The following is a 56460-nucleotide window of genomic DNA, read 5'->3' on the forward strand; positions in this document are numbered from 1 at the left end:
GTCCAGATGTCGGTGGAATGGGTGTCCGGATAGTCATGCAATCCGCAGCCACATTGTAAGAACGGATCTTGCCGTGGTCATGGCTAGAGCAGTGGCGACACCGGCGACACCGGCGACAACCCACGTCGGACATGCCCTGCAGCGTGGCGACAAAAGTGGCGACAGTCGCCACTTTTTGCACGCTTTGGCCGTGACGCTTGACCGTCTTTTCGAGTGGGTATAAAAATTGGCGCATGGATCGCTGTCGTTGACAGCACCTGCCCAGGTAGCCAGAACCTTCAAGGCTACGCCACTTGCGTGATGGTTCTTCCCCAAGTGCGATTAGCGTCCGGCGGTTCGCACGGTCACTCCCCAAGAGTGATGGATGCCTACTCGACTGATCTGTCCACTGCGGCAGACGATGGACCTACCTCGCTGCGCTGCAGCAACCTCACCTCTCTGCACACCTCGCTGCGCCAGACTGCGCCCGTCTCTTTCTCCTGGAAAGAGACGGGCGCTCGTACCACTGCTGCAAGCCACGTCGTACAAGGCATTGCCGCAACTCTCCTCGTGACAATCGGCCTGACAAATCCGATTCGTCGCCATCCACAACGACACAGCCACTGGTGCCGCAACCTATGGAAAGGCTGCACCTGACTGACAGTCAGGCATGCGCCAGATGTCGATGTTGTTGCCTTCTCTCACCCAGGATCTCTAGGTGCCGAACTCGTCAGTCGGCACAGCCTCCACCCGCCCGCATCTTCGGATGCGTCTAAGGAGGCCAGATTCATGGGTTTATGCCCTCGCTCCCGGTCGTAAGGAGCCGTGCGTTCCGCGTCAGTGAACACCTCACAGGCCGCAGGGGCCTTGATCCCTGATAACACTCAACATCCGTGGCGGGACTACGTGAGGGCAACCAGCAATGAACGAGGAGAGGGCCCATGCAGCAGTTAGATCCGAAGCTTGAACAACCACGACGACCTCGACCGCTGATTGAGTCGAATCCCGTCGCCCAGGCTTATCCGGTGCAGGCACTGGGTGGAATTCTTGGGCCTGCGGTAGAGCGCATGGCCGAGGTCATCGGCGTGCCCCAAGCACTGGCCGCACAATCGATGTTGGCTGCCTCGGCTCTGGCCACTCAAGGTCATGCGGGCTTACAGCTCGACGGGCGCAGTTATCCGCTGTCGCTGTACCTGATCACGGTGGCCGCGTCAGGGGATCGTAAAACGGCGGCAGATCGATGTGCATTGCTGCCAGCACGGCAATGGGAGCGTGAGCAGTGGCAGCGCTATCGCGAACAACTTACCCGGTACCGTGCCGCACAGCGACAGGCGCAGCGTATCAAGCCTGCCGATCCTGAGTCCGCGAACGGAATGTCACTCGAAGCGGAGCCCTCAGCCCCTCGGCTGATCACCACGGACCCGACTATCGAGGCCCTAGTGAAGGGGCTTTGTCATGACCTGCCTAGCATGGGGCTGTTCTGTGATGAGGGTGGACAATTCCTCGGTAGCAGCACCATGAGTCGGGATAACCGCTTGAAAGCGGTAACAACCTTGTCGTCACTCTGGGATGGCAGTCCGATAGATCGCGCGCGCTCCATGGCAGGTGAAAGCCTGCGAGCCTATGACCGACGCGTGAGCCTGCACCTGATGTTGCAACCGTACTTGGCCATACAGTTACTAAGTGATCCGTTGCTCCAGGGGCAAGGCATCCTCGGACGCTGCCTGATGACCTGGCCCACCAGCCTGGCTGGACAACGTAGCTATCAGGCTGTCGACTTGTCGAAAGACGCCGTCCTAAAGCGATATCACCACCGCCTTTCGGCCCTGTTTCATAAGCCTTGGTCACTTTCCGCTGACGGTGCTCTGCAGCTGTCACCGCTGACCCTCAGTCCGTTGGCCCGCCGTCGCTGGATTGATTTGCATGATGCTATCGAAGCTCAGCTGGGGGAGTTTGGCGAGCTGGCCAGCGTACGGCCCAGCGGATCAAAGGCCGCCGATAACCTGCTGCGCGTCGCCGGCATTCTTGCAGTTGTGGAGGAGAGCAGCGCCGTGGAGGTCGACCATATCCAGCGTGCCTCCGCTTTAGTCGGCTACTACCTCACCGAGATCCAGCGCCTGACTGAGCAGGAGCCAGTGTGTCGAGTAAAAGAGGAGGCAGACCGGCTGCTGCGATGGCTACAGGTCAAAGATTGGAAGCGTTTCAGTATTCGTGAATTGAATCGCAACGGTCCCCGCTTTGCCCGCAAGAGCAGTCGTCATGCCGCCAAGCTGCTGGTCGAGTTGATTGATCATCAGTGGCTCATCACCGACGGCCACACCTTCGAGGTGCGCCATGTTCAATCTTGATGAAGCGCTGCGCAACCATCTGGCTCAGCGCGAAAAGGAGCCGAAAGCGCAATTTGTCGCCGCTACTGTCGCCACTTTGTCGCCACGCTCAAAGCCAAGCAGGGCAAGGGATGTCGCCGCTGTCGCCGGTGTCGCCACCACCCGTAAAACTATCACCTCGACGACAGCCATCATTCAGTTGTTGAAAGAGCAGGGCGTGCATCTCTACGTCACTGACAACACGCTGTGTTTTCGCCCGACTGATTGGGCTCAGTTCGCGATTGTAAGTGCGCACTGGCGAGCCCTTTTGCATGATCTCGCGGCAGTCGATCAGGAACAGAAAAATGGCTCGGGTCGGTAAGCGAGCGGGGCGCAATTTCGGCTTCGGTCGCCAGCTTAGCTATGCTGGACCGCAAGCACTGAAAGACCTGTTTGGCGACGGCCATTTTGCTACCGTCAAAGCCCATAGTGATCGCTGGCAGGCGTTCGTGCATTGGTGTCGATCCGATGAAGGGCCGAGGGTCAACGACGCGCGCCAGATAGACCGCGAGATCCTCATGCGGTACGCCGTCCACGTGCGGGAGCAGGTTGATCAGGGCAACGTCGGCATTGCCACCGCGCAGAACCGACTGTCCAGCGTGAACCGAACGATGGCCGCGCTGCGCGGTGATCAGTACGTCAAAATCCCGAGTCCGAGTAAGGCGCTTGGCTTGCAGCGCTCAAGCGTGCGTAGTGAGGCTCCGCAAGGCCAAGACCGTGCGCAGGTCGAGTTGATCGCGCGGACTCTGTCAGATCGTCAGCAATCGAGGGTGAGTGCCATTGTGCTCCTCGCCCGTGAGACTGGTATGCGCCTGCGCGAAGCGATCCTGGCCGATCTGCCCCGACTGCAACGTGAGGGTCGGCAACTGGGCAAGATCAACATCCAGGATGGCACCAAAGGCGGTCGATCAGGCGCATCGGCACCGCGCTGGATTACGGTAACGGATCAAGTTCGCGATGCCCTGGATTGGGCCAGCGCGAACTCACCCAATGGCAGCCGGAATTTGTTGGCGCCCGACGAAAGCTACAAAGACTTTATGCAGGTAGTTGTGCGACCGGCACGGGACATTCTGCATGAGCATGGATTGAAAGGTTTTCATGAGCTGCGGGCGGCTTACGCCTGTGAGCGCTATGAGCAACTGACCGGCTTCTCCGCGCCCATCAATGGCGGTCGTTGTCATCGAGAGGATCGAGCACTCGATCAGTGTGCACGCCAGCAGATCAGCCACGAGTTGGGGCATAACCGCATCGACGTTGTGAGTGCCTACATCGGAGGTCATCGATGAAGTCCGAGTTCGATATGGAGTTGTTTTTGAGCCCTCTGCTTAAAGGTGCGCATGCCACGCGGCAGCGGCACATCAGGCAAGCAGAAAGGATGCACGAGGCGATTCGTGAGCGTTGGGGTTGCGCGACGCCCTGGTCCTGGAGAGAAAAGCACGTGAGATGGTTTCTGAAGCACTACCTGCGATGCTCAGCTCCAGCTACCGTCTACTATTACGAGTTAACAACAGCGCTAATTCGTAGGCGGTGTGAAAGTATTAAAGCTGACAGTCAGCTCAATTTGGATAAATGCTCACCAAGCTGTGGCATCCCGCAACCTAAATGGTCGACTTCAAGCTAAGCCTATCAGGACGCTCTGCGGACTCTCTTCACTGGGCAAGAAGCTAAGAGGCCGTAGTTTTATACGGCTCTGATATTTCCTGTTCAAGCCCGTCAAGATAATCGGCGTACCACTGCATCATTGTCGTACGTTGCTCCAGGTACTGAGCCTTGTTATAGATCCCTCGGACACCTGACGGCTTGTGACTGAGCTGGGCTTCAATGTGGTCCGCTGGAAAACCGTGCTCGTTGAGTACGGTGCTTGCAATATGACGGAAGCCATGTCCGGTCTGTCGTCCTTCGTAACCAAGGCGCCTTAGCGCCATCAGAAAAACGGTATCGCTGCGAGGCTTGGTTCGATCACTTCGACCAGGGAACAGCAATGGGTACGCTCCCGTGATTTTCCTTAGTTCAGTAAGAGCGCTTAGTGCCTGCTTGCAGAGTGGTACAAGGTGTTCACGCCCTTTTTTACGGCCTTTGCGTTCAACGGGGATGGTCCAAAGCCGTTTGTCAAAGTCGAACTCAGCCCAGTATGCCTCTCGAAGCTCGCTGGGGCGGACAGCCATGAGAGTAAGCAGTTGGAGGCCAAGCTGGATATCCCTGGCGTGTGGGTATGATCGTATTGCTCTGAGCAGTGCGGGAAGTTCTTCCAGGGAGACATGGGCGTAGTTCTCGGCCTTTCCCGATGACAGAAATTTATGAACCCCCTCTAAGGGGTTGTTCATCGCCCTGCCGGTTACGCGAGCCAGGTCGTAGATGTCTTTGCAGTAAGCCCTCACGCGACTCATCTGCTCGAGGATTCCCTGACGTTCGAGCCCTCTCAAAAGCTCCATCCATTCCATCGACATGATGGAGACATAAGGACGTTTTCCGACAAGAGGGAACACGTGGCGTTCCAAGGCTCCAAGGACTCTTTTTGCTGTGCCGACATCCCAGCCAGCCAAGCGAGACGTATGCCATTCACGAGCCAAGACTTCAAAGGTTTCGTTTGTTGCTGCTATCTCCGCAGCTTTTCTAGCTTTCTTGGAGGCTATCGGATTTTTGCCTTCTGCTGCATCCGATCTCAATTCAGCAGCTTTTTGCCGAGCAAGGGCGCCGCTGACTTCTGGGTAACCGCCAAGCCCGAGCCACGACCATTTGCCGTCGGGCTTCTTATAGCGCAACTCCCACGACTTCTGCCCGTTAGGCTTTACTCTGAAATACAGCCCCGAGCTGTCTAGCTCACGGTAGGCCCCCGCTTCGGGAGCGAGATTGACTAGTGCGGTATCGGAGAGAGGACGGCGTTTAATATCGCTGCGTTTCACTCGTGTATGCCTCCAGTTCAATTTTTATTGAAGCATACATGGAGGCATACAAGATGTGAAGGATGTAGGTGGACCAGCTTGGACGTCCAGATACAAGAAAGCCCGCACGAGGCGGGCTTCTTGAGGTAATTTATAGACATCCTTGGATCTCTATAAATCGGTACTTGGTGGCTACACAGGGACTTGAACCCCGGACCCCAGCATTATGAATGCTATGCTCTAACCAACTGAGCTATGTAGCCAAGTGGCGCGCATTATTCGCGTAGAACGGGAATGCGTCAAGTATTTATTTTGAATTTTTATCTACGCTTTCAACTGTTTAAGCGAAATCAGCGGATCTGGCGACGAGTGGATCAGTATTCGCCCTGCCGAGGCCCCGCAAAATGTGATCGCGTTGAGCAGATATCCCTGCCGCTCAACGCGTGCACTGATGCTAAGGGAGTTTCGGACTGTGCGTGGCGCGTTTGAGCTGCTCGCGGGCCCGTGACAGGCGTGAGCGCACGGTGCCGATAGGAATGTCCAGCGCGTCGGCGGTGTCCTGATAGCTGCCGTCGGTTTCCAGTGAGGCGTACAGCGTCTTGCGCATTTCCGTCGGCAGATGATCGATAGCGCTCAGGGTTTTTTCCAGGCGACGGTTGACCTCAAACTCCCAATCCAGATTGTGGTTGTCCTCCTGGCCGTGCCAGAGCGACTCATCAAACTCGCAATGCACGGGCTTGGCGTACAAGCGCCTGAAGTGATTGCGGATCAGGTTTTGCGCGATACCGCACATCCACGTACTGAGCGTGGCATTACCGCTGAAACGCTCTCGGTTGCGCCAGGCTTCCAGGTAAGTCAATTGCAGAAGATCATCCGCATCTTCCGGGTTGAGTACGCGCTTATGAATGAAGCGCCGCAGTTTTTTTTGCTGGTCGTCTGTCAGGTGAAGCATGAATTGAGGCGAGCTGCCAACGAGGTGCGCTAAAGCTTCAATAGGGATATTCATGAATGTTTCCTTGGTGTAGACGCAGTCGAAAAGGTGTCGACGGGAACCCCTTTTGCACTGGCTATGCCAAGAAAATAATTTTCATAACTTTCTGATTTATATCGATAATTTTTTTTGAAATGTATTTTTTCGTGCAGCCCTTTGCATAGAGCCTTGAAGGTCTGTGCAAGTCTTTTCAAACTTTTCGTGTGATCTGACTTTTTGGAACCATTTGCGCTGGCCTTGCCACACAGGGAAACACTCTTCCTGTTCAGGTCTGTCCATGAAAGTCGAATCCTCCCCCGATGTGCAAACGGTCCAGCGCCCGGATGAGCCCGCTGTCAACCAGACCTCCACGCCAGCCCCGACAAACGGCGTGGACGAACTTGCGCTTTTGTTCAATCAGGAAGTGGACGCCAACAGCCGACCGCTGGGCGAGCGGAAGTTGAACCTGCGCGTGCTTGAGATCAAGCATCTCGACGCCCTGTATCGTCAGTTGGGCCATCCGGTCAAGAAGACGCTGGCATTGGTGTCGCTGATGGTCCGGGAAGCATTGCGGCAGCGGGCAGACGTTGGGAAGTTGCTGGAGATCTTTGAGGGCGATCCCGCACGCGCGTTTTTGGTGCTCAAAAATGTGCGGGACCAGGCTGAGACTGAGTCGCGTCCGTCCGAAGCGGTCTTGGCACGCGATGCAATGGCCAGGCTGGAGGTTCGCTTCGAAGGAGAGATCCAAGTAGGCCTGAAAGTCGCTGCCGCGCTGCAGAAAGGCGAGGTAGACCCAAAGGAGTTGGGCGTGCTGCGAACGCTCTATTACTCCAATGTGGTCGCGCGCCAATCGTTGGCGACGATGATGCAGTCCCTGTTGGGTCTGTACGGCGGTGAAGCGTTCACCAGCGGGATCAAGGTGATGCAAAAGGTTTTGGCGAATGATATTGCTGCCGAGAGGCCAATGAGACCCTCACCTCTGTTGCTCACTTTGCTGCAGGGCCTGCAGAGCTGTATGCGGCTCAGCGGGGTGTTGTCCGGTTGTCACGCGCTGCTGCACCGCCTGGGTAGTGATCACGACGCCTTGAGCCTGCTCCAGCGCCTGCTGGTGGTTGCCGGGAGTGGCATTTCGGCTAGCGAAATCCTACGGTTAGGCAGCGATTTAGGGAGCGCGTCGAAACTCCAGCAATTAGTGGCCCTGAATTCCCTTTACCCGTTATTCCAGCAATTGCCTTTGGCGATATGGCTCGACGGTCGGGTACGCGAAGAAACCTTGCGTGGCTTTCTGGCGGTGATCGGTGAGCTGGACCGGATGACGCGTGGCCCCGCGCGTTTTCCCGGTGAGCTGGGGGTCATGGCGTGACAGCGCTTTCGGCCATCAACGGTTTTCTGCTCAAGGTCGCGCAACGCGCAGAAGTGCTGGGCGCCGTGGTGGTGATGGCCATCGTGTTCATTTTTATCGTACCGCTGCCCACTTGGCTGGTGGACATCCTGATCGCGCTCAACATCTGCATCTCATGCCTGTTGATCGTGTTGGCGTTGTACCTGCCAGGCCCCCTGGCGTTCTCTTCGTTCCCGTCGATCCTGCTGTTGACCACCATGTTTCGCCTGTCTCTGTCGATTGCCACGACACGCCTGATCCTGCTGGAGCAGGACGCCGGAGACATCGTCGAGGCCTTCGGCAACTTTGTGGTTGGTGGCAACCTCGCCGTGGGGATGGTGATCTTCCTGATCCTGACCCTGGTCAACTTCCTGGTCATCACCAAGGGCTCGGAGCGGGTGGCCGAAGTGGCCGCGCGTTTCAGCCTGGATGCGATGCCCGGCAAGCAGATGTCCATCGACAGCGACTTGCGGGCTGGCTTGATTGACGGCATGCAAGCGCGGGACAAACGGGAGCAATTGTCCCGAGAGAGCCAACTGTTCGGGGCCATGGACGGGGCCATGAAGTTCGTCAAAGGCGACGCCATCGCGGGCCTGATCATCGTTGTGGTGAACTTGCTGGGTGGTTTTTCCTCCGGCATGTTTCAGCACGGCTTGAGTGCTTCCGAGTCCATTACGCTGTACTCGGTATTGACCATCGGCGACGGCCTGATCGCCCAGATCCCGGCGCTGCTTATTTCCCTCACCGCCGGCATGATCATCACCCGTGTGGCGCCGGACGGACGCAAGGGCGCCAGCAACATGGGCGCCGAAATTGCCCGGCAAATGACCAGCGAGCCCAAGAGTTGGATGATCGCCTCGGTGGGTATGCTCGCCTTTGCCGCGGTACCCGGCATGCCCACTGGAGTGTTTATCCTCATCGCGCTGGTCACTGGCAGCCTGGGGTACTACCTGATGCGCCAGCGTCAACGGCAGGAGCAACCTGCTGCAGAAACCGCCGAAACGGTGCGTCCTGAAGAGAACGGGCGTGAGGACTTGCGTGGGTTTGATCCGTCGAGGCCCTACTTGCTGCAATTCTCCCCGGTGCTACGGGGGACGCCTGAGGTGACGGATCTTGTTCACTCGATCCGCCAGGCCCGAAATGCACTGGTCGCCAATATCGGCTTGACGCTGCCACCGTTCGAGGTGGAACTCGACGACTCACTGGACGACGACGAAATGCGCTTCTGTGTCCACGAAGTGCCCATGGTCAAGGCATCGGTGGTCAGCCATGTGGCGGTGGAGCGTAAAGCGCTGACGGTTGAGCCGGCACATGCCATTCCAGGATTGGTGGAGCGCGATGAACAGGATTGGCTATGGCTGGCACCGGATGATCCGCTGCTCGATGACCCGCAGTTGGAGCGCTTCACCTCGGCGAGCCTGATCGTTGAGCGCATGAAGCAGGCGATGATGCTCAGCGGGCCGCAGTTCCTGGGGATCCAGGAGAGCAAGTCGATCCTCAGTTGGCTGGAGCACAACCAACCGGAACTGGTCCAGGAACTGCAGCGGATCATGCCACTGTCGCGTTTTTCGGCAGTACTGCAACGCCTGGCCAGCGAGGGTGTGCCGTTGCGCGCCGTACGGCTGATCGTTGAGTCGCTGATCGAGTACGGCCAGCATGAACGCGAGCCGGACGCGCTCGCCGACTACGCGCGCATTGCGCTCAAGGCACAGATCTACCACCAGTACAGCGAAGCTGACGGCCTGCATGCCTGGTTGCTGTCGCCGCACACTGAAAACATCCTGCGTGAGGCGCTGCGCCAGACCCAGACCGGGGTGTTCTTCGCCCTCGATGACGAACACAGCGCGGCGTTGGTCAGCCTGCTCAATCAAGCCTTTCCCGTTCGCCCCAAACTCAAGAGCGTGATGCTGGTCGCACAGGACTTGCGCAGCCCGCTGCGCACGCTGTTGCTGGAGGAGTTCAACCACGTGCCGGTGCTGTCCTTCGCTGAGCTGGGCAGCTCTTCCAAGGTCAAGGTGCTGGGGCGCTTCGACCTGGCCCAGGACGAGTTGATGCGTGGTGCAGTGGCATGAAGACTTGGCTATGTCAGGCCTGGAGGGCTCGCTGATGTTTGAATTGCGAGTGCTTGATGGGCGGCATCAGGGGGCTGCGCTGCCCTTGTTCGGAGAGCAGTGGAGCATCGGTGCCCACGCCGATGCTGACCTGGTGCTAAGCGATCCAGGCGTCGCCGAGCAGCATGCCCGGCTGCGACTCATCGACTCGAACTGGTCGGTGCAGGCTGAGGCCGGGTTGCTGGAGGATGCAGAGGGTCAGGTGCTGGCGCAGATTGCGCATCTGGCGCTGAACGCCACGTTTTTGGTGGGCAACGTACGGTTGTGCGTCACGTTGGCCGATGAGCCCTGGCCCCAGGCTGCAGCCTCTGCACCGGAGGTGTCGCCACGGGTCAGTGAGCCGGTGCCGGTGCTTAAGTTGTCGGCCATTTCGCACGCTCAGCAGAAGCGTCTGATTACGCTGGTGCTGGTGGTGACGGTGATCTTCATTGTGGTGGGCATGGCGTCCACCGGGAAGCCTGAGGCCCAGGCCTCGCTGATGCCGCCTGTGGTGCAAAAGCACGAACTGGCCTCACCGTTTGAGGTCCGCCAGCAGTTGTTGAAGATGCTCGGCGAACGTGAATTGAACCAGCGCGTCAGTTTGCAAGTGATCAATGGGCAGGTCGCGCTCAGTGGGGACGTCTCACAGGATGATGTTGAGCTGGTCGCACGCATGCTCAGCCGTTTTGGCGAGCAGTTCGACAGCGCCGTGCCGGTGATCAGCCGTGTGCGCGCACGCGATGGGACGTTGCCGTTCAAGATTGTGCAGATCGTGGGCGGGCCCAATGGTCACGTGGTCCTGGAGGAGGGCAGCCGCCTGTTTGTCGGGGATGAAGTCGACGGCCTGCGCCTGGTGCTGATCGACAACAGCAAGGTGGTGTTCGATGGCGTACAGCGCTATGAGGTGCGCTGGTGAGTGCGGAACTGCAAGCACGCCTGGAAGCCTGGCAGCAACGCCAGGTCCAATCGCTGGCCACCTTCGCACCGGTGACCATGCGGGGGCGCATCCAGCGCGTCAATGGCATGTTGTTGCAGTGTCGGCTGCCTCAAGCGCGTATTGGTGATCTGTGTCGGGTCGAGAAAAAGCAGGGCGACTACATGCTGGCCGAGATCATCGGTTTTGATCAGCAGGACGCGGTGCTCAGCGCCCTGGGCAATCTGGAAGGCGTGCAGGTGGGCGCGGGGGTGGAGCGTCTTGGGGTCTCGCATCGGGTGCAGGTCAGCGAGGCTTTGCTGGGCCAGGTGCTGGACGGCTTCGGGCGACCGATCACGGGAGAAGGTCCGAGTGCGTTTGTCGAGGCTGACTCGCCGGACTCCAGCGCCGTGTTGTGTGAGGCGCCGTTGCCGACTGATCGACCGCGCATCAACCGCGCGTTAGCCACCGGCGTGCGTTCGATCGATGGCCTGTTGACGCTGGGTGAAGGCCAGCGCGTGGGCCTGTTCGCCGGGGCCGGTTGCGGCAAGACCACCTTGTTGGCCGAGATCGCTCGTAACGTGGAGTGCGATGTCATCGTGTTCGGCCTGATCGGCGAGCGGGGTCGGGAACTGCGTGAATTCCTCGATCATGAACTCGATGAGCAACTGCGTTCCAAGGCCGTACTGGTGTGCGCCACGTCCGACCGTTCCAGCATGGAGCGAGCCCGTGCAGCCTTTACGGCCACGGCATTGGCTGAGGGTTTTCGGCGTGAGGGCAAGCGAGTGCTGCTGCTGATCGACTCCCTCACCCGATTCGCCAGGGCCCAACGCGAGATCGGCCTGGCTGCCGGCGAACCTCTCGGCCGCGGTGGCCTGCCGCCTTCTGTGTACAGCCTGCTGCCGCGCCTTGTAGAGCGCGCCGGGTTGACCCGTGAGGGGGTGATCACGGCGATCTACACCGTGTTGATCGAGCAGGACTCCATGAACGATCCAGTGGCCGATGAAGTGCGCTCGTTGCTCGACGGCCACATCGTGTTGTCTCGCAAGTTGGCGGAGCGTGGGCACTATCCCGCCGTGGATGTGCTGGCGAGCCTCTCGCGGATCCTGAGCAACGTCGCCGAGCCTGTGGATATCCAGGCGGGCACGGCGTTGCGACGCTTGTTGTCGGCCTATCAGCAGATCGAACTGATGCTCAAGCTGGGGGAATACCAGCCCGGCAGCGATGCCTTGACCGACCTGGCGGTGGACAGTCGCCAGGCGGTGGATAATTTCCTGCGCCAGGACTTGCGCGAGCCTGCGCCGATGGCGACGACGCTTGAGCAACTCAAGGAGCTGACGGCCTATGTCCCATTCTGATGGGCTGCTCGGCGAAGTCGAGACACTGCGCCGCCTGCGCCGGCACCGGGCAGACCGGGCTGAGCGTGCCTTGCGTGAGGCGAGGCGGGCCCAGCAGGCCCTGCTTGCCAATATCCGCCAGGCCGAGGCTGCACTTGAGCAGATCCGGCGTGATGAGGCTGAACGAAGCGCCCAGTTGCTCAGTGAGCACCAGGGCCAGGTATTGAACCTGCAGGCGCTGAAGTCCTGGGGCGCGCAGGAACGTTCCTTATCGGCCAATACCCGGCGGGGCATGGGGCAATTGGAAGCCTTGCAGGGCCAGCAGGAAGAACGACAGACCTGCGTCGGCAGAGCCCAAATGCAGGTCACCGCCTGCCTGCGACAGGTGGAAAAACTTCAGGAGTTATCTCTTTTACTGGCGCAGGAGCCGACATGGCCCAGGTTTCAGATAAACCCGCCGAGCGTCCACGCCCGCGTGACAGACGAGAGGAGCGAGAGCCCGCAATGGTGGGCGTCCTGCCTGCAGAGCTGACGCGATTGTTTTCCCAGTTGTGGGCGGATGAGGGGGAGGGCTCTGGGGCAGGGCCTCAGCTATCGGGAACCAAGGCGTCGGGCGCTGCGGCGATGATCGAGGCGCTGGCCGAGCAACTGGTACCTCGCCTGCAGGCCGCGTCGCAGTGGCCGCTGCAGGCGGTGTTGTACTTGCCTCGCCTGGGGCGGATCAACGCCAGTGTGCGCCGTGAACAGAACGCCTGGAGTATCGACCTGGACGCACAAGATGATGCGACGGCGCGCTGGCTGAATGGCGTGCGGCAACAGGTTGAGGACCGCTTTACACAATCGTTGGGGCAAACGGTCAGCCTGCTGCTTCCCTCTATCGGGGCTGCATGATGATTCCGGCAGTGCCGCTGCCTCGGGTCAGTGGCGACATAGTTGCCGCACGCCGTCGTCTCGGGCGCGGCTTGCGCTTGCCCTTCGACGTCGCGGGGCAGCGTGGTGAGTTATGGCTCGAACCGGGTCGTGCGCCCACTGCGGGCCAGTCATTGTGCTTCGAAACGGCACGCGGGGTGCTGGCGCTGGCCGAGGCTGGTCCCTTGCTCAGTCTGCTGGGCGAATGCCCGGTGACCTTGGCCAAGACGGGCAACGATCCGGACTCCTGGTTCTGGGGGTTGTTCCAACACCACCTGAGCCCGCAGGTGCAAACACTGATGGGCCATGTGCGACTGCTGGATGTCGAGCGCCCCAAGGGGTTTGGTTGCCGACTCAGCGTGACGCTGGGGGCCTCCCGGGCAATGGGCTATCTGTGGCTGACGGCCGAGAGCTTCCTCGCGTTGTGTGATGCCGGGTCGTGGCGCAGCAACGCCGCGCCGTTGCCTGCGTCGTTTCAACTGGCAATTGCCGTGACCCTTGGACGCCTGCAATTACCGATTGCACAGGTACGTGGCCTGCGGGCTGGGGATGTGCTGATACCAGAACAGAATTTTTTCCAGGCCCAGGGCGCTGGCCACGTACAGGTTGGCAGGCAGCGGCTGCATGGGCGTATTGACGATGACGCAGGCGCGTTGTGTCTGACACTGACTTCGATTGAGGGCACCTCCATGGATGAAGAATTTATCGCTCCCGACTACTCGGGGTATGACGAAGATGAACCCGTTGTGGACGTATTCGGTCATGAACCTTTCGACGAGTTGAGCATGGCGTTGAACATACGCTGCGGAACACTGAACCTCACCCTGGGCGAGTTGCGCAGCCTCGCCCCCGGTGCCGTACTGGGTGTCGCCGGTTATGCGCCCGGCATGGCGGGTCTCTATTACGGCGACCGGCCGATCGGCCTGGGACAGTTGGTGGAAGTCGACGGGCGCCTGGGCTTGCAGTTGTCCCGCGTGATGTTCGCCGGATGATCCTTCAAGGGCTGGATCCCTTAGTTCTCGCGGTCTTCCTGGCGGCATTGTCATTGATGCCCATGCTGTTGATCGTCTGCACTGCGTTCCTGAAAATTGTGATTGTGCTGATGATCACCCGCAACGCCATCGGTGTGCAGCAGGTGCCGCCCAGCATGGCCATCAATGGCATCGCGCTGGCGGCCACGCTATTCATCATGGCCCCGGTGGGGTATGAAATCGCCGAACACGTCAAAGCCTCACCCTTGGACTTGAGCAACGTGCAAATGCTTCTGCAGACAGGCAGTGAGGCGATCAAACCGCTACGTGCCTTCATGCTGCGCAACATCGACCCGGATGTGCTGACGCACCTGTTGGAGAATTCCAAGCGCTTGTGGCCTGCGCAGATGGCCGAGCAGGTGCAGCGCGAAGACTTGATCCTGGTGATCCCGGCTTTCGTGTTATCGCAGCTGCAGGCGGGGTTCGAGATCGGCTTTCTGATCTATATCCCCTTCATCGTAATCGACCTGATTGTCTCCAACCTGCTCCTGTCGCTGGGCATGCAAATGGTCTCGCCGATGACTATTTCCCTGCCACTCAAATTGTTGTTGTTCGTGATGGTGTCCGGTTGGTCTCGGTTGCTCGACAGTCTGTTCCTCTCCTACCTCTGAGTGCCATATGGAACCTATCGTGCTGTTCAAGCAGGGCATGTTGTTGGTGGTGGTGCTGTCGGCGCCACCGTTGATCGTGGCGGTGGTGGTGGGGGTGTTGACGTCTCTCGTGCAGGCATTGATGCAGGTACAGGACCAGACATTGCCCTTTGGTATCAAGCTGGTGGCCGTGGGTATCACGCTGATCATGACTGGCCGCTGGATTGGCGTGGAGTTGATCCAGTTGATCAACCTCACCTTCGAAATGATCGGCCGTTCGGCCCTGAACTGAGGCCCTGCCCATGCTGCTCTATCTCGAATACCTGCCCAGCCTGCTGATCGGCATGGCGCGTATCTACCCCTGCGGCATCCTGGTGGCGGCGTTCTGTTTTCAACACATCCGGGGCATGCCGCGACATACCCTGGTGATGGTGATGGCATTGATGCCCGCACCGGGAATTCATGCCGCATTAGCCAGCCAGGATTACTCCGCAATCATGCTGGCTGCGTTGGTACTCAAGGAGGTGGCCCTGGGGATTTTACTGGGGGTGCTTCTGGCGATGCCGTTCTGGATGTTCGAGTCAGTGGGGGCGCTGCTGGACAACCAGCGGGGTGCCTTGGCGGGCGGGCAACTCAACCCTTCGCTGGGTCCGGATGCAACGCCGATCGGGCATATGTTCAAGCAACTGGCGATTTTCCTGCTGATGACCAGTCTCGGCCTGGGCACTCTGACCCAGGTGATCTGGGACAGCTACCTGATCTGGCCGCCCACCCTGTGGTTTCCGCTGCCTGCGGCGAACGGCTTTGATGTGTTTATCGGCCTGCTGGGGGATACGTTCACCCACATGATGCTCTATGCCGCCCCCTTTATTGCGGTGTTGCTGTTGCTGGAGTTCGGCATCGCACTGTTGGGGGTCTACAGCCAGCAGTTACAGGTGAGTACCCTGGCGCCACCGGTCAAGAGCCTGGCGGGCATTGGCATCCTGTTATTGTACTTTGCGCTGCTGCAGGATCTGATCGTCGGGCGTATAAGCCTGCTGGGCGACCTTAAACATTCATTGGGCGTTTTGCTCAAGGTCGCAGTGCCATGAGTGACTCAGGCGAAAAAAAGCACCCGGCGTCCGCCAAGAAACTGCGTGACCAACGCAAGAAAGGCCAGGTCGCCCAGAGCCAGGATGTCGCAAAGCTGCTGGCGCTGACAGCGATCAGTGAAATTGCCTTGGCCACCGCCGAGACCAGCCTGCAACGCTTCCAGCAATTGATGCTGTTGCCGATGTCACGGCTGAACCAGCCCTTCACGCGTGCGCTGGAGGAGGTGCTGTTCGACGCGCTGGGGGTGTTCTTTTCATTTGCCCTGTTGATGGCCGGGGTCGCGATTACCACGAAGCTGATCAGCAGTTGGATGCAGTTCGGACTGCTGTTTGCGCCGGAGGCCTTGAAGATGGATTTCAATCGCCTCAACCCCGTCAGTCAGGTCAAGCAGATGTTCTCTGCCCAGCAGTTGATGAACCTGCTGATGAGCGTGGCGAAAGCCTTCCTTATCAGTTTGATTCTGTATGTGGTGATCTGGCCCGCAGTGGGCACGCTGATCAACCTGGCCACCAGTGACCTGCAAAGCTACATCGTGGCGTTGATCGCGCTGTTCCGTCATCTGCTGCACGTGTGCCTGGGCATGCTGCTGGTGCTGGCGCTTGTCGACATGATCCTGTCCAAGCACTTTTTTGCCAAGCGCATGCGTATGACCCAAGTGGAAGTCGTCAAAGAGTACAAGGACATGGAGGGCGACCCCCATGTGAAAGGGCAACGCCGTTCGTTGGCGTACCAGTTGGCTCAGGAAGAACCAAAGGTCAAGCTGCCCAAGCTTGAGGAATCCGACATGCTGGTGGTCAACCCGACGCACTATGCCGTCGCGCTGTATTACCGTCCGGGTAAGACACCACTGCCGATGTTGGTGAGCAAAGGTACGGATGATGAAGCCCGCACATTGATCCGCCGCGCCAAGGCGGCCGACGTGCCGGTGATCCAGTGTGTCTGGCTGGCGCGCACGCTCTATACGAAAAAACTGGGCGCTGGTATCCCACGCGAAACCTTGCAGGCCGTGGCGCTGATTTACCGAACCCTGCGTGAGCTCGATGATGAAGCCAAGCGCGAAACCCTGGAGCTTCCCGAGCTTGAGCGACGCTGATCACGTGTCCAAGGCTTGCAGGGTGGCCAGCGACAGCATCCGGCTGAGGATTCTGTCGAGCGTGCTGGTGGTTGCCGGCAATGCATGCCAGATCACCAGGGCATGCTGAGGGTCGAGGTAGATAAAGCAGCCATCGAACGCGACTGCCTGCTCAAAGCGTCGCTCTAGCACCCGTTGCAATTGCCCGGCCTGCAAAGCCTCACGCGCGATGCACAGGGCCAACCCTGGTCGCTGGCCGGCGCGTTGTGCGCAAACCTTGATGCCGGGCGCCAGGGGCAGGTGAGCGGGTGCGCCACTCACCAGGTTGTCGAAAAATACCTGCCGTGGGTCGTCGGGCATTTCCGGAGGCCTCAGCGTTCCAGTGATACCGTTTGGTAATCCGCCCGCTCACCGGAGGGGGCGGGCTCGACGCGCATCTGCGGCGGCCACCAGATCACCATTTTGTCTTGGCTCGATTGCGGGCGTGAGCATGAATCACCTTTGCACGTCGGCGTACAGCCGGTGAAGAGCATCGCGGCGCCGATCAAGGTGACGCACAACAGTCGGTTCATCATGGTGTGGCCTTCTGAGCTGGAGTGATCAAGGAGGGGCGGGGCACACTGAGGTGTTCATCCTTCACCACCGGGCGCATGGCGATAAATACCTCGGCTTCTTCACCCGGCTTGAGCCAGGCGCGCGGCCAGACAGTGACCGCCAGGGTCTGCGAGTTGCTGCATTCCTTTTCATCGATACGCACATTACGTTTGAACTGGTTGCGCAACACCACAACCGCCACGTTGTATTCCGGGCCGGCGTACCACTGGCTGCGCTCGCTATTGAGCGCCAGCAAATCACGGGTGCTGCACAAGGTGTTCAGCGCCAGAGGCATTGGTGCCGCACTGAAAGACTTGGGGACTTCTCCACTGACCAAGCGCGCCAGCGTGGTGATGATGTCACTGCGTTTGATCACCGGCTGATGCGGTGAGTAGCGTCTGGCCAACGGTGTGAGGGCCGCTTGCAACTCGGCCTGATCGTCCTGTGGCAAGTAGCGCGACGGGTCGTCCTGGTCCCCGATCACGCGGGGTGTGAGGATGAACAAGCGCTCACGTCGATTGTTGTGGCGTTCTGTCGAGGAAAACAGCGCCTTGCCCAGCAACGGAATATCCCCCAGCAGCGGGATCTTCTTTTGCTGGTCGGAACTGTCGGTGACATGGAAGCCACCCACTACCAGCGAACGCTTCTCCTGCATCACGGCCTGGGTGCTGACCTTGCCCCGGCGAACGTCGGGGTGATTGGGGTCTCGCTCGGGATTGGTTTCGTCGAAATTACCGTCTTCGATATCGATGGCCAAATGGATCTGGTGAACGCCTCGGCCCGTCGTTACCCGGGGAACCACTTGGAGGCTGGTGCCCACCGTGACGGGTAAAATGGTTGCGTAATCTCTACCGGGGGTGATGTATTGGGTGCGGTTGAAGTCGATCACCGCCGGTTGGTTTTCCAGGGTGAGCACAGAAGGATTGGAGACCATGGTTGCCAGTCCCTTGGCCTCCAGCGCGCGGATATCGGCGTAGAAACGATCGCGGTTTTCAATCGACACCTGCGACGAGGTGCCAGGCGCCATGTTGACGCCGCCGCGGAAGCGACTGTTCTGGAAACCCCAGTTCACCCCGAATTCACGCAATTGCGTCCGTTCGATATCGAGAATGATCGCATCGATTTCGATCAGTTTGCGTGCGACGTCAAGTTGGGTGATCAACTCGCGGTACATGGCCTGGCGCTCCGGCAGGTCATAGATCAGCACGGCATTATTGCGCACATCGGCTTCGACGCGGATGCGGCTATTGGATGTCGGCGCCCGCTTGGTCATTGTGGGGCCGGCGTCCAACTGCCCTGTGTTGCCATTTGCACCGAGCATTTGGCCCAGCAACGGGTTGCCCAGCCGAGGCGCGTTGAGTGTCAGAGGGGATGGCTGGGATGAGGTGGGTTGGCTCATCCCCGAAAGCGTTGAGGCGGAACGGGGTTCCAAGAGTCCCCGCAAAATGCTCGCTACGCCGGGAACGACGAGTTTTTCACCTCGGTAATCCACGGTGCGGTCTGCCGCGTTGGCAAATTTGAGCGGGAAGCTGAGAACGCTCTGCTTTTCGTCCGCCGAGCGGCGTTTGCTGCTGAACTGCTTGATCTGTTCGATGTAGGTTTTGGGGCCGGAGACCAATACGACACCGTCTTCGGGCAATTCGCCCCAGCCGAAACGGCTATCAAGCAGGCCGATATCGGTCAGCGCTTGCTTGAGGTCTGAAATAGTTTCCGAGGAGACTTCCAGGCGCGCGGATTCCTGCTGGTCCAGCGTGCTGATGAATAGGGTGTTGTTGTAGAGATACCACTGAAACCGGTGTTCAACCCCGAGTCTATCCAGCATGGACTGTGGGGTATTTGCGCGGATCTTGCCGTTGACGTCGCCTTCCAGCAGACCTTCGATTTGCAGTTGTGTGCCAAAGGTCTGGGCGAAGTCGTCGAGTACGTCCCGTAGCGGTTTGTGCTCGGCCTCGTAGGCGTAGGCGGTGTTTTTCCACTCGCTGGGGATGGCCGCCACTGCATGTTCTATTGGGACCAGCAGACAGGAAAGCAGGGCGATGCTGTACCCAAGTGTTCGTCGGGACGAAGCATCAGGCGAAGTTGGGCGCAAACTGCGCCGCTTGTGGGTCTTATTCTTCATAGAAGTTCTCTGGTTAGTACGACAGTGAACGTAGTGAGGTGGGCTTGAGGTGCTGGGGTGTGCGAGCAAGGCGAGTGAACGTGGAGCGCCAGGTGTCGCGTTGGTTGAGCAGGGTTTCAAGGCAGGCAGATACCTCCGTCTCGCTCGGACCGTTGCGCAAGGTTTGCATCAGCCAAAGCTCGCCACTCTCGGCGTTTCGAACCAGAGTGCCTTGGAAGAAGTTCAGGCTGGCTGCACCTAGGCGCAGCCAGCGTTGCAATGTCGTATTATCTAAGGGGCGCGCGGTCAACTGAACCTCCAATAAAATGAAGGTTTCTTGACGTTTCAAAATAATGGTGTCGTCACTTTCGAACACGGTGAGTTGTTGTTGTTCGTGATGGATTAACCAGTCACGGATAAGCGCTTTCATGTTATTGAAAACTTTCAATAGTTGTTTTCAAAGACAATTGCTCAATTCGCAGGTTCTCAGTGAACATTGAATTGGTCGCCGTTGCTTGCATTGATAACTTAAGGAATAGTTCTGCGTCCTGTTCATTTTCCATACCGCCTTCCGGGAAAGCATCAAGTTTTTTATACACGGAGTCGGCGATTTTGAATGCTTGGTATGAAAGGGCCTTAGGAAGCGTCATAAGAATTCCTTTGAGATTCTATTGTGGGTGTTTTTATTGACCGGGCCGATCTTGTTTTTGAGTGTGCTGGATATGTGGAGTCAGATGTCGATCCTGAACTCTTTACTGTGTTTGAAAAAAGCAGCGCGCATGGAACTCCAGCTAATACGAAAGTCCCCCTCATCCGTCTTCAATACCAGTGTCTTAGGAAGTATTGCTTCGTCTGCTTGGAGTTTCCAAATGGTTGTCTTCTCATCAACGAGGTGGCGTTTTATTTCATCAAAATCATCTGGGTGGCAGAGTAGGATCGCGCTGATTTCGTGGACATGATTCGTCAGCAATTGTTTCAAAAGAGCCGCCAGCCTAGTGGGCGCTGGCGTTTCGTCCAGCAAACACCGAATCGCCTCATTGGTGATCGAACTTGCGTATTGCTCGAGGTTGTCACACATGGTTTGACGGTCATGCTCCCAGCGTTTGAGCTGAGCATCAGCGCGTTGCCAGACGACCAGCGACGCCTCCTCCCTCAATAGCTCACATCTTTTTTCTGTCAAGCTCAGCAATTCGTCGGCTTGTTCATTGGCGTGCTTCAAGAGTTGCTCTGCTTGCTTCCAATTTTCAAGTTCTTCCCGTGGGATCAGGGGGCGTGGCAATCCACTCTTGTCCTTGGACAACTCAATCACATACCGGCATAACATCATTGACCTCCTTACCCGTATGAGTCTGGGGCTAGAGAGTGGCTTGGAGAGGCGTTGACACGCCAAATGACTGCTTGCCAGAGCGTGCTTAATCGGCTGCTCGCGCTCTCGAGGCAGGCATGACTCTTTTCCACCGCATCTACCCTCTGACGGGGAAAGCGCAATCGGAGTCGTTGCCAGATAGCAGGTTCGAGCCAGTTATGCAGCAGTTGTAATGGGTCGGCATCAAGTGACAGCATTGCAGGCGGTAGTGTCTTGGATAGCCGACTGCACCACTGGTGATGACTTTCACTCAAAAGGGATGCCACCTGAGGATTGAGCGTGTCGTGTGCGAGCGTCAGCGCCAAGTCGAGTTGTTCATTGGATGCGAGGGCTAGTCGCAGCACAGTGGGTTGGAGGGCAGGAGGTAAGCAGGCATTCACACCCATGAATACACCCGGTACTGATCCTCTGCTCCGAGAAAGCGCGTTAATCGCACCGTGCAAACCGTCCTTCCATTCTTCATCGGCATACCGCCAAGGGAATGCCCACCATTGAACCCAGGCCAGGTATTCACTCATGGGGTATTCGGTGCTATGCGTCATGTGCAGGGCCGATAGATCCGTTAAGCAGAGACGAGTCGTGTGGAGGGCGCTGACGCCGACGGTGCAGAAAGAGTGCGGCAACCACAGCTGCCACCACGCCGAGCAGAAACACGATTACGCAGTTCCGCCAAAAGCCAAGATCCTCGCCAGGTACCAAGAAAGGTCCCAAATACACTAGGCGTTGCTGTTCCTGGTAGACGGTCGCAGGTACGAATATCACGCTGAGTTTTTGCGGGTTGTCGATTGCCGTAGCCATTCCTGGAATGCTGCTAGCCACCATCCTGCGAACGCGCGCTCGGATGTTATCGGGATCCAGGCGTGGATCGTGTTTTATGAATACCGATGCAGACGCGGGCTGGACCGGCTCACCTGGTGCGATGCGTTCTGGCAGTACCACGTGCACACGGGCAACGATGACACCATCAATGTTGGACAGCGTAGCCTCGAGCTCTTGGGACAAGGCATAGATGTAGCGCGCCCGTTCTTCCAGTGGCGTGGAGATAACGCCTTCCTTGCGAAACGTAGCGCCCAGTGTGGTCCTCGTCACCCTGGGCAAGCCTGCGGCTTCCAATGTGCGTACGGCGCGTCCGATGTCGCTTGCGTTGACCGTCACGACCACACCATCTTTGGCCGGGATCTTTTGCGCGCGGATATGTTTATCTGCCAATTCTGCTATGACTTCATTCGCTTCTTGCTCAGAGAGTTGCCGGTGAAGTTCGACACGATCGCCACAGCCGTTCAGCATGATTGCGGCTGCCAATAATAATGTGAGAAGGAAAAAGTTTTTCATGATAACTACTGTAAGTTAGACACTTTATCAATGCCTTGAGTGGTCTTGGCAAGGCATTTTGCTAGCAATTGGGAGGTGACTTGGATGTTGGCCAATAAGCCTGGGAACTTACGAAATTGAGCAATATCTAGTTCTTTGCTGGTTGATTTCAGCAGATGCACCATACTTTTTCTTGACGTTGATAGAGGGCTAATGGCGTCGGCCGCTGCGGGGGGTAAAACAAGGCTGGAGCGGGGGAGGGGGGCCGTTGTTGAGTGTTCGAGTTGTGATGCAAAAAAACAGGAGTCTCTGCTGCATGTCGACACATCGTCTGCCATATCGGCAGAGGTGAGGCCTGGGTTTTTGCTAGAGCCAACGTATTCTATGATTTTCATAAGGTGCCTATTATATGAAACATCTACAAAAGACTTTCGCGAATAGAAGTGAGCGCTCACTGCCGGTTGAGGTAGAGGGCGACCTCTCGGGCGGAATTGCCCGAGAGGTATCGATTATCAGGTCTTAGCAACTTGGAGAAGGTCGTTCATGAATTTTTTATCGACTTGCTGCTTAGCTGCGGCAAGGTTTTTGGCTTTACTTTCTTCGTTTAGCTGCGACGCATCGCCTGCATCTGCGCCGCCTCCACTCGAGGGGCCACCGAAGCCTCCCTGACCAAAATATGGAGAGGGCGGGGCGTAACCGTTGATTGAGCTCATAGATATACTCCAGTTGTTGATTTCCACGTGCATGTGATGTGCTGTTGATCATGTTAGTGCGTCAAATTTTCACACAATATAATCTTGGCACTAGATATGTGGTGTGTAAGGCGAAGGGGTTCCGTGCAGCTGTTTTCCTAAATGTTTCAAGGCGTGTGGCTGAGTCGCCTGATATGTTTATTTGTTGCTTAAGTGCTGAGGCGCTGAGTGAAGTCGATCGGGCCGTTGTAGGGCGGGTATATGCTTTTAGCAATGGCGCGATCTATCCAGTGATATTTCCAGCTGTTTCATCCTGTAATATAACGTACGCTTGGGAACCCCCAATTCCATTGCCACGTTATCTACACAGTGCTGATGATGAAGTAACGATTGTTCAATCAGTGTTTTTTCAATTTGTTGCAGGCGTGTTTTCAGGTTCGTCTGCGTATCAGCCTGGTCAATCATGGGGATCAAAAGCGGTGGCAACCCCAATACGAACCGTTTGGCGGTGGAGCGCAACTCGCGTACATTGCCCAGCCACGCGTGGCACAGCAGTTGTTGCAACAGTTCGCCAGGCGGCGGCGGTGCACTACATTTGAACTGATCGGCTTCCTCGCGAATCATTTTCAGGAACAGGGGAATGATATGTTCACGCCGGTTCCGGAGTGCCGGAAGTTGGATGTTCACGACACTCAGGCGAAAGTAAAGATCGCGCCTGAAGGTGCCGTTCTCGACCATCAGGTGCAGCGAGTGCTGTGCCGACGCGATGACGCGCATGTCTACCGCGATGAAGCGAGTCGAGCCCAGGCGCTCAACACCACGCGACTCCAGCACACGTAACAGCTTCGCCTGCAGGTTCAATGGCATGCTGTCGATTTCATCCAAATACAACGTGCCTAAATGAGCCGCCTCGACGAATCCCGCCCGTGATTGCATGGCTCCCGTGAAGGCGCCGCTGTTGACGCCGAACAGCTGGCTTTCTGCGAGGCTTTCCGGAATCGCTGCGCAATTCACCGCGATGAAGCTCCCCCGTCGCCCGGATAAACGATGGATTCGCTGCGCTAAGGTGTCCTTGCCGGTTCCCGTTTCTCCCAGCAGCAAAATATCAATATTGAGCGAGGCAGTGCTGCTCAGTATTTCTTCAATGTCGGGGCCTTCAAGCAGTGAAACATTCGCTTTATTGTCCAGGGTGTCAGAGGCCGACATTGCATGATTGCTCCATAATCGTTATTGCTTCGCTATTGATGTGTAGGCTCGGTTCAGTAGATAGAATTCTATAAGTGTTGTCACTTGTTGTTGATCGTGTTGGACGCCAATATTGTGTAGGATAAGTTTGGTTTTGACTTGGATTTAATTTCTCGTCACAAGACTCGGGAATGTAAGTAGGGGAAGTCTGAAAAACTCTAATGCTTGGCGTGCGTATTGTTAAGTGCAGATAAACGGCGCCCACAAAAAAGCCGATGCAATGCATCGGCTTTTTTATTTGCGATATAAACCGCAGTTAACGCTTACACGTTAAAACGGAAGTGCATCACATCGCCATCTTTAACAATGTATTCCTTACCTTCCAAACGCCACTTACCCGCTTCCTTGGCACCGGCTTCACCCTTGAATTGGATGAAGTCGTTGTAGGCGATCACTTCAGCGCGGATAAAGCCTTTTTCGAAGTCGGTGTGGATCACGCCAGCAGCCTGCGGTGCGGTAGCACCGACCTTGACGGTCCAGGCGCGGACTTCTTCGACACCGGCGGTGAAGTAAGTCTGCAGGTGCAGCATTTCATAGCCAGCGCGGATCACACGGTTCAGGCCAGGCTCTTCCAGGCCCAGGGCCTCGAGGAACATGTCTTTTTCTTCGCCGTCATCCAGTTCGGCAATTTCTGCTTCGATCTTGTTGCATACCGGTACCACGATCGCGCCTTCTTCGTCGGCGATGGCCTTGACTACGTCGAGCAGCGGGTTGTTCTCGAAGCCGTCTTCGGCAACGTTGGCGATGTACATTACGGGCTTGGTAGTCAGCAGGTGGAAGCCCTTGATCACCGCTTTTTCGTCGGTGCTCATGTTCTTCATCAAGCTGCGCGCAGGCTTGCCTTCGGTGAAGTGAGCGATCAACTGCTCCAGCAGGCCTTTCTGGACCACGGCGTCCTTGTCACCACCCTTGGCGTTGCGTGCGACTTTCTGCAGTTGTTTCTCGCAGCTGTCGAGGTCGGCAAAGATCAGTTCCAGGTCGATGATCTCGATGTCGCGCTTGGGGTCGACGCTGTTGGAGACGTGAATCACGTTCTCGTCTTCAAAGCAGCGGACCACGTGGGCGATGGCATCGGTTTCACGGATGTTGGCCAGGAACTTGTTGCCCAGGCCTTCACCTTTCGAGGCGCCGGCAACCAGGCCAGCGATGTCGACGAACTCCATGGTGGTCGGCAAGATGCGCTTCGGATTGACGATGGCCGCCAATGCCGCCAGGCGCGGGTCCGGCATGGCCACGATACCGCTGTTAGGCTCGATGGTGCAGAAGGGGAAGTTCTCCGCTGCAATACCGGACTTGGTCAGAGCGTTGAACAGGGTGGATTTGCCGACGTTGGGCAGGCCGACGATGCCGCAATTGAATCCCATGGTGTTTCCCCTCGGTAAGAGTCAGGCCTTCTGGCTGTGCAGGTTTTTCATCGCGCGGTTCCATTCACCGGCGAAGATATCCGGCAGCACGCCGAGGGCAAAGTCGATGCTGGCATCGAGTTTTTCCTGTTCGGCGCGTGGCGCACGACCCAGGACGAAATTTGAAACCATACTGGCAACGCCTGGGTGGCCAATGCCGAGCCGCAGACGGTAGAAATTATTCTGATTGCCCAGCTGCGCAATGATGTCGCGCAGGCCATTGTGCCCGCCATGCCCGCCGCCCAGCTTGAGCTTGGCAACACCGGGTGGCAGGTCCAGTTCGTCATGGGCCACCAGGATTTCCTCGGGTTTGATCCGGAAGAAGCCCGCAAGCGCCGCGACAGCCTGGCCGCTGCGGTTCATGTAGGTGGTGGGAATCAGCAGACGAACATCCTGACCTTGGTGCGAAAAGCGCCCGGTCAGGCCAAAATATTTGCGATCAGCCACCAGGTTCACACCTTGCGCGTGGGCGATGCGCTCAACAAAAAGGGCCCCCGCGTTATGCCGGGTCTGTTCGTATTCGGCGCCTGGATTTCCCAGGCCAACGATCAGTTTAATGGCAGTCACGACAGGGGCCCTTCCTTTGGAGTTGTGGATAACATCACCGCAACCAAGTGTGCGGCGAAAGTGGACGACAGAAGCTATTTACTCAAGAGTAAACGCCGCGTTATCGCCCGCTTTCTCGCTACGTTCCGGTCCGCGATGTTTCCTCAAGCTCCGGCAATACAGAGTGAATTACTCTGCAGCGCCTTCTTCAGCTTCTGGAGCAACGCGTGGAGCGTGAACGTTGGCAACCGCTTTGTCATCACCGTGAGCCAGTGCAACAAACTCAACGCCTTTAGGGGCTTTGAGGTCGGACAGGTGAACGATAGCGCCGATTTCCAGAGCCGACAGGTCGACTTCGATGAACTCAGGCAGGTCTTTCGGCAGGCAGGTCACTTCGATTTCGTTCAGGACGTGCGAGATCTCGCCGCCTTTCTTGACCGGAGCGTCTTCACCAACAAAGTGCACAGGCACGATAGCGGTCAGTTTCTGGCCAGCTACAACGCGAACGAAGTCAGCGTGCATGATGAACTGCTTGGACGGGTGACGCTGCATCGCTTTAACGATGACGTTCTGCTTGGCGCCGTCGACGTTCAGCTCGATAACGTGGCTGTAGGCAGCTTCGTTTTCGAACAGCTTGGCGATTTCCTTGGCCAGGATGGTCACGGATTCAGCAGGCTTGTTACCACCGTATACAACGGCTGGGATGTTGGCGGCGTGACGCAGGCGGCGGCTCGCACCTTTCCCCAGGTCAGTACGCGCTTGAGCGTTCAGAGTAAAGTCAGTCATTTTGTATCTCCAAAATAGCCATCATCGAGGGGCGTTTGCGACCAGCGCCGTACTCGACATGGGCAAAAAAGCCCCGCCCCAACAGAATGTCGGGGCGGGGCGCTTTTCGTCAGTGGGATGTGCCGAAGGTGTGACCCTTAGCGGAACATCGCGCTGATCGATTCTTCATTGCTGATGCGGCGGACCGCCTCGGCAACGACCGGTGCGATATCCAGTTGACGGATACGCGCACAGGCTTGAGCTGCGGCGGACAACGGGATGGTGTTAGTCACCACCAGTTCGTCCAGCACGGAGTTCTCGATGTTCTCGATCGCTCGGCCCGACAGCACAGGGTGTGTGCAGTAGGCGAAGACTTTAGCCGCACCGTGCTCTTTCAAGGCTTTCGCCGCGTGGCACAGGGTGCCGGCGGTGTCGACCATGTCATCAACCAGAATACAGGTACGCCCTTCGACATCACCGATGATATGCATCACTTCAGAGTGATTGGCTTTCTCACGGCGTTTGTCGATGATCCCGAGGTCCACGCCCAGGGATTTGGCAACAGCCCGTGCACGCACGACGCCACCAATGTCCGGGGACACGATCATCAGGTTTTCAAAGCGCTGGTCTTCGATGTCATCCACCAATACGGGGGAGCCGTAGATGTTATCTACCGGAATATCGAAGAACCCCTGGATTTGGTCAGCGTGCAGGTCAACCGTGAGAACACGGTCGATACCTACCACGGTCAGCATGTCAGCGACGACTTTCGCGCTGATAGCCACACGTGCGGAACGCGGACGGCGATCCTGACGGGCATAACCAAAGTAAGGGATTACAGCTGTGATTCGAGTCGCTGAGGAGCGGCGGAAGGCATCAGCCATCACGACGAGTTCCATCAGGTTATCGTTGGTCGGAGCGCAAGTCGGCTGAATAATGAAGACGTCTTTACCGCGGACGTTTTCATTGATCTCGGCTGTAATTTCACCGTCGGAAAACTTACCGACAGAGATGTCACCGAGAGGGATATGCAGCTGACGTACGACACGCCGAGCCAGATCGGGGTTAGCATTCCCCGTAAAGACCATCATCTTGGACACGCGCAGTACCTAGAGGCTGAGGGTAACCTGGATGAGTATAGAAAATGGCAGGGGCGGCTGGATTCGAACCAACGCATGGCAGGATCAAAACCTGCTGCCTTACCGCTTGGCGACGCCCCTGTATCTGTTGCAACGAGTGCCTAACACTCGGTTCCTTTAGAGCAGACTTTGCAGCTTGCGATGCAACATCGAAACGTTGCTTCCCTTTGCTACAAACCCTGTAAGGGTCTCTGTAAGAAGGGCCGAGACTTTATCAGCTTCAGCTTTGCTTGGGAAGCCCCCAAACACACAACTTCCAGTTCCGGTTAATTTTGCTTCGGTAAATTTACCTAACAAATTCAAAGCGTTACGTACCTCTGGATAACGCCTTGCTACAACCGGTAAGCAGTCATTTCGACTGTTTCCCTTGGGAACGGGGCGCACTTTAATGGGAGAAGAGTTACGTGTCAACAACGGATCTGAAAAAATTTCTGCTGTACTTACAGATACTTGCGGCACAAGCACGACATACCATGGCTCTTCGGGGTATTCCGGGCTGAGTTTCTCCCCCACGCCCTCGGCGAAAGCCGCGTGCCCACGCACGAAAACCGGGACGTCGGCGCCCAGTGTCAGGCCCAGCACGGCCAGGCGATCATCGTCCCAACCCAGTTGCCACAAGTGATTCAGACCCAGCAATGTGGTTGCGGCATTCGAGCTGCCGCCGCCGATTCCACCGCCCATGGGCAAAATTTTATCGATCCAGATATCGATACCTAGCCTGCATCCGGATTGTTCCTGAAGTTTTTTCGCCGCCTTCACGATCAGGTTGCTGTCGTGAGGCACGCCTTCGAATTCGGTATGCAGCTTGATCACGCCATCGTCGCGCACGGCGAAGGTCAGCTCATCGCCGTAGTCAAGAAATTGAAACAGCGTCTGCAACTCGTGATAACCGTCTTCACGGCGACCGAGAATGTGCAGCATCAAATTGAGTTTGGCCGGGGAGGGCAGTGTCAGTGTTTGTGCCGTCACGTTATTGCCCCAGCTTGCGCGGTTGCCAGTCCTTGATCACCAGCGTGACGTCAAGGTCGGGGCCATGCAGTTTGATGCGCTCGGGCAGCGAATAACCGCTTTGCTCTACGTAGCTCAAATATTCCACCTGCCAGCCATCCTGCTCCAGTGTGGCCAGGCGGCTGTCGCCATTGAGGCTCAGGCGGCTCTTGCTGTCAGGCGCGGGCAGGCCGCGTACCCACCAGACCAGGTGAGACACCGGCAGCTTCCAGCCAATTTGTTCTTCCAGCAGCGTTTCCGGCGAAGTCGCTTCATAGCGCCCCTGATTGGCCACCTCGAGGCTGACTTGCCCTGGTCGACCGGTCAGGCGCGCTGCGCCACGCCCCAGCGGGCCGGACAGGCGGATATCGTAGTAGTCCTGGCGTTGCAGCCAGAACAAGGTGCCGCTGCCGGAATCCTTCGGCGCGCGCACCCCGACTTTGCCTTCGATCTGCCAGCCGTCGATGCTGCTGAGCTGATCTTTATGCTGCTTCCATTGCGCCGGGTTGCCCTGGCCTTCAACGGATTCACGGGCGCCGAAACCCGCGCAACCGGCGAGCAGGGCGATGAAGCTGAAAACAACAATGTGGCGCAAGAACATAAGCTTAAAGGGTCTCGGATCCGGTCAGGCGCTTGATGGTGCCGCGCAGGATGGGGCTTTCGGGTTGTTCCTTGAGGAATTTTTCCCAGATCTGGCGTGCTTCGCGCTGTTTGCCATTGGCCCACAGCACTTCGCCCAGGTGAGCGGCAACTTCCTGGTCGGGGAAGCGCTCCAGCGCCTGGCGCAGCAAGCGTTCGGCTTCGTCCAGGTTGCCCAGGCGGTAATTCACCCAGCCCAGGCTGTCGAGTACGGCCGGGTCTTCCGGGTTGAGCTTGTGGGCTTGTTCGATCAACACCTTGGCTTCGTCATAACGCGTGGTGCGGTCGGACAAGGTGTAACCCAAGGCGTTGAGGGCCATGGCGTTATCGGGGTCGCGCTTGATGATCAGGCGTAGGTCTTTTTCCATTTGTGCCAGGTCATTGCGTTTTTCCGCCTGCATGGCGCGGGTATACAGCAGGTTCAAATCGTCGGGGAATTGCAACAAGGCTTGTTGCAGCAGTTTCCAGGCGCGCTCGCCCTGATTGTTGGCCGACAAGGTCTCAGCCTGAATCAGGTACAGCTGGATCGCATAGTCCGGCTCGGCATCGCGGGCCGCAGCCAGGCGTTTTTCCGCCTCGTCGGTGCGGCCGTTGCTCATCAGGATATCGGCCTGGCGCAACTGGGCTGGCAGGTAATCATTGCCGGGGCCAACCTGGGCGTATTCGAGCAGGGCGGCCTGTGGATCGTTGCGCTCCTCGGCGATGCGGCCAAGGTTCAGGTGCGCCGAATCCACGTGGCTCTCGCGCTGGATCAACTCTTCCAGGTAGCCCTTGGCCTCGTCCCAGGCCTTGGCTTCCAGGCACACCAGTGCCAGGGAATAGCGCAATTCGTCATCGTCCGGGTATTGCTGGACCAAGCTGGCGAACTGCACTTTGGCGTCCTCCATGCGGTCCTGCTCCACCAGCATGCGCGCGTAGGTCAGGCGCAGGCGTTTGTCTTCCGGATACTTCTTGATGCTTTTTTCCAGCAGTGGAATCGCTTCCTTGCCGCGATTGAGGTTCTGCAGCAGGCGCGCACGCAACAGGATCGGGGCGATTTCGCCTTCTTCCGGCGGATTCTGCTCCAGCAGTTTCAGCGCGGCGTCGGCTTCGTCATCCTGTTGCAGCAGCAAGGCCTTGCCGAAAATCAGTTGGCTGTTCTTCGGATGTTTTTGCAGCAGGCGGTCGAAGCTCTTCATCAAACCGTTGCGCGTGTCCTGGTCCGTGTCGGCCGCCGACAGCGCGAGGAAGTCGAAATGGGTGTCGCCCTTGCCCTGCAGGACCTTCTCCATATAGACCATGGAGTCGTCATAGCGCCCGGCGCGTGCCAGTTGAACGGCCGCCGCGCGTTGGGCTTCCAGGTCGTCCGGTGCGTTTTTGGCCCAGATCAGCGACGTGTCCAGCGCAGCCTGGTCGGCGCCCAGGTACTCGGCGATGCGGAACGCGCGCTCGGAAATCCCCGGATCCTGAGTGTTGATGGCCTGGGTCACGTAGTTATCCAGGGCAATGTCGAAACGATTGCGCTGGCCGGCCAGCTCCGCGCTCAGCAGGCTGAACACCGTTTCTTCAGTGAACGAGGAATAAACCTTGGGCTTTTCAGGGGCGGGGGTGCTGTCTTCCACCGGCGGCGTACCGTCCGGCGACACGGGTGCCATGGCCTGGCAGCCGCTGAGGAAGACAAAAGCAAGGAGCAACGCGGAAGATCTATTCATATAGGAAAAGGACGACTAACCTGCGGTCGGATCATCATGACACAAGCCTTCGGCCAAACATAACCGAGTCTCAATGGGTGCCTTTATAGACACAAGGCATTAGGACAATAGCTTACGGTGGTTGTTCTGAATCTTTCGAAGTAGGACAATTGTCGGCTTCCCGACATCATCAGCGATATTGAATGGCCTTCCTCGCACTCGGTATTAACCACAAGACTGCCTCCGTAGACGTGCGCGAGCGCGTGGCGTTTACGCCAGAGCAGTTGGTTGAGGCCCTGCAGCAGCTCTGCCGGCTCACCGACAGTCGCGAAGCTGCGATCCTTTCGACCTGCAATCGCAGCGAGCTTTATATAGAGCAGGAACATCTTTCAGCGGATGTCGTACTGCGCTGGCTCGCCGATTACCACCATTTGGATCTCGACGACCTGCGCGCGAGCGCTTACGTGCACGAAGAGGATGCGGCAGTTCGTCACATGATGCGTGTGGCGTCCGGTCTCGATTCGCTGGTGTTGGGCGAACCGCAGATTCTTGGCCAGATGAAGTCCGCCTATGCCGTGGCGCGCGAGGCCGGTACTGTTGGCCCGTTATTGGGTCGTTTGTTCCAGGCCACCTTCAATTCCGCCAAGCAGGTACGCACTGACACCGCCATCGGTGAAAACCCGGTATCCGTGGCGTTTGCTGCCGTCAGCCTGGCCAAACAGATTTTCAGTGACTTGCAGCGCAGCCAGGCCCTGCTGATCGGCGCCGGCGAGACCATCACCCTGGTCGCCCGCCACCTGCATGACCTGGGCGTGAAGCGCATTGTGGTCGCCAACCGTACCCTGGAGCGGGCGAGCATCCTTGCCGAGCAGTTCGGTGCGCATGCCGTGTTGCTGGCGGATATCCCGGCCGAGCTGGTGCGCAGCGATATCGTCATCAGCTCCACCGCCAGCCAGTTGCCGATCCTGGGCAAGGGCGCGGTCGAGAGCGCCTTGAAGCTGCGCAAGCACAAGCCCATCTTCATGGTGGATATTGCCGTTCCGCGGGATATCGAACCCGAAGTCGGCGAGTTGGACGACGTTTACCTCTATAGCGTCGACGATCTGCACGAAGTGGTCGCCGAAAACCTCAAGAGCCGCCAGGGCGCCGCCCAGGCGGCCGAAGAGATGGTCAGCACCGGCGCCGAAGACTTCATGGTGCGCCTGCGTGAATTGGCGGCGGTGGATGTGCTCAAGGCGTATCGTCAGCAGGGCGAACGCCTGCGCGACGAAGAGCTGATCAAGGCCCAGCGTTTGCTGGCCAACGGCAGCAGCGCCGAAGAAGTGCTGATGCAACTGGCGCGCGGTCTCACCAACAAATTGCTCCACGCGCCCAGCGTACAATTAAAAAAGCTTACCGCCGAAGGCCGCCTCGATGCGCTGGCCATGGCCCAGGAACTCTTTGCCCTCGGTGAGGGCGCGTCAGATAGCTCTTCGGATAAAAAACCGCAATGAAAGCGTCACTGCTCAATAAACTGGACGTGCTCCAGGACCGTTTCGAAGAACTGACCGCCTTGCTTGGTGATGGCGAAGTCATCTCTGATCAGGCCAAATTCCGTACGTATTCCAAGGAGTACGCGGAAGTTGAGCCAATTGTGACCACCTATGGGCAGTGGCTTAAAACCCAGGCCGACCTCGAGGGCGCCCAGGCGCTGCTCAAGGATAGCGACCCGGACATGCGCGAAATGGCCGTGGAAGAAGTCCGCGAAGCCAAGGACAAGCTGATCGCGTTGGAGGGCGACCTGCAACGCATGCTGTTGCCCAAAGACCCGAATGATGGGCGCAACGTATTCCTTGAAATCCGTGCCGGCACCGGGGGTGACGAGGCGGCGATTTTCTCCGGCGACCTGTTCCGCATGTATTCGCGGTATGCCGAGCGTCGCGGTTGGCGGGTAGAAATCCTCTCCGAGAACGAAGGCGAGCATGGCGGCTATAAAGAAGTCATCGCGCGGGTTGAAGGCGACAACGTCTACGGCAAGCTCAAGTTCGAATCGGGTGCGCACCGCGTACAGCGCGTGCCGGCGACCGAGTCCCAGGGCCGTATCCACACTTCGGCGTGCACCGTAGCCGTGCTGCCCGAGCCGGATGAGCAGGAAGCCATCGAGATCAACCCGGCCGACTTGCGCGTCGACACCTACCGCTCGTCGGGCGCTGGCGGTCAGCACGTCAACAAGACCGACTCCGCCATCCGCATCACTCACTTGCCGTCGGGCATCGTGGTGGAATGCCAGGAAGAACGCTCCCAGCACAAGAACCGTGCACGGGCCATGTCCTGGCTGTCGGCCAAACTCAACGACCAGCAGACCAGCGCCGCCGCCAACGCGATTGCCAGCGAACGCAAGCTGTTGGTGGGCTCGGGCGACCGCTCCGAGCGCATCCGTACCTACAACTTTGCCCAGGGCCGGGTCACCGACCACCGGGTCAACCTCACGCTGTACTCCCTGGACGAGATTCTCGCCGGTGGCGTGGACGCCGTGATCGAGCCGTTGCTTGCCGAATACCAGGCCGACCAATTAGCGGCGATAGGTGAATAAATGACCATCATCGCCAGCCTGCTGCGCGCCGCCGACCTGCCTGACTCGCCTACCGCGCGCCTGGATGCCGAATTGTTGCTGGCGGCGGCCCTGGGTAAGTCCCGCAGCTACTTGCACACCTGGCCCGAGAAAATCGTCAGCAGCGAACACGCGCTGACGTTGGCCGGCTACCTGCAACGCCGTCGCAGCGGTGAGCCGGTGGCGTATATCCTGGGCCAGCAAGGTTTCTGGAAGCTGGACCTGGAGGTCGCGCCCCACACGCTGATCCCGCGCCCGGACACTGAGTTGCTGGTGGAAGCCGCCTTGGAGTTGTTACCGGCCACGCCCGCCAAGGTCCTTGACCTGGGCACTGGCAGTGGCGCCATCGCCTTGGCCTTGGCCAGCGAACGCCCGGCCTGGCAAGTCACCGCCGTCGACCGTGTGTTGGAAGCCGTGGCCCTGGCCGAGCGCAACCGTCAGCGGTTGCACCTCAATAACGCCACTGTGTTGAACAGCCATTGGTTCAGTGCGCTGCAAGGTCATGCCTACGACCTGATCATCAGCAACCCGCCGTACATCGCCGCCAACGATCCGCACCTGGTAGCGGGCGATGTGCGCTTTGAGCCGGCCAGCGCGCTAGTGGCTGGCCATGATGGCTTGGACGACCTGCGCCTGATCATCAAACAGGCCCCCGCTCATCTGAATGCGGGCGGCCGCCTACTGTTGGAGCATGGTTACGATCAGGCCCCGGCTGTGCGCGACCTGCTGCTGAGTGAAGGTTTCGAAGACGTGCACAGCCGCATCGACCTCGGCGGCCACGAGCGCATCACCCTGGGACGCCGGCCGTGCTGACCGATCAGGAGCTGTTGCGCTATAGCCGACAGATTCTGTTGCAGCATGTCGACATCGACGGCCAAATACGCCTGAAAAATGGCCGAGCCTTGATCGTCGGCCTCGGTGGCCTGGGCGCGCCCGTTGCGCTGTACCTGGCGGCGGCGGGCGTGGGCGAATTGCATCTGGCGGACTTCGACACTGTCGACCTGACCAACCTGCAACGCCAGATCATCCATGACACCGACAGCGTCGGGCAGACCAAAGTCGATTCGGCCCTGCGCCGCCTGACGGCCATCAACCCCGAAATCACGTTGATTGCCCACCGCGCCGCGCTGGATGCCGATTCACTGGCAGCAGCGGTCGAAGCGGTGGACGTTGTGCTTGATTGCAGTGACAATTTCTCCACCCGCGAAGCGGTCAACGCGGCTTGCGTCGCGGCCGGCAAACCTTTGATCAGCGGTGCCGCCATTCGCCTTGAAGGGCAACTGTCGGTGTTCGATCCGCGCCGCGCCGAGAGCCCGTGCTACCACTGTTTATATGGGCACGGTAGCGATACCGAACTCACCTGCAGCGAAGCCGGCGTGGTCGGCCCGCTGGTGGGGCTGGTCGGTAGCCTGCAAGCGTTGGAAGCCTTGAAACTGCTGGCCGGTTTCGGTGAGCCCCTGGTGGGCCGTTTGTTGCTGATCGATGCCTTGACCACGCGTTTTCGCGAGTTACGCGTCAAACGTGACCCCGGTTGCAGCGTGTGCGGGACGCAACATGGTTAAGGGCGCGCCAATCGGTGTGTTCGATTCCGGTATCGGCGGGTTGACCGTGCTGGACGAAATCCAGCAGCTGTTGCCCCACGAATCACTGCTGTACGTGGCCGATTGCGGGCACATTCCCTACGGCGAGAAAAGCCCGGCGTTTATCCTTGAGCGTTCGCGGCGGGTGGCGGCGTTTTTTCGCGAGCGGGGCGCCAAGGCGTTCGTGATTGCCTGTAATACCGCCACGGTCGCCGCTGTTGCCGACTTGCGCCTGGATTTTCCCGATTGGCCGTTGGTGGGCATGGAGCCAGCCGTCAAGCCCGCAGCCGCCGCTACTCGCAGTGGCGTCGTCGGGGTGCTTGCCACCACCGGTACGTTGCAAAGCGCCAAGTTCGCCGCCTTGCTCGACCGCTTCGCCACCGATGTGAAGGTCGTGACCCAGCCGTGCCCCGGCCTGGTTGAACTGATTGAAAGCGGTGACCTGAACAGCCCAGCCCTGCGCCAGATGTTGCAGGGTTACATCGAACCGCTGCTCAGCGCCGGCTGCGACACCATCATTCTTGGTTGCACCCACTATCCCTTCCTCAAGCCACTCCTGGCGCAGATGCTGCCTCCCAGCATCATCCTCATCGACACCGGCGCCGCCGTGGCCCGCCAGCTCAAGCGTCTGCTGGGCGAGCGCGACCTGCTGGCCGACGGCTACCCTGAACCCGCGCAGTTCTGGACCAGCGGCGATGTGTATCACCTAAGAAATATCCTACCGACACTATGGAAATATCCGGGCGATGTGCGAAGCTTCGCTTCGTGAAAAATTCGTGAAATACCGGCGTTATAAGCTGGAACTTCTGACTACACGCCAGCTTCTATAGCGAGATAGCCTGTACAAAACCATATAACTTCGTTTGGAAAGGATGTTTCTTATGAAGCGCTTGTTCTGTTTGGCCGCGATTGCGGCCGCTGTAGTGGGGCACTCTGTTTCGGCGCAGGCCGCTGGCCTGGAGTTCGGTGTGGGGAGCACCAGCGATTCGACCATGACCTATCGGCTGGGGCTGACATCGGACTGGGACAAAAGCTGGTGGCAGAGCGATACCGGTCGACTGACCGGCTACTGGAGCGGCGCCTACACCTATTGGGACGGTGACAAGCGCGCCAGCGTCAGCAGCCTGTCGTTCTCGCCGGTGTTTGTGTATGAGTTTGCCGGGGAGAGGGTCAAACCGTACATCGAAGCGGGGATTGGCGTGGCGGTGTTCTCGCGCACCAAAGTGGAAGACAACAACATCGGCCAGGCTTTCCAGTTCGAAGACCGCTTGGGCTTCGGCCTGCGCTTTGCGGGCGGACATGAAGTGGGCATTCGTGCCACGCATTATTCCAACGCGGGCATCAGCAGCAACAACGATGGGGTAGAAAGTTACTCGGTGCACTACACCCTACCGCTGTAACCCTCCAAAAGAACTGTGGTGAGCGAGCTTGCCTCGCGCGGGGCAAGCCCGCTCACTACAAAAGCCAAGGGATCAGCGGTAGGCCGTTGCGATCCCTTCGCGCTCGGTCAGGCACTCCGGCGCCCCCATCTCGAACTCCCGGCAGATCAGCGGCCGTCGCTCGTAGATCGTGCACATCATCGTGTCCCGATCCAGCGCCGCGCACCAGCCGTCGTCCAGACGCAACATCACTTCGCCGCCCCAGTCATCGGTATCGATATAGCGTTCCGGCACACCGGTGTCGGTGATCAGCATGACTTCCAGCTGGCAGCAGCAGGCCGCGCACGTCGAGCAGGTGACGGCGGGTTCGGTGATTTGGGTGTGGGGGATGTTGGACATGGCGGCAGCTTCAAGCTTTGAGCGGCAAGCTGCAAGTAAAAGCCGACCGACTTCAGTTTTTTGTGGCAGCGTTTGCGAGCAGGATAAAGAGCAAAGCCCACAGCAGTGCCAATGCGACCAGGCTTGCACCCAAGGAATAACCGAAGTTCACCCCGGCAAGTTGACTACCGGCGTAGTAAGACATCGGGCCGCCCACGCTGCCCAGTAAAGCGGCACGCCACCAAGGCTGAGTGCTCCAGGCCAGGCAATGACGCAGTGTGGTCGCCAATAACGCCCAGAGCATTATCAACCACAGCGGAATCAACGGCCCAGGCTCGCTGAACTGGAAAAAACCCACGGTGCGTAACAACGTATCTATCAACGTGCCCAATAAGGTCACGCCCAGGATCAACCTGCCGTCCTCAGCCCACGAACTTATCCACAGCAGGTGAATCGCCAGCGCAGCCAGCCCAACGAGAAGCCACAAACTGTCGCCACCCAGCACACACGCAAACCAACCGCACTGAAACAGCACGGCGTTGGCCAGCGTCTTAAGCACTGAAGCGCCCGAGCAGCGGCGGGTTGATCGCGGACGGCTTGGCCAGCAGCAATTGCGCGGTGCCGATGGTGCGCTCCATAAAGCCACCTTCGCAGTAGCACAGGTAGAACTCCCACAGCCGCAGGAAGTATTCGTCGTAGCCCAGTTCTGCAAGGCGGCCGTGTGCGCGGCGAAAGTTCTCATGCCACAGGCGCAAGGTTCGCGCGTAGTGCAGGCCGAAATCTTCCATGTGCAGCAGGTTCATGTCGGTGTCGCGGCTGACGATCTGCAGCATCTTTTGCACGCAAGGCAGAGCGCCGCCGGGGAAAATGTAGCGCTGGATAAAGTCGACGTTGGTTTTCGCCTGTTCGTAGCGTTGGTCACGAATGGTGATGGCTTGCAGCAGCATCAGGCCGTCGCTCTTGAGCAGGTGCGCGCACTGTTTGAAGTAGGTCGGCAGAAAGCGATGGCCCACCGCCTCGATCATCTCGATGGACACCAGTTTGTCGTACTGGCCAGTAAGGTCGCGGTAATCCTGCAACAGCAGCGTGACCTGGTCCTGCAAGCCCAGGGCTGCGATGCGTTTTTCGGTGTAGGCGAACTGCTCCTTGGACAAGGTCGTGGTGGTGACCTTGCAGTCATAATGCTGCGCGGCATACAGCGCCATGCTGCCCCAGCCGGTGCCGATCTCCAGCAGGTGGTCGCTCGGTTTGAGCGCCAGCTTCTGGCAGATGCGCTCCAGCTTGTTCAGTTGCGCCTGCTCCAAAGTGTCGTCGGCGGTCAGGAATTGCGCCGCCGAGTACATCATGGTCGGGTCGAGGAATTCTTCGAACAGGTCATTGCCCAGGTCGTAGTGGGCGGCGATATTTTTCTGCGAGCCCTTGCGTGTATTGCGATTGAGCCAGTGCAGGCCCTGGGTGAACGGACGGGCCAGGCGAGCGAGGCCGCCTTCCATTGCGTCGAGCACATCGAGGTTGCTGACCATCACGCGAACCACTGCTGTGAGGTCCGGGCTGCTCCAGTAACCGTGGATAAATGCCTCACCGGCGCCGATAGAACCGTTGGCTGCCACCAGGCCCCACACGGCCGAATCAAGGATCTGGATTTCGCCCAGCAGGTGCGCTTCGCGTGCGCCGAAGACTTGCCGCTCGCCGTCCTCGATCACCACCAACTGGCCATGGCGCAATTGGCTGAGTTGACGCAGCACGGCCTTGCGCAGCAGCGCGGCGGTCATGCCGTTGACGTTCAGGCGATGGGTCTTGACCGATAAGCTAGGGGATTTCATGGCGGCGATCCTTGGTGTACCCGACTGCAGTGCGAGAGGCGCCATCGGCGGCCCGGTGGGAAAAAATCGGTGTGCGTTTGAGCAACAGGCGCAGGGCCTGCAAATAGATCGCGAGGCAGGTCTTGGCGGTCATCCAGGGAAAGCGCCACAGGTAGCGGTGCAGGCTCGCGCGGTTGAGCGTCTCTTTTTGCAGGCTCAAGGTCGCATCGAAGACTTTCAGTTCGCCTTGCCAATCGGCCATGTGCACGCCGAGTCTGGCGGCGGGCGGGCTGAAGCTCATGCGGTATTCCAGGTCGCGCGGCAAGAATGGCGAGACATGGAAGGCCTTGGCCACGGCGAAGTGTTGGTGCTCCTCCGCAGCCAGGGCCTGGGCCGGCAGCACGTAGTGATAACGCTCGCGCCATGGGGTGTTGGTCACTTCACACAGGATCGCGGCCAGACGTCCGTCGCTCTCGAAGCAGTAGAAGAAACTCACGGGATTAAAAGCCAGGCCCCAACTGCGGGCCTGGGTCAGTAGGCAGATAACGCCCTGGGGTGTGCGCCCCAGCGCCTTGCCGACTTCCTGGCGCACCGCATCGCTCAAACTCATGCCGGTGCGCGTCAATTCACGCAGGTAGTCCTGCTGGCGAAAACCGAAGGGCGCCAGGCGGCTACGTCCGGCCAGGGGCGAAAGGCCAAGCACTTCGTGTTCTTCGCTCAAATCCAGGTACAGCAAGCCGATGCGGTAGCGAAAGGCATGGGCCTTGGGCGCAAACCGGCGATGGGCAATCCAGCCGCTGTACAGGGCGCTGTTCACAGGGTTTCCCCAAAGGCTTGGGCCACGTGCAGCGCGCTGACCACGCCGTCTTCGTGGAAGCCGCTGGCCCAATAGGCGCCGCAATAAAAGGTATTGCGTACGCCCGAAATTTCTTCCCGACGCCCTTGAGCGGCCACCGCCGCCAGACTGTATTGCGGGTGGGCGTAGGTGTAGCGGGCGAGCACCTTCAGCGGGTTGATCATCGGCGTCTGGTTGAGGCTGACGCAAAAGGTGGTGGCGCTGTCGATGCCTTGCAGGATGTTCATGTCATAGGTCACGGCCGCCTGCTTCTGCGCCGTGCCGCTCAGCCGGTAGTTCCAGCTGGCCCAGGCCAGTTTGCGGTCGGGCAGCAGACGGGTATCGGTGTGCAGCACCACGTCGTTGTCGGCGTAGGGCAGGGCACCGAGGATGTCTTGTTCGGCCTGGCTCGGGTCGGCCAATAACGCCAGGGCTTGGTCGCTGTGACAGGCGAAGACCACGCGATCGAATGCCTCACTGCCGGCCAGGCTGTGGATAACCACGCCGTCGTCGCTGCGCTCGACGTTATGCACAGGGCAATTGAGGCGGATCTGTTCACGAAAGCTGCGGGTCAGCGGTTCGATGTAACGGCTGGAGCCCCCCTCGATCACGCACCATTGCGGGCGGTTGCTCACTGACAGCAAACCGTGGTTCTTGAAGAAACGCACGAAGAACTGCAAGGGGAAACCCATCATGTCGGCCAGGGACATCGACCAGATCGCCGCGCCCATCGGTACGATGTAATGGCGGATAAACCGCTCGCCATAACCGTTGGCGTCGAGGTAGTCGCCCAGGGTCATCTCGGCGCTGATGCGCTGTTCCTGCAGGTCGAGCGGCGCCTCGCGATTGAAGCGCAAGATGTCACGCAGCATGCCCCAGAACCCCGGCGACAAAATATTGCGACGCTGGGCAAACAAGCTGTTGAGGTTATTGCCGTTGTATTCGAACCGAGTGTTTTCGTCGCACACCGAAAAGCTCATCTCGGTGGGTTTGAACGTCACCCCGATCTGCCCAAGCAGGCGAATGAAGTTGGGGTAGGTCCAGTCGTTGAATACGATGAAGCCCGTATCCACCGCATAGCTTTTACCCTCGACAGTCACGTTGACCGTGTGGGTATGCCCGCCGATGCGGTCGCCCGCTTCGAACAGCGTGACCTCATGCTGGCGGCTGAGCAGGTAGGCACTGGTCAGCCCCGCGATACCGCTGCCGATGATAGCGATCTTCACAGGTCGTCCTTCTTCGGCGGTGGGCTGCGTAGCATGCGCTTGCCGATGACCAACTGCGCGCGATTCGGCAGTTTCGACAGCGGCCAGAGGGCGGCAATGAACAGCGCGGGAAAGGCAATCTCCAGAGGACGCTTTTCCAGCTTGTTGAAGATATGCTTCGCAGCCTTGTCCGCCGGCCAACTGAGTGGCATGGGGAAGTCATTGCGTTCGGTGAGCGGCGTGTCGACAAACCCCGGGCTGATCACTGTAACGTCGATATTTTCCGGCGACAGGCTGATGCGCAAGGATTCGAACAGGTAGCGCAGGCCGGCCTTCGACGCACCGTAGGCTTCGGCGCGGGGCATCGGCAGGTAGGTCACGGCGCTGGCGACTCCCACCAGATGTGGCGTGTGCCCTGCGCGCAACAGTGGCAGCGCGGCTTCGATGCAATAACTGCTGGCCAGCAGGTTAGTGCGCACCACGTGCTCGATGATCGATGAATCAAACTGCTGTGCGTCTACGTACTCACAGGTGCCTGCATTGAGGATTACGGTGTCCAGCGAACCCCAGACCACGCCAATATGTTCACCGATCTCGCGCACGGTCTGGCTGTTGGTCAGGTCGCCCGCGACTACCAGCACTTGGCCGGGGTAACGCTGCGCGAGCGCTTCCAAAGGCCCTTTGGTGCGCGAACTCAGCGCTACATGGGCGCCGCTGTTGAGCAACTCCACGGCCAGCGCGGCCCCGATGCCACTGCTGGCGCCGGTCAGCCAATAACGACGGGGCACTGTGCTGCTCATCCCATTCTCCTTTTCAGCCAACTGATGACGCTGCCCAGTACGGGCAAGTGTTCGTACAGCAGGGCGCCGGCATCGAAGTAATCTCGATGGCGGTACACCTTGTCACGCCACATCAAGTGCGAGCAGCCTTCCACGCGGATGACCTTGCCGCCCGCCAGGCGCGGGTGGCAGAAACTCATTTTCCAGCGCAGGTAACCTTCGCCTTCGGCCACCTGGTCGAAGCCGTGGAAGTCGAAGCGCAGTTGGCTGACGTTGCTGTACAGCTCTGCGAAGTAGCGGTGCAGGGCGGGCAGGCCGTGGACTTCGTGCAGCGGGTCGGCAAAGGCGATGTCCGGGCTGTACAGGTTGTCGAGCAAATGCAGGTTGTGCTTGTCGAGCGTGGCGAACGCCTGGGCGAATCGGCGCAGGAAATCACTCATGTTCGCCCCCGACAGCATGGCGCGAAGGTAGGCTGCGGAAGGCGGCCAGGGCGCGTTCGCGGGATTTCTTCAGGTCGACAATCGAACGCGGGTAGTCGGCCACGCCGAACAAGCCGCCGACGGCTTCGGGGTTGTGCACTTCTTTTTTATTCAGCGCGGCCAATTCCGGCAGCCAGTGCTTGATGAAAATGCCCTCGCTGTCGAATTTCTCCGACTGACTCAACGGGCTGAATATCCGGAAGTACGGCGCCGAATCAGTGCCGGTGGACGAGCTCCACTGCCAGCCGCCGTTGTTGGCAGCGAGGTCGCCATCGATCAAGTGGCGCATGAAGAAACGCTCGCCTTCGCGCCAGTCGATCAGTAGGTTCTTGGTCAGGAACATCGCCACCACCATGCGCAGGCGGTTGTGCATCCAGCCGGTTTCCAGCAGTTGGCGCATGGCGGCGTCGATGATCGGCAAGCCGGTACGCGCTTCCTGCCAGGCGGCCAGGTCCTTGGGCGCGTTGCGCCAGGCCACGGCTTCGGTCTCGGGGCGGAACGCGCGATGGCGTGAGACCCGTGGGTAACCCACCAGGATGTGCTTGTAGAACTCGCGCCAGAGCAGTTCGTTGATCCAGGTGATGGCGCCCATGTCGCCACTTTCGAACTCGCCGCCGTTGGTTTGCAGCGCGGCATGCAGGCACTGGCGCGGCGAAACCACGCCCGCCGCGAGGTAGGCGGAGAGCTGACTGGTGCCGGGCTTGGCGGGGAAGTCGCGCTCGTCCTTGTAGTAGCTGATTTGCTGGTCGGCGAAGGCGTCGAGGCGACGTCGGGCTTCGTCTTCACCGGCAGGCCAGAGGGCGCGCAGTGCTTCGCTGGGTGGTTCGAAACAATCGACCGTGTTCGGCACGGGATCGCTTTTGAGCTTGATCGGTGCCTGGGCTTTTGGTGCTGCGACCGTGCGCGGCAGAGCGCTGTGCAGGCGGGTGTAGCAAACCTTGCGGAACTGGCTGAACACCTGGAAATACGTGCCCGTTTTGGTCAACACGCTGCCGGGTTGGAAGAACAGTTGATCAAGGTAGCTGTGGAACGTCACGCCATCGGCTTCCAAGGCCTTGGACACCGCAGCGTCCCGACGACTTTCGTGGATGCCGTATTCCTCGTTGACGTGGACCGACTCAACCGACAGTTCACGGCACAGTTTGCTCAATACGTCGGGCGCCTTATCCCAGGTGGCCGCAGTGCGAATCAGCAGGGGGATGTTCCGCGCGCCCAGCGTCTTGCTCAGGTCTTGCAGGTTACGTAGCCAAAAGTCGACTTTGCACGGCGCATCGTCGTGGGCGAGCCATTGCTGCGGCGTGATCAGGTACACGGCGGCAATCGGTCCTCGCTGGCTCGCGGCGGCCAGGGCGGTGTTGTCGTGTAGGCGCAGGTCGGTGCGCAGCCAGATCAAATGCATTTAAACGAGTCCACGCTGGATCAATAGCTGGTGGGCCGACAACAGCTCTTCGGCGACGAACAAATCAGGGATGTCCTGGGTTAATACGGTCAACTCGGCCTGGTGGATGCATACCGTTGGTCCGACCATCAATTTTGGGCAACTGACGCCACTCAAAAGTTTTGCGAAAACCGACAGGTGGAGCGCCTTGCTCGAATACAGCAGCACGGCGCGCGGTTGCAGGTGCTCCACTGCCAGCGCCAGTTCGCCGGCAGGCAGCGGCCAGTCGAACACTTCCACCGGGCAATCGGCGCTGCTGGCGAGCCAGGCGCTGAGCCACAGGTGCGGCTCCAAGGGCAGGTCGGATTGATTCACCAGCAGCAGCGGCGCGCCATGCAGCTGGCGATTGTTGTGATAGATGCGCGCACCAAACTTGCTACGCAGCCAGGACAGGAAAAACACCCGCTCCATCTGTGCGCCGAACTGGCCTTGCCAGCGTTGTTCCAACTCCTGCAGCAATGGCAGCAGCAGTTGCTCGCACAGTGTGCGCGGCGGGTATAGCGCCATGGCTTGGTTGAAGGCGTCATCCACCCGGCGCTCGGCCAATTCGCTGATGGCCTGCACCAGGGTCTGGCGCAAGGTGTGCCATTCGTTTTCCACGGCATCGGGAACGCTGAGTGCTGAGTCGATCAGGCCTTTGACCTGGCTCACCGGCACGCCGCGATTAAGCCAGGTGAGGATGGTGTGGATGCGTTGTACATGTTCGGCGCTGAACAACCGATGGCCCTTGGGCGTGCGCTGGGGCACGATCAGGCCATAGCGGCGTTCCCAGGCGCGCAGGGTCACGGCGTTGACGCCGGTCTGGCGCGCCACCTCGCGGATCGGCAGCCAGCCGTCTTCGAGGGCTTGGGCGATGTCTTCGCCGGGTTCGTCTTGCAGGGCAGCTTTCATGGGCTAGATCGCATTTCGCAGGCTGAGGTTTTCCGGGTGCGGTTGCAGGTAGGCCTGCTGCGCGATGTAGCGGTCCGGGTGTTGGCGAAAGTGGTGCTTGAGCAGGGTGAGAGGCACCACCAGCGGCACGATGCCTTGGCGGTACTGGCCGATGACGGTCTGCATTTCCTGCTTATCGTCGGCACTGATGACTTGTTTGAGGTAACCGCTGATGTGTTGCAGCACATTGGTGTGGGTGCCGCGGGTGGCGCATTGGCTCAGGCCTGTCATCAGGTCGCTGAAGTAACAGGCGGCCAATTCATCGAGGTGGGTCTCTTTGGTCATGCTGCCCAGCAGGTGGCCGAGGCTTTTGTAGTGCGCCGGGCTGTGGGCCATCAACAGGTATTTGTAGCGTGAATGGAAGGCCAGTAGGCGGTGGCGGGTCAGCCCTTCAGCCAACAGCTGTTGCCAATCGGCGTAGACGAAGACGCGGGTCAGGAAGTTTTCCCGCAGCACCGGGTCATTCAATCGACCGTCTTCTTCCACCGGCAGATTGGGGTGACGCGCGCAAAAGGCTTGGGCGTAGATGCCGCGCCCGCCACCATCGACTTGTGTGCCGTTGTCGCGGTAGACCTTGACCCGCTCCAGGCCGCACGACGGTGACTTCTGCATGAAGATGTAACCGCACAGGTCGGTGTGTTCCGACGCCATCTGCTGGCCATAATCATCCAGCGGCTGGGTGACGTTCAGTTCGCGGTGTACCGTGCCGACAGCTTGCGGGTGGGCCGGGTCGCCCACCAGGCGGATCGGTTCGCGGGGAATGCCCAGGCCGATGGCGACCTCGGGGCACAGCGGCACGAAGTCGAAATAGTCGGCAAGGGTCTGGCTGCACAGCAGGGATTGTTTATGGCCGCCGTTGAAGCGCACGTTCTCGCCCAGGAGGCAGGCGCTGATGGCGATCTTTGGTTTGGTGGGGCTGGACATAAACGAACCTCTGCAAGATTCCTGTACAAGGCTTAAATCTTGTACAACTAAATCCCATCATAGATTCGATGCTGTACAAGTCAAATTTTTTGTACAAGTTTTTCGCAGGGCAATTATTTCCAGCCGATTTTCCAGGCGTCGGCATTTTGCAGGGTTTGCCAGGCGAAGCGTTCGGCGCGTCGGGTCATGACGGCTTGCAGTTCGATTTCCAGCACCACGCCTTCTTCATCCCGAAACAGTTCGGTGACCAAAAAGTGTTTTTCTTTGTTGCGAGGATGAGCTGCTGTCCATTTCGACAGCAGCAATTTAGCCGGATTGATGCGGTTCATTGCAGGTGTTCGATCAAGCGTCGCGCGGCTTCCTGGCCACTGAGCCAGGCCCCTTCGACCCGGCCCGACAGGCACCAGTCGCCACACACGTACAAGCCCAGGTCGGCATCGGCGAGCACGCCGAATTCGTGGCTGCTGGACGGTCGCGCATAGAGCCAGCGGTGCGCCAGGCTGAACGATGGCGCGGGCATGGCGCTGTGCAGCAATTCGGCGAATGCGCCGTGCAGGTGCTCGATTACCGCCTCCTTGGGCAGGTCCAGGTGGGCCTTGCTCCACGTGCTGGTGGCGTGCAGTACCCAGGTGTCGAGGTGGGTGTCACGTCCCGGTTTGCTGCGGTTACGCGCAAGCCAATCGAGGGGGCTGTCTTGCACGAAACAGCCCTCCATCGGCGTATCCAGGGGCTTGTCGAACGCCAGGGCGATGGCCCAGGTCGGGTCCATTTTCACGCCGGCGGCGGCACTGGCCAGCTTGGGGGCGGCGGCCAGCAGGGCGGTGGCCTGGGGCGCTGGGGTGGCGATGATCACGTGGCTGAACGGGCCGTGGTTTTCGCCGTCGGCATCCAGCAGGTTCCAGTGTTGCTTGCCCTGGAACACCTCGGTGATGCGGCAACCGAACGCCACTGGCAGGTCGTCGAGCAGGGCGCGGGTGATCGCACTCATGCGCGGCGTGCCGACCCAGCGGATCTGTTCATCGGGGGAGGGCGTCAGCTGGCCGGACTTGAAATTGTACAGCTGGGGTTTCCATTGCTCGGCCCAGCCATTGCTTTGCCAGCGTTGCACTTCGTTGACGAAGCGCCGGTCGCGTGCGGTGAAGTATTGTGCGCCCATGTCCAGGGAGCCGGCATCGCTGCGCTTGCTGGACATGCGGCCACCACTGCCGCGGCTTTTATCGAAGAGTTGTACAACGTGCCCCGCGTCTCGTAACGCTCGGGCGGCGGAGAGACCGGCGATGCCGGTGCCGATGATCGCGATGGGAACAGTCATGGGAGGCCTCGTTTTACCGTTGGGTACAGACTACGCCGACACCAATAGCTGTACAATATTGTTTTTTGGTATAAGTTTTGGCTTACCTGTTCTTACGGCGTGACCTATTGTTAAAGCAGAGGCTTAATCCAACGTTACGCCCGCTGCTTATAAAATAGACCAGTGCGGGGCGGCGAACGTTACATGAGGAAGATCCCATGCACATTTTGCTGACCGGCGGTACTGGCCTGATCGGCCACCAACTCTGCCAGCACTGGCTTGCGCAGGGGCATCGGCTGACCGTGTGGAGTCGTCAGCCGGAACAGGTCGCCAAGCGATGCGGCGCTCAAGTCGCAGGCGTCGAACACCTGCAACAGGTGATCGGCCCGGTGGATGCGGTCATTAACCTGGCCGGCGCGCCCATTGCTGATCGCCCCTGGACCCACAAGCGCAAGGCGTTGTTGTGGAGCAGCCGCATCAGTCTGACTGAAACCTTGCTGGCATGGCTTGAAGGTCTGGAGCAAAAACCAGCGGTGTTGATTTCCGGTTCAGCGGTCGGCTGGTACGGCGACGGCGGCGAGCGGGAATTGACCGAAGCCAGCGGCCCGGTGCTGGACGATTTCCCCAGCCAGTTGTGTATCGCCTGGGAAGAAACCGCCCAGCGCGCCGAAGCCTTGGGCATTCGTGTCGTGTTGGTGCGGACCGGCCTGGTGCTGGCAGCCGAGGGCGGCTTTTTGTCGCGGCTGTTGCTGCCCTTCAAACTGGCGCTGGGCGGGCCGATTGGCAATGGTCGGCAGTGGATGCCGTGGGTGCATATCCAGGATCAAATCGCCCTGATTGATTTTCTTCTGCACAAGCCGGATGCCCGTGGTCCTTATAATGCCTGCGCCCCACACCCGGTGCGCAATCGCGAATTTGCGAAAACCCTGGGCCAGGTGCTGCACCGTCCAGCGTTCATGCCGATGCCGGCCTTTGCATTGAAGGTGGGCCTGGGCGAGTTGTCTGGCCTGTTGCTGGGTGGGCAGAAGGCGGTGCCCGAACGCTTGCTGGCCGCCGGTTTCACTTTCCAGTTCACTGAGTTGCGCGCGGCCTTGGACGACTTGTCCAGCCGCCTCTAGAGATAGGATGTTGCATGACGGATCACGCGTTGTTACTGGTCAACCTGGGCTCGCCAAAGTCCACCTCGGTGGCCGATGTGCGCAGTTACCTCAATCAGTTCCTGATGGACCCTTATGTGATCGACCTGCCGTGGCCGGTGCGGCGCTTGCTGGTGTCGCTGATCCTGATCAAGCGCCCCGAGCAGTCGGCCCACGCCTACGCGTCCATCTGGTGGGATGAGGGCTCGCCGTTGGTGGTACTCAGTCGTCGTTTGCAGCAGCGGATGACTTCGCAGTGGACCCAAGGCCCGGTGGAGTTGGCGATGCGCTATGGCGAGCCGTCCATTGAAACTGTGCTGACACGTCTCGCCGCCCAGGGCATTCGCAAGGTTACCCTGGCGCCGCTTTACCCGCAGTTCGCTGACAGCACCGTGACCACGGTGGTGGAAGAAGCACGGCGTGTGGTGCGAGAGAAAAAACTCGACCTGCAATTCGCCACCCTGCAACCGTTCTACGATCAACCCGAATACCTCGACGCCCTGGTGGCCAGTGCCAAGCCGCATTTGCAGCAGGACTACGATCATCTGCTGTTCAGCTTCCACGGCCTGCCGGAACGCCATCTGCAAAAACTCAACCCTGGGCATACCTTCGATGGCGCCACCGATTGCTGCGTGAACGCGTCCCCCGAAGTGCGCGCCACCTGCTATCGCGGGCAGTGCTTCAGCGTCGCGCGGGACTTTGCCGCGCGCATGGGTCTGCCGGAGGATAAATGGTCAGTGGCCTTTCAATCGCGCCTGGGCCGGGCCAAATGGATCGAACCCTACACCGAAGCTCGCCTGGAAACCCTGGCCCAGCAAGGTGTGAAAAAGCTGCTGGTGATGTGCCCTGCGTTCGTTGCTGATTGCATCGAAACGCTGGAGGAAATCGGCGATCGCGGGTTGGAGCAGTTCCGCGAGGCCGGGGGGGAGGAATTGGTGCTGGTGCCGTGTCTGAATGATGACCCGCATTGGGCGAAGGCGCTCAATACCTTATGTGAAAGAGCGCCGGGCTCCCTATAGGCTCAGCGTCAAACTGACTGTTAGATTGCGCGGCTCACCGGGGTTGATCCAATAGTTGCTGTAGGACCGCTCGAAGTACTTCTCATCAAACAGGTTGTTGAGGTTCAGGCCCACGGTGACGTTCTCCGTGGCCTTGTAATGCGCCAGCAGATCGACCGTGTGATAGGCCGGCAGCTCGAAATTCGTGCCGGCCTCACCGGAACGATCCCCCACATACGTGAACGCCGCGCCCAGGTCCGAGCCGCGCAATGCGCCATCCTGGAACTCATACACGCCCAAAAGACTGCCGCTGCGCTTGGCCACGCCAAGGATGCGGCTGCCGGCCGGAATGGCTTTTTCGCCTTTAGTCACTTCAGCGTCGATGTAGGCAAACGCGCCAATCACCCGTACGGCATCGGTCACTTGCCCAGTCAGTTGCAGGTCAAAACCCTGGCTGCGCGCCTTGCCCACGGCGCGGTTGAGGTTGGTGGCCGGGTCCAGGGTCAGCACGTTTTCCTTTTCGATATGGAAGGCGGCGAGGGTGGCGCTGAGGCGATCGTCGAACAGCTCGCTCTTGATCCCCACTTCATAACCCACCCCTTCTTCCGGCTTGAAGGATTTGTTGTTGGCGTCCAGGCCGCTGTTGGGCTTGAACGATGTGGAGGCGTTGGCGAACACCCCAACCTGCGGTGTGAGCTGATAGAGCAGGCCGGCGCGTTGGGTAAAAGCGTCGTGGGTCTGCTGGCTCTTGGCGTGGTTGCGGGTGAAGTCGTCGATGCTCTGTTCGAAATGCTCGAAGCGCGCACCGAGCATGCCGCGCAGGCGGTCGGTGAAGATGATCTGGTCCTGCAGGTTCAGCGCGTGGCTTTTGGTCTGTTCGAAGAAGTCGGTGCCGGAGCGCGCGCCGTTGGGTTTGGGCTGGCCGTAGACCGGGCGGTAGATATCGATGGCGTACGGGCTGCCGGCGATAGCGGTCACGCGCTCCTTCTTGCGGTAGTCCTCGTATTCGGTGCCGACCAGCAGTTCGTGTTGCCAGCTGCCGATGTCGAACAGGCCGCGCAGCTCCAGCTGGGTAATGCTGTCGTGCCAACCCGTCGAGCGTTCGCGGTAGCGGCGGTTGACGGTGTGGCCGTCGGCGTTCAGCGCGCGGTTTTCCGAGGCGTCGCCCCACAGGCTGCCTTGCTTGTAGTGGCTGGCCAGGCGCAGTTTCCAGGCGTCGTTGAGGTGATGTTCGAGGGTCGCCTGAATGCGGTTGTTGTGGTTGTCGATGTCGCCGTCGTTGGGTTCGCCGAGGAAGGTGGAGCGGGATATACCGGGGGCGTCGACGATGCCACGGTCGAAGGTGGAGCTGTGGCGCACGAATTCGCTTTCCACCAGCAGGCTGGTGTCCGGGTCCAACTGCCAACTGAACGAAGGCGCGACGAATACCCGCTTGCTCTGCACGTGGTCGCGGAAGCTGTGGTTGTCTTCCACTGCCAGGTTGACCCGTGTCAGTACCTTACCTTCGCTGTCCAGCGGGGTGTTGACGTCCACGGCGGTGCGATAACGGTCCCAACTGCCGGCGCTGGTTTGCAGGGTGGTGAAGGCTTCAGGCTGGGGCTTCTTGGTGACGATGTTCACGGTGCCGCCGGGATCACCGCGGCCGTACAAACTGGCGGCGGGGCCCTTGAGCACTTCGATGCGTTCGATGTTCGCCGCGTCCGGTGTGCTCGGGTAGCCACGGTTTGCACTGAAGCCATCCTGATAGAACTCCGACGTGGTGAAGCCGCGCACGCTGTATTCGTAGAGGGTCAGGCCACCGAAGTTGTTCTGCTTGGACACGCCACCGGCAAATTCCAGGGCGCGTTCCACGTTGTTGCTGCCCAGGTCTTTGAGCACCGTGGCGGGAATCACGCTGATGGATTGGGGGATGTCACGAATCGCGGTGTCGGTCTTTGTCGCGCTGGCCGAGCGGGTGGCGCGATAGCCTTTGACGGGGCCGGTGGCAGGCTCATAAGCGTCGGTGGTGACGCTGATGGTATCGAGTTCCAGGGTGTTGTCTTCGGCGTAGGCGGGGTCGAGCAGCAAACCCAAGGCCAGGCCAGCCAAGGGGGCGATTCTTCGAGACGGCATGATAGAGCGTTCCAATAGCGATATTGAAACAATATAACATGACCAATGAGAGTGGATTGCTTTGAAACATCAACTTACAGGTGCCCGTGAATGGGCACCTGGACGAGGCGCTTTACTCCTCTTCTTTCACCGGCGCCGGCGGCGGACGCAAACCGATTTCCGCCAGCAACTTGATCTCCTTACCATTGCGCATCACCTGGATCGCCACCTTGTCGGTCGGCTTGATCCGCGCCACCTGGTTCATCGACTTACGGCCATCACCCGCCGGTTCGCCATTAATGCTGAGGATCACATCGCCCAATTGCAGGCCGGCCTTCTGCGCCGGGCCGTCGCGGAAGATCCCGGCGACCACGATGCCTGGGCGTCCGGTCAGGCCAAACGACTCGGCCAATTCCTTGGTCAACGGCTGTACTTCAATCCCCAGCCAGCCACGGATCACCTGGCCGTGCTCGATGATCGACTTCATCACTTCCATCGCCAGCTTCACCGGGATCGCAAAACCGATGCCCTGTGAGCCGCCGGACTTGGAGAAAATCGCCGTGTTGATACCGGTCAGGTTGCCATTGGCATCCACCAGCGCACCGCCGGAGTTGCCCGGGTTGATCGCTGCGTCGGTCTGGATGAAATCTTCGTAGCTGTTCAGGCCCAACTGATTACGCCCGGTGGCGCTGATAATGCCCATGGTCACGGTCTGGCCCACACCGAACGGGTTGCCGATGGCCAATGCCACGTCACCGACGCGCAAGCCATCGGAACGGCCGAGGGTGATGGACGGCAGGCTTTTCAGGTCGATCTTGAGTACCGCGAGGTCGGTTTCCGGGTCGCTGCCCACCACGCGGGCCAGGGTTTCGCGGCCGTCACGCAGGGCCACCACGATCTGGTCGGCGCCGGTGGTCACATGGTTGTTGGTGAGGATGTAGCCTTCTGGGCTCATGATCACGCCCGAACCCAGGCTGGATTCCATGCGCCGCTGCTTGGGCCCGTTGTCGCCGAAGTAGCGGCGGAACTGCGGGTCTTCAAACAGCGGGTGCGCCGGTTTGTTGATGACCTTGGTCGTGTACAGGTTGACCACCGCCGGGGCGGCGATGGTCACCGCGTCGGCATAAGTCACCGGGCCTTGCACCACCGCGCTGGTTTGCGGTGCCTGTTGCAGGTTCACATCCAGGCTGGGCAGGCCCACCAGCTCGGGGTAACGCTGAATAATCAGCATCGCGATCAGCACGCCAGCCAACAATGGCCATCCAAAAAAACGCAGCGCCTTGAGCATCAAGTAAGTCCTGACAGGTTGCAGGGGGCGAGAGAGCGCCCATAATGTCGCGCATTATACGAGGCTGTGACGCCTGCGAACGGGATATTTAGGAGTCTTTTATGGCCGTCCCCCTTACCACCCTCGTCGAGGAAGCGGACCGCTACCTCGGCAGCGCCAAAATTGCCGATTATTGCCCCAATGGCCTGCAGGTCGAGGGCCGCCCGCAAGTGATGCGCATCGTCAGTGGCGTGACGGCAAGCCAAGCCCTGCTGGACGCGGCCGTCGAAGCCCAGGCCGATTTGATCCTGGTACACCACGGTTATTTCTGGAAAGGCGAAAACCCCTGCATCACCGGCATGAAGCAGCGTCGCCTCAAGACCCTGCTCAAGCACGACATCAGCCTGTTGGCCTACCACCTGCCGCTGGACCTGCACCCCGACGTCGGCAACAACGTGCAACTTGCCCGTCAACTCGACATCACCGTCGAAGGCCCGCTGGACCCGAGCAACCCCAAGATCGTCGGCCTGGTCGGCTCCCTCGCCGAGCCCCTGTCGCCCCGTGATTTCGCACGCCGCGTGCAGGAAGTCATGGGCCGCGAACCGCTGCTGATCGAAGGCAGCGACATGATCCGTCGTGTCGGCTGGTGCACCGGCGGTGGCCAGGGCTACATCGACCAGGCGATTGCCGCAGGCGTCGACCTGTACCTGAGCGGCGAAGCCTCCGAGCAGACCTTCCACAGCGCCCGCGAAAACGACATCAGCTTCATCGCCGCCGGCCACCACGCCACCGAGCGCTACGGCGTACAGGCCCTGGGCGATTACCTGGCGCGGCGTTTTGCCCTGGAGCATCTGTTCATCGACTGCCCCAACCCGATTTGAGGGCCAAACCTGGGGGCATATTCATATACCGTTTCGATCTAGCGGGCTCCCTGAATAGAAGCAGGTGCTGTGCTAGCATGCCCCGCTCGAACACGGCCCGCTGGCCGTCCATAAGATCGTTTTTCCGTGAGTAACCATGGTCGACAAACTGACGCATCTGAAACAGCTGGAGGCGGAAAGCATCCACATCATCCGCGAGGTCGCCGCCGAGTTCGACAACCCGGTGATGCTCTACTCGATCGGTAAAGACTCCGCCGTGATGCTGCACCTGGCGCGCAAGGCCTTCTTCCCGGGCAAGCTGCCGTTCCCGGTGATGCACGTCGACACCCGCTGGAAATTCCAGGAGATGTACACGTTCCGCGACAAGATGGTCGAGGAGCTGGGCCTGGACTTGATCACCCACGTGAACCCGGACGGCGTGGCGCAGGGCATCAACCCCTTCACCCACGGCAGCGCCAAGCACACCGACATCATGAAGACCGAAGGCCTCAAGCAGGCGTTGGACAAACATGGTTTCGACGCCGCTTTCGGCGGTGCCCGTCGCGATGAAGAGAAATCCCGCGCCAAAGAGCGCGTGTATTCGTTCCGCGACAGCAAACACCGCTGGGACCCGAAAAACCAGCGGCCCGAGCTGTGGAACGTCTACAACGGCAACGTCAACAAGGGCGAGTCGATCCGTGTGTTCCCGCTGTCCAACTGGACCGAGCTGGACATCTGGCAGTACATCTACCTCGAAGGCATCCCGATCGTGCCGCTGTACTTCGCCGCCGAGCGTGAAGTGATCGAGAAGAACGGCACGTTGATCATGATCGACGACGACCGCATCCTCGAGCACCTGTCCGACGAAGACAAAGCCCGAATCGTCAAAAAGAAAGTACGTTTCCGTACCCTTGGCTGCTACCCGTTGACGGGCGCGGTGGAGTCCGAAGCCGAGACGCTGACGGACATCATTCAGGAAATGCTCCTGACGCGAACTTCCGAGCGCCAGGGCCGTGTCATCGACCACGATGGTGCAGGCTCGATGGAAGATAAAAAACGTCAAGGCTATTTCTAAGGGGCTGTCATGTCGCATCAATCTGATTTGATCAGCGAGGACATCCTCGCCTACCTGGGCCAGCACGAGCGCAAGGAAATGTTGCGCTTCCTGACCTGCGGCAACGTCGACGACGGCAAGAGCACCCTGATCGGGCGCCTGCTGCACGACTCCAAGATGATCTACGAAGATCACCTGGAAGCCATCACCCGCGACTCGAAGAAGTCCGGCACCACCGGCGATGACATCGACCTGGCGCTGCTGGTCGACGGCCTGCAGGCCGAGCGTGAGCAAGGCATCACCATCGATGTGGCCTACCGCTACTTTTCCACCGCCAAGCGCAAATTCATCATCGCCGACACCCCCGGCCATGAGCAGTACACCCGCAACATGGCCACCGGTGCCTCCACCTGTGACCTGGCGATCATCCTGATTGACGCACGTTATGGCGTGCAGACCCAGACCCGTCGCCACAGCTTCATCGCCTCGTTGCTGGGCATCAAGCACATCGTGGTGGCCGTCAATAAGATGGACATCAACGGCTTCGACCAGAGCGTATTCGAGCAGATCAAGGCCGATTACCTGAAGTTTGCCGACGGTATCGCGTTCAAGCCGAGCACCCTGGCCTTTGTGCCGATGTCGGCGCTCAAGGGCGACAACGTGGTGAACAAGAGCGAGCGTTCGCCCTGGTACACTGGGCAGTCGCTGATGGAAATCCTCGAAACCGTCGAGATCGCCAACGACCGCAACTACACCGACCTGCGTTTCCCGGTGCAGTACGTGAACCGTCCGAACCTGAACTTCCGTGGTTTCGCCGGCACCCTGGCCAGCGGCATCGTGCACAAGGGCGACGAAGTCGTGGTGCTGCCGTCGGGCAAGAGCAGCCGCGTCAAATCTATCGTCACCTTTGAAGGTGAGTTGGAACACGCCGGCCCAGGCCAAGCCGTGACCCTGACCATGGAAGACGAGATCGACATCTCCCGTGGCGACCTGCTGGTACACGCCGACAACGTGCCGCAAGTGACCGACGCCTTCGACGCCATGCTGGTGTGGATGGCCGAAGAGCCGATGCTGCCGGGCAAGAAATACGACATCAAGCGCGCCACCAGCTACGTGCCGGGTTCCATCACCAGCATCGTGCACCGCGTGGATGTGAACACCCTGGCCGAAGGTCCGGCGAGTTCGCTGCAACTGAACGAAATTGGCCGGGTCAAGGTCAGCCTCGACGCCGCCATCGCCCTGGACGGTTACGACAGCAACCGCACCACGGGCGCGTTCATTGTTATCGACCGTTTGACCAACGGCACCGTGGCAGCGGGCATGATCATCGCGCCGCCGGTCACCCACGGCAGCTCGGCGCAACACGGCAAGCTGGCTCACGTCGCCACCGAAGAACGCGCGCTGCGCTTTGGCCAGCAACCGGCCACCGTGCTGTTCAGCGGCCTGTCGGGCGCCGGCAAAAGCACCTTGGCCTACGCGGTTGAGCGCAAGCTGTTCGACATGGGCCGTGCGGTGTTCGTGCTCGATGGCCAGAACCTGCGTCATGACCTGAACAAGGGCTTGCCGCAGGACCGAGCTGGGCGTACCGAGAACTGGCGTCGTGCCGCGCATGTGGCGCGTCAGTTCAACGAAGCGGGCCTGTTGACCCTGGCCGCGTTTGTGGCGCCGGATGCCGAAGGCCGCGAACAGGCCAAGGCGCTGATTGGCGGTGATCGTTTGCTGACCGTCTATGTGCAAGCGTCGCCGCTGGTGTGCGCCGAGCGTGATCCGCAGGGCCTGTACGCGGCGGGTGGGGATAACATCCCTGGCGAATCCTTCCCGTACGACGTGCCGTTGAATGCCGACCTGGTGATCGACACCCAGGCCTTGTCGTTGGAAGAAAGCGTCAAGCAAGTGCTGGAGCTGTTGCGTCAGCGCGGCGCGATCTAAGGATCGCAGCCACAAAAAAGCCCGCCATCGAGTAATCGGTGGCGGGCTTTTTCATGCCTTATCGGGGGTACTGGGTATGCAGCTTTTCCAGTAATGCATCCTTGTCTTTCCACAACCGGTTGATCCAACCCTGGAACGCCGTCCGGTACTCCCCATCCTGCTCATAATTCTTGCCAATGAATTCGGCCGGGATCTGCACTTCTTCGAACTGCACCACCACATCCTGCACATTCCCGCACAGCAAATCCCAATACCCAGGGCGACCGGAGGGGTAGTGAATGGTCACATTGACCAGTGACTTCAACTGCTCACCCATCGCATCCAGCACAAACGCAATGCCACCGGCTTTAGGCTTGAGCAGATAACGGAACGGCGACTTCTGCTGCGCATGCTTGCCTGGAGTAAACCGGGTGCCTTCGGCAAAGTTGAAAATGCCCACTGGGTTGTC

57 protein-coding genes, 2 tRNA genes and 2 pseudogenes (1 of these 61 only partly in view) are annotated in these 56460 nt (G+C 59.3%); 26 read left to right on the plus strand and 35 right to left on the minus strand.

From position 1 onward, the window contains the following. Positions 1-920: 920 nt before the first annotated feature. The 4 genes and pseudogenes from H096_RS04060 to H096_RS34465 all read left to right on the plus strand — a co-directional run. On the plus strand, positions 921-2327 hold the full coding sequence (locus H096_RS04060; protein WP_032902229.1) for a YfjI family protein: 1407 nt from the start codon (positions 921-923) through the stop codon (positions 2325-2327). Then, positions 2314-2667 carry a hypothetical protein gene (locus H096_RS04065; protein WP_033896927.1) on the plus strand — a complete coding sequence of 118 codons (354 nt, stop codon included), beginning with the start codon at positions 2314-2316 and terminating at the stop codon, positions 2665-2667. The genes H096_RS04060 and H096_RS04065 overlap by 14 nt, the downstream gene beginning before the upstream one ends. Then, positions 2651-3631, plus strand: a complete 981-nt coding sequence (locus H096_RS04070; protein ID WP_033896929.1) for an integrase domain-containing protein — start codon at positions 2651-2653, stop codon at positions 3629-3631. Before H096_RS04065 ends, H096_RS04070 begins: the two co-directional genes overlap by 17 nt. Next, positions 3628-3873: pseudogene (locus H096_RS34465) on the plus strand (hypothetical protein); the annotation flags it as partial. The gene H096_RS04070 and the pseudogene H096_RS34465, both read left to right, overlap by 4 nt. Before the next feature lie 136 nt (positions 3874-4009). On the opposite strand, the gene H096_RS04075 reads toward H096_RS34465, so the two are convergent. From H096_RS04075 to H096_RS04085, 3 genes are all read right to left on the minus strand, one after another. Then, complete coding sequence (locus H096_RS04075) at positions 4010-5248, minus strand: tyrosine-type recombinase/integrase (RefSeq protein ID WP_032903968.1); 1239 nt, start codon at positions 5246-5248, stop codon at positions 4010-4012. A 165-nt stretch (positions 5249-5413) separates the two neighbouring features. Continuing rightward, positions 5414-5490, minus strand: a tRNA-Met gene (locus H096_RS04080). Between the two features lie 191 nt (positions 5491-5681). Then, the gene (locus tag H096_RS04085) at positions 5682-6233 is read right to left on the minus strand and encodes an RNA polymerase sigma factor (protein ID WP_033896930.1); all 552 of its coding nucleotides are present in this window, start codon (positions 6231-6233) and stop codon (positions 5682-5684) included. Between the two features lie 262 nt (positions 6234-6495). Here H096_RS04085 and H096_RS04090 point away from each other — a divergent pair, with 262 nt between their 5' ends. The 11 genes and pseudogenes from H096_RS04090 (at position 6496) to sctU (ending at position 16633) form a co-directional block, all read left to right on the plus strand. Then, a complete protein-coding gene (locus tag H096_RS04090) occupies positions 6496-7560 on the plus strand; it encodes an HrpJ domain-containing protein (RefSeq protein WP_033896931.1) in 1065 nt (354 codons plus the stop codon). Continuing rightward, on the plus strand, positions 7557-9650 hold the full coding sequence (sctV, locus tag H096_RS04095; protein ID WP_033896932.1) for a type III secretion system export apparatus subunit SctV: 2094 nt from the start codon (positions 7557-7559) through the stop codon (positions 9648-9650). The genes H096_RS04090 and sctV overlap by 4 nt, the downstream gene beginning before the upstream one ends. 34 nt (positions 9651-9684) lie before the next feature. Further along, complete coding sequence (locus H096_RS04100) at positions 9685-10584, plus strand: FHA domain-containing protein (protein ID WP_033897005.1); 900 nt, start codon at positions 9685-9687, stop codon at positions 10582-10584. Continuing rightward, on the plus strand, positions 10581-11939 hold the full coding sequence (locus tag H096_RS04105; RefSeq protein WP_033896933.1) for a FliI/YscN family ATPase: 1359 nt from the start codon (positions 10581-10583) through the stop codon (positions 11937-11939). The genes H096_RS04100 and H096_RS04105 overlap by 4 nt, the downstream gene beginning before the upstream one ends. Beyond that, a pseudogene (locus H096_RS04110) lies at positions 11926-12351 on the plus strand (YscO family type III secretion system apparatus protein); the annotation flags it as partial. The gene H096_RS04105 and the pseudogene H096_RS04110, both read left to right, overlap by 14 nt. 191 nt (positions 12352-12542) lie before the next feature. Beyond that, complete coding sequence (locus H096_RS34810; RefSeq protein ID WP_346963004.1) at positions 12543-12809, plus strand: type III secretion system HrpP C-terminal domain-containing protein; 267 nt, start codon at positions 12543-12545, stop codon at positions 12807-12809. After that, positions 12806-13819 (plus strand): FliM/FliN family flagellar motor switch protein, encoded by a 1014-nt coding sequence (locus H096_RS04120; RefSeq protein WP_033896935.1) that lies wholly within the window; start codon positions 12806-12808, stop codon positions 13817-13819. The genes H096_RS34810 and H096_RS04120 overlap by 4 nt, the downstream gene beginning before the upstream one ends. After that, positions 13816-14469, plus strand: coding sequence for a type III secretion system export apparatus subunit SctR (gene sctR, locus H096_RS04125; RefSeq protein WP_033896936.1), 654 nt, complete (start codon positions 13816-13818; stop codon positions 14467-14469). The genes H096_RS04120 and sctR overlap by 4 nt, the downstream gene beginning before the upstream one ends. 7 nt (positions 14470-14476) lie before the next feature. Then, positions 14477-14740 (plus strand): type III secretion system export apparatus subunit SctS, encoded by a 264-nt coding sequence (sctS, locus tag H096_RS04130; RefSeq protein ID WP_033896937.1) that lies wholly within the window; start codon positions 14477-14479, stop codon positions 14738-14740. Positions 14741-14750: 10 nt separating this feature from the next. Then, on the plus strand, positions 14751-15539 hold the full coding sequence (gene sctT, locus H096_RS04135; protein ID WP_033896938.1) for a type III secretion system export apparatus subunit SctT: 789 nt from the start codon (positions 14751-14753) through the stop codon (positions 15537-15539). After that, positions 15536-16633 (plus strand): type III secretion system export apparatus subunit SctU, encoded by a 1098-nt coding sequence (sctU, locus tag H096_RS04140; protein ID WP_033896939.1) that lies wholly within the window; start codon positions 15536-15538, stop codon positions 16631-16633. Before sctT ends, sctU begins: the two co-directional genes overlap by 4 nt. Here sctU and H096_RS04145 read toward each other — a convergent pair whose 3' ends face one another. The 17 genes from H096_RS04145 to H096_RS04225 all read right to left on the minus strand — a co-directional run bounded on the left by H096_RS04145 (position 16634) and on the right by H096_RS04225 (position 31088). Further along, positions 16634-16972 carry a hypothetical protein gene (locus H096_RS04145; RefSeq protein ID WP_033896941.1) on the minus strand — a complete coding sequence of 113 codons (339 nt, stop codon included), beginning with the start codon at positions 16970-16972 and terminating at the stop codon, positions 16634-16636. Between the two features lie 11 nt (positions 16973-16983). After that, positions 16984-17187: an HrpT family type III secretion system protein gene (hrpT, locus tag H096_RS04150; RefSeq protein WP_033896942.1), complete on the minus strand. Its 204-nt coding sequence runs from the start codon at positions 17185-17187 to the stop codon at positions 16984-16986. Next, positions 17184-19325: a type III secretion system outer membrane ring subunit SctC gene (gene sctC / locus H096_RS04155; protein ID WP_033896944.1), complete on the minus strand. Its 2142-nt coding sequence runs from the start codon at positions 19323-19325 to the stop codon at positions 17184-17186. Before sctC ends, hrpT begins: the two co-directional genes overlap by 4 nt. A 13-nt stretch (positions 19326-19338) precedes the next feature. Continuing rightward, the gene (locus tag H096_RS04160) at positions 19339-19734 is read right to left on the minus strand and encodes a hypothetical protein (RefSeq protein WP_033896945.1); all 396 of its coding nucleotides are present in this window, start codon (positions 19732-19734) and stop codon (positions 19339-19341) included. A 1-nt stretch (position 19735) separates the two neighbouring features. Beyond that, a complete protein-coding gene (locus H096_RS04165) occupies positions 19736-19954 on the minus strand; it encodes a hypothetical protein (protein ID WP_033896946.1) in 219 nt (72 codons plus the stop codon). 80 nt (positions 19955-20034) lie between these two features. Continuing rightward, complete coding sequence (gene sctL, locus H096_RS04170; protein WP_346963005.1) at positions 20035-20583, minus strand: type III secretion system stator protein SctL; 549 nt, start codon at positions 20581-20583, stop codon at positions 20035-20037. Positions 20584-21201: 618 nt separating this feature from the next. After that, positions 21202-22002, minus strand: a complete 801-nt coding sequence (gene sctJ / locus H096_RS04175) for a type III secretion inner membrane ring lipoprotein SctJ (protein ID WP_033896949.1) — start codon at positions 22000-22002, stop codon at positions 21202-21204. 491 nt (positions 22003-22493) lie between these two features. Continuing rightward, positions 22494-22694 (minus strand): hypothetical protein, encoded by a 201-nt coding sequence (locus H096_RS04180; RefSeq protein WP_033896950.1) that lies wholly within the window; start codon positions 22692-22694, stop codon positions 22494-22496. Between the two features lie 246 nt (positions 22695-22940). Beyond that, the gene (locus tag H096_RS04185) at positions 22941-23879 is read right to left on the minus strand and encodes a sigma 54-interacting transcriptional regulator (RefSeq protein WP_033896951.1); all 939 of its coding nucleotides are present in this window, start codon (positions 23877-23879) and stop codon (positions 22941-22943) included. Positions 23880-24181: 302 nt separating this feature from the next. Continuing rightward, the gene (gene ychF, locus H096_RS04190) at positions 24182-25282 is read right to left on the minus strand and encodes a redox-regulated ATPase YchF (protein WP_033896952.1); all 1101 of its coding nucleotides are present in this window, start codon (positions 25280-25282) and stop codon (positions 24182-24184) included. A 21-nt stretch (positions 25283-25303) separates the two neighbouring features. Next, entirely contained in the window at positions 25304-25888 is a 585-nt protein-coding gene (pth, locus tag H096_RS04195; protein WP_010213318.1) for an aminoacyl-tRNA hydrolase, read from the minus strand. A 168-nt stretch (positions 25889-26056) separates the two neighbouring features. Beyond that, entirely contained in the window at positions 26057-26653 is a 597-nt protein-coding gene (locus H096_RS04200) for a 50S ribosomal protein L25/general stress protein Ctc (RefSeq protein ID WP_033896953.1), read from the minus strand. Positions 26654-26790: 137 nt separating this feature from the next. Continuing rightward, positions 26791-27732, minus strand: coding sequence for a ribose-phosphate pyrophosphokinase (locus tag H096_RS04205; RefSeq protein ID WP_003171603.1), 942 nt, complete (start codon positions 27730-27732; stop codon positions 26791-26793). Between the two features lie 45 nt (positions 27733-27777). After that, a tRNA-Gln gene (locus tag H096_RS04210) sits at positions 27778-27852 on the minus strand. 36 nt (positions 27853-27888) lie between these two features. Beyond that, positions 27889-28692, minus strand: a complete 804-nt coding sequence (gene ispE, locus H096_RS04215) for a 4-(cytidine 5'-diphospho)-2-C-methyl-D-erythritol kinase (protein ID WP_241495480.1) — start codon at positions 28690-28692, stop codon at positions 27889-27891. A gap of 49 nt (positions 28693-28741) precedes the next feature. Next, positions 28742-29359 (minus strand): lipoprotein insertase outer membrane protein LolB, encoded by a 618-nt coding sequence (gene lolB, locus H096_RS04220; RefSeq protein WP_033896955.1) that lies wholly within the window; start codon positions 29357-29359, stop codon positions 28742-28744. A gap of 4 nt (positions 29360-29363) precedes the next feature. Then, positions 29364-31088 carry a tetratricopeptide repeat protein gene (locus H096_RS04225; protein WP_033896956.1) on the minus strand — a complete coding sequence of 575 codons (1725 nt, stop codon included), beginning with the start codon at positions 31086-31088 and terminating at the stop codon, positions 29364-29366. 182 nt (positions 31089-31270) lie between these two features. Between H096_RS04225 and hemA the strand changes: the two genes are divergently transcribed. From hemA to H096_RS04255, 6 genes are all read left to right on the plus strand, one after another. Next, positions 31271-32560, plus strand: coding sequence for a glutamyl-tRNA reductase (hemA, locus tag H096_RS04230; RefSeq protein WP_033896957.1), 1290 nt, complete (start codon positions 31271-31273; stop codon positions 32558-32560). Next, positions 32557-33639 (plus strand): peptide chain release factor 1, encoded by a 1083-nt coding sequence (prfA, locus tag H096_RS04235; RefSeq protein WP_033896958.1) that lies wholly within the window; start codon positions 32557-32559, stop codon positions 33637-33639. Before hemA ends, prfA begins: the two co-directional genes overlap by 4 nt. After that, the gene (gene prmC, locus H096_RS04240) at positions 33640-34470 is read left to right on the plus strand and encodes a peptide chain release factor N(5)-glutamine methyltransferase (RefSeq protein WP_033896959.1); all 831 of its coding nucleotides are present in this window, start codon (positions 33640-33642) and stop codon (positions 34468-34470) included. It abuts the gene before it with no gap. Next, positions 34464-35219: a molybdopterin-synthase adenylyltransferase MoeB gene (locus H096_RS04245; RefSeq protein WP_033896960.1), complete on the plus strand. Its 756-nt coding sequence runs from the start codon at positions 34464-34466 to the stop codon at positions 35217-35219. Before prmC ends, H096_RS04245 begins: the two co-directional genes overlap by 7 nt. Continuing rightward, positions 35212-36006 carry a glutamate racemase gene (gene murI / locus H096_RS04250; protein WP_033896961.1) on the plus strand — a complete coding sequence of 265 codons (795 nt, stop codon included), beginning with the start codon at positions 35212-35214 and terminating at the stop codon, positions 36004-36006. Before H096_RS04245 ends, murI begins: the two co-directional genes overlap by 8 nt. Positions 36007-36118: 112 nt before the next feature. Continuing rightward, entirely contained in the window at positions 36119-36637 is a 519-nt protein-coding gene (locus H096_RS04255; RefSeq protein ID WP_033896963.1) for an acyloxyacyl hydrolase, read from the plus strand. A gap of 72 nt (positions 36638-36709) precedes the next feature. Here H096_RS04255 and H096_RS04260 read toward each other — a convergent pair whose 3' ends face one another. The 12 genes from H096_RS04260 to H096_RS04315 form a co-directional block, all read right to left on the minus strand. Next, entirely contained in the window at positions 36710-37015 is a 306-nt protein-coding gene (locus H096_RS04260) for a YkgJ family cysteine cluster protein (protein WP_033896965.1), read from the minus strand. 52 nt (positions 37016-37067) lie between these two features. Beyond that, positions 37068-37553 carry a DUF2878 domain-containing protein gene (locus tag H096_RS04265; RefSeq protein ID WP_033896966.1) on the minus strand — a complete coding sequence of 162 codons (486 nt, stop codon included), beginning with the start codon at positions 37551-37553 and terminating at the stop codon, positions 37068-37070. Next, positions 37546-38817, minus strand: coding sequence for a cyclopropane-fatty-acyl-phospholipid synthase family protein (locus tag H096_RS04270; protein WP_033896967.1), 1272 nt, complete (start codon positions 38815-38817; stop codon positions 37546-37548). Before H096_RS04270 ends, H096_RS04265 begins: the two co-directional genes overlap by 8 nt. Then, the gene (locus H096_RS04275) at positions 38804-39613 is read right to left on the minus strand and encodes a DUF1365 domain-containing protein (protein WP_033896968.1); all 810 of its coding nucleotides are present in this window, start codon (positions 39611-39613) and stop codon (positions 38804-38806) included. The genes H096_RS04270 and H096_RS04275 overlap by 14 nt, the downstream gene beginning before the upstream one ends. Then, positions 39610-40857 (minus strand): FAD-dependent oxidoreductase, encoded by a 1248-nt coding sequence (locus H096_RS04280; RefSeq protein WP_033896969.1) that lies wholly within the window; start codon positions 40855-40857, stop codon positions 39610-39612. Before H096_RS04280 ends, H096_RS04275 begins: the two co-directional genes overlap by 4 nt. Beyond that, a complete protein-coding gene (locus H096_RS04285) occupies positions 40854-41636 on the minus strand; it encodes an SDR family NAD(P)-dependent oxidoreductase (protein WP_033896973.1) in 783 nt (260 codons plus the stop codon). Before H096_RS04285 ends, H096_RS04280 begins: the two co-directional genes overlap by 4 nt. After that, positions 41633-42055, minus strand: a complete 423-nt coding sequence (locus H096_RS04290; protein ID WP_033896974.1) for a nuclear transport factor 2 family protein — start codon at positions 42053-42055, stop codon at positions 41633-41635. Before H096_RS04290 ends, H096_RS04285 begins: the two co-directional genes overlap by 4 nt. Continuing rightward, complete coding sequence (gene phrB / locus H096_RS04295; RefSeq protein WP_033896975.1) at positions 42048-43493, minus strand: deoxyribodipyrimidine photo-lyase; 1446 nt, start codon at positions 43491-43493, stop codon at positions 42048-42050. Before phrB ends, H096_RS04290 begins: the two co-directional genes overlap by 8 nt. Continuing rightward, complete coding sequence (locus H096_RS04300) at positions 43494-44423, minus strand: MerR family transcriptional regulator (RefSeq protein ID WP_033896976.1); 930 nt, start codon at positions 44421-44423, stop codon at positions 43494-43496. It abuts the gene before it with no gap. 3 nt (positions 44424-44426) lie between these two features. Then, positions 44427-45386 carry a DUF523 and DUF1722 domain-containing protein gene (locus tag H096_RS04305; RefSeq protein ID WP_033896977.1) on the minus strand — a complete coding sequence of 320 codons (960 nt, stop codon included), beginning with the start codon at positions 45384-45386 and terminating at the stop codon, positions 44427-44429. Between the two features lie 113 nt (positions 45387-45499). Continuing rightward, positions 45500-45715, minus strand: a complete 216-nt coding sequence (locus tag H096_RS04310) for a TIGR02450 family Trp-rich protein (RefSeq protein ID WP_033896978.1) — start codon at positions 45713-45715, stop codon at positions 45500-45502. After that, the gene (locus tag H096_RS04315) at positions 45712-46698 is read right to left on the minus strand and encodes an NAD(P)/FAD-dependent oxidoreductase (RefSeq protein ID WP_016977058.1); all 987 of its coding nucleotides are present in this window, start codon (positions 46696-46698) and stop codon (positions 45712-45714) included. The genes H096_RS04310 and H096_RS04315 overlap by 4 nt, the downstream gene beginning before the upstream one ends. 197 nt (positions 46699-46895) lie before the next feature. Between H096_RS04315 and H096_RS04320 the strand changes: the two genes are divergently transcribed. Next, on the plus strand, positions 46896-47795 hold the full coding sequence (locus H096_RS04320) for a TIGR01777 family oxidoreductase (protein ID WP_033896979.1): 900 nt from the start codon (positions 46896-46898) through the stop codon (positions 47793-47795). A 14-nt stretch (positions 47796-47809) separates the two neighbouring features. Further along, positions 47810-48832, plus strand: a complete 1023-nt coding sequence (hemH, locus tag H096_RS04325) for a ferrochelatase (protein WP_033896980.1) — start codon at positions 47810-47812, stop codon at positions 48830-48832. Here hemH and H096_RS04330 read toward each other — a convergent pair. Continuing rightward, positions 48827-50923 (minus strand): TonB-dependent siderophore receptor, encoded by a 2097-nt coding sequence (locus tag H096_RS04330; protein WP_033896981.1) that lies wholly within the window; start codon positions 50921-50923, stop codon positions 48827-48829. The two genes, hemH and H096_RS04330, sit on opposite strands and share 6 nt — an antisense overlap. 112 nt (positions 50924-51035) lie before the next feature. Next, complete coding sequence (algW, locus tag H096_RS04335) at positions 51036-52190, minus strand: Do family serine endopeptidase AlgW (protein WP_028618771.1); 1155 nt, start codon at positions 52188-52190, stop codon at positions 51036-51038. 101 nt (positions 52191-52291) lie between these two features. Here algW and H096_RS04340 point away from each other — a divergent pair, with 101 nt between their 5' ends. The 3 genes from H096_RS04340 (at position 52292) to cysN (ending at position 56012) form a co-directional block, all read left to right on the plus strand. Further along, positions 52292-53050, plus strand: coding sequence for a Nif3-like dinuclear metal center hexameric protein (locus H096_RS04340; RefSeq protein ID WP_033896983.1), 759 nt, complete (start codon positions 52292-52294; stop codon positions 53048-53050). 136 nt (positions 53051-53186) lie between these two features. Then, complete coding sequence (gene cysD / locus H096_RS04345; protein WP_033896984.1) at positions 53187-54104, plus strand: sulfate adenylyltransferase subunit CysD; 918 nt, start codon at positions 53187-53189, stop codon at positions 54102-54104. 9 nt (positions 54105-54113) lie between these two features. After that, entirely contained in the window at positions 54114-56012 is a 1899-nt protein-coding gene (gene cysN / locus H096_RS04350; protein ID WP_012722133.1) for a sulfate adenylyltransferase subunit CysN, read from the plus strand. 58 nt (positions 56013-56070) lie between these two features. Here cysN and H096_RS04355 read toward each other — a convergent pair whose 3' ends face one another. Continuing rightward, positions 56071-56460, minus strand: partial view of an acyltransferase gene (locus tag H096_RS04355; protein ID WP_033896985.1) — the final stretch only. Its footprint extends 504 nt past the window's final position; the window shows 390 of its 894 coding nt (coding positions 505-894); the start codon falls outside the window, past its right edge; the stop codon is at positions 56071-56073.

Source organism: Pseudomonas sp. FH1 (assembly GCF_000510895.2).
In the GTDB taxonomy this organism is placed as follows: domain Bacteria; phylum Pseudomonadota; class Gammaproteobacteria; order Pseudomonadales; family Pseudomonadaceae; genus Aquipseudomonas; species Aquipseudomonas azotoformans_A.

Bases quoted from the DNA above. Each gene is read 5' to 3' on its own strand.
- H096_RS04260 (WP_033896965.1), bottom strand. From the start codon at position 37,015: ATGTCCAACATCCCCCACACCCAAATCACCGAACCCGCCGTCACCTGC.
- ispE (WP_241495480.1), bottom strand. From the start codon at position 28,692: ATGCTGCACATTCTCGGTCGCCGTGAAGACGGTTATCACGAGTTGCAG.
- H096_RS04180 (WP_033896950.1), bottom strand. From the start codon at position 22,694: ATGAGCTCAATCAACGGTTACGCCCCGCCCTCTCCATATTTTGGTCAG.
- sctU (WP_033896939.1), top strand. From the start codon at position 15,536: ATGAGTGACTCAGGCGAAAAAAAGCACCCGGCGTCCGCCAAGAAACTG.
- lolB (WP_033896955.1), bottom strand. From the start codon at position 29,359: ATGTTCTTGCGCCACATTGTTGTTTTCAGCTTCATCGCCCTGCTCGCC.
- H096_RS04065 (WP_033896927.1), top strand. From the start codon at position 2,314: ATGTTCAATCTTGATGAAGCGCTGCGCAACCATCTGGCTCAGCGCGAA.
- hrpT (WP_033896942.1), bottom strand. From the start codon at position 17,187: ATGATGAACCGACTGTTGTGCGTCACCTTGATCGGCGCCGCGATGCTC.
- H096_RS04300 (WP_033896976.1), bottom strand. From the start codon at position 44,423: ATGAAAGCTGCCCTGCAAGACGAACCCGGCGAAGACATCGCCCAAGCC.
- H096_RS34810 (WP_346963004.1), top strand. From the start codon at position 12,543: ATGATCGAGGCGCTGGCCGAGCAACTGGTACCTCGCCTGCAGGCCGCG.
- H096_RS04085 (WP_033896930.1), bottom strand. From the start codon at position 6,233: ATGAATATCCCTATTGAAGCTTTAGCGCACCTCGTTGGCAGCTCGCCT.
- sctR (WP_033896936.1), top strand. From the start codon at position 13,816: ATGATCCTTCAAGGGCTGGATCCCTTAGTTCTCGCGGTCTTCCTGGCG.
- H096_RS04320 (WP_033896979.1), top strand. From the start codon at position 46,896: ATGCACATTTTGCTGACCGGCGGTACTGGCCTGATCGGCCACCAACTC.
- H096_RS04225 (WP_033896956.1), bottom strand. From the start codon at position 31,088: ATGAATAGATCTTCCGCGTTGCTCCTTGCTTTTGTCTTCCTCAGCGGC.
- sctT (WP_033896938.1), top strand. From the start codon at position 14,751: ATGCTGCTCTATCTCGAATACCTGCCCAGCCTGCTGATCGGCATGGCG.
- murI (WP_033896961.1), top strand. From the start codon at position 35,212: ATGGTTAAGGGCGCGCCAATCGGTGTGTTCGATTCCGGTATCGGCGGG.
- H096_RS04285 (WP_033896973.1), bottom strand. From the start codon at position 41,636: ATGAGCAGCACAGTGCCCCGTCGTTATTGGCTGACCGGCGCCAGCAGT.
- hemA (WP_033896957.1), top strand. From the start codon at position 31,271: ATGGCCTTCCTCGCACTCGGTATTAACCACAAGACTGCCTCCGTAGAC.
- sctS (WP_033896937.1), top strand. From the start codon at position 14,477: ATGGAACCTATCGTGCTGTTCAAGCAGGGCATGTTGTTGGTGGTGGTG.
- H096_RS04185 (WP_033896951.1), bottom strand. From the start codon at position 23,879: ATGTCGGCCTCTGACACCCTGGACAATAAAGCGAATGTTTCACTGCTT.
- H096_RS04310 (WP_033896978.1), bottom strand. From the start codon at position 45,715: ATGAACCGCATCAATCCGGCTAAATTGCTGCTGTCGAAATGGACAGCA.
- prmC (WP_033896959.1), top strand. From the start codon at position 33,640: ATGACCATCATCGCCAGCCTGCTGCGCGCCGCCGACCTGCCTGACTCG.
- H096_RS04165 (WP_033896946.1), bottom strand. From the start codon at position 19,954: ATGACGCTTCCTAAGGCCCTTTCATACCAAGCATTCAAAATCGCCGAC.
- H096_RS04330 (WP_033896981.1), bottom strand. From the start codon at position 50,923: ATGCCGTCTCGAAGAATCGCCCCCTTGGCTGGCCTGGCCTTGGGTTTG.
- H096_RS04060 (WP_032902229.1), top strand. From the start codon at position 921: ATGCAGCAGTTAGATCCGAAGCTTGAACAACCACGACGACCTCGACCG.
- H096_RS04090 (WP_033896931.1), top strand. From the start codon at position 6,496: ATGAAAGTCGAATCCTCCCCCGATGTGCAAACGGTCCAGCGCCCGGAT.
- H096_RS04270 (WP_033896967.1), bottom strand. From the start codon at position 38,817: ATGAAATCCCCTAGCTTATCGGTCAAGACCCATCGCCTGAACGTCAAC.
- cysD (WP_033896984.1), top strand. From the start codon at position 53,187: ATGGTCGACAAACTGACGCATCTGAAACAGCTGGAGGCGGAAAGCATC.
- H096_RS04070 (WP_033896929.1), top strand. From the start codon at position 2,651: ATGGCTCGGGTCGGTAAGCGAGCGGGGCGCAATTTCGGCTTCGGTCGC.
- H096_RS04160 (WP_033896945.1), bottom strand. From the start codon at position 19,734: ATGAAAGCGCTTATCCGTGACTGGTTAATCCATCACGAACAACAACAA.
- H096_RS04145 (WP_033896941.1), bottom strand. From the start codon at position 16,972: ATGCCCGACGACCCACGGCAGGTATTTTTCGACAACCTGGTGAGTGGC.
- H096_RS04305 (WP_033896977.1), bottom strand. From the start codon at position 45,386: ATGTCCAGCCCCACCAAACCAAAGATCGCCATCAGCGCCTGCCTCCTG.
- sctJ (WP_033896949.1), bottom strand. From the start codon at position 22,002: ATGAAAAACTTTTTCCTTCTCACATTATTATTGGCAGCCGCAATCATG.
- H096_RS04100 (WP_033897005.1), top strand. From the start codon at position 9,685: ATGTTTGAATTGCGAGTGCTTGATGGGCGGCATCAGGGGGCTGCGCTG.
- H096_RS04255 (WP_033896963.1), top strand. From the start codon at position 36,119: ATGAAGCGCTTGTTCTGTTTGGCCGCGATTGCGGCCGCTGTAGTGGGG.
- H096_RS04315 (WP_016977058.1), bottom strand. From the start codon at position 46,698: ATGACTGTTCCCATCGCGATCATCGGCACCGGCATCGCCGGTCTCTCC.
- ychF (WP_033896952.1), bottom strand. From the start codon at position 25,282: ATGGGATTCAATTGCGGCATCGTCGGCCTGCCCAACGTCGGCAAATCC.
- phrB (WP_033896975.1), bottom strand. From the start codon at position 43,493: ATGCATTTGATCTGGCTGCGCACCGACCTGCGCCTACACGACAACACC.
- cysN (WP_012722133.1), top strand. From the start codon at position 54,114: ATGTCGCATCAATCTGATTTGATCAGCGAGGACATCCTCGCCTACCTG.
- H096_RS04340 (WP_033896983.1), top strand. From the start codon at position 52,292: ATGGCCGTCCCCCTTACCACCCTCGTCGAGGAAGCGGACCGCTACCTC.
- H096_RS04290 (WP_033896974.1), bottom strand. From the start codon at position 42,055: ATGAGTGATTTCCTGCGCCGATTCGCCCAGGCGTTCGCCACGCTCGAC.
- algW (WP_028618771.1), bottom strand. From the start codon at position 52,190: ATGCTCAAGGCGCTGCGTTTTTTTGGATGGCCATTGTTGGCTGGCGTG.
- hemH (WP_033896980.1), top strand. From the start codon at position 47,810: ATGACGGATCACGCGTTGTTACTGGTCAACCTGGGCTCGCCAAAGTCC.
- sctC (WP_033896944.1), bottom strand. From the start codon at position 19,325: ATGAAGAATAAGACCCACAAGCGGCGCAGTTTGCGCCCAACTTCGCCT.
- prfA (WP_033896958.1), top strand. From the start codon at position 32,557: ATGAAAGCGTCACTGCTCAATAAACTGGACGTGCTCCAGGACCGTTTC.
- H096_RS04120 (WP_033896935.1), top strand. From the start codon at position 12,806: ATGATGATTCCGGCAGTGCCGCTGCCTCGGGTCAGTGGCGACATAGTT.
- H096_RS04200 (WP_033896953.1), bottom strand. From the start codon at position 26,653: ATGACTGACTTTACTCTGAACGCTCAAGCGCGTACTGACCTGGGGAAA.